The organism is Archangium lipolyticum (assembly GCF_024623785.1).
GTDB lineage: Bacteria > Myxococcota > Myxococcia > Myxococcales > Myxococcaceae > Archangium > Archangium lipolyticum.
On record NZ_JANKBZ010000012.1, the window covers coordinates 286,063 to 332,591 of the forward strand.

Below are 46,529 nucleotides of genomic sequence, written 5' to 3' on the forward strand. Positions count from 1 at the left end.
TGTCGAAGCAGCTCATCGCCGCGGCCAGGGAGGCCCAGGTGGAGGAAGTACAGCTCGGACACCCCACCTACGCGCTGGGAGAGGCCACCCTGGAGGTGCTCGGCCCTCCCGAGGACCGGGAGTTGATGGAGGGCGTGAACGACAGGAGCGTGGTGCTCCTGGTGCGCCACGGCGACGTCACCGTGCTGCTCCCCGGCGACGTGGAGGAAGAAGGCGAGGCCGCGCTCCTGGCGACCGGGAAGCTCGGACGGGTGACGGTGCTCAAGGCCGCCCACCATGGCTCGCGCACGTCGTCCACGGAGGAGCTCCTCGAGCGGGTGCGCCCCCGGTATGTCGTCTTCTGCGTGGGCCGCCGCAACCGCTTCGGCTTCCCCCATCCGGAGGTGGAGGAGCGTTACCGTTCCCAGGGCACCGAGTGCCTTCGTACGGATGTGCACGGTGCCATCACCCTGGAGAGCGATGGGAAGGACGTCCGCCTGAGTGCCTTCCTGCCGCCCGCGGCCCCGGCTCCCGAGTCCCAGGTTGCCCCGGTGGCCTCGCGTCCCCAACCTTGAGGCGATGATCTCCGAAGACCTCGATCTGCGGCAGCTCACCGCCGACCTGAAGAACCGTCTCGCCCCGGGCGAGCCCGTGGGTTACCTGCGTGGCAAGTCGCTCATGCGCGACATGCTCGTCGACATGAAGGGTTTCTCCGAATACGAAGCCGAGGAGCTCATCGACACCCTCGAGCTGCGCGGCTTCCTCCGCTTCCTGGGGGACCCCACCGAGCGCTCCATCGCGGACGCCCACTGGGAGATCTCCCCGCACTCGTAGCGGCTACTCGAAGACGAGCAACCCGAAGCGCGGCAGCGCATGGAAATCCCCCACGAAGAGGGGGGAGAAGGCCTGGCCTTCCACCTGCCGCCGCTCCAGGTGCTCCAACCGGTAGAGGTTGAAGCGCCAGCGGTCGCCCTTGGCCGGGGGCAGGTGAGGCACCTCGGCCAGCCGGGCGAAGGGGATGCGCATCTCCACCCGCCAGCCCTCGTCGCGGTCCGACGGCTCGTCCAACGTGCCGCGCACCTTCACCGCCGTCGTCATCCCCGAGTCCCAGCCCAGGTCCATTCCCTGCCGGCGCGCGGGGAAGTAGGCGTCGAACGTGACGTTGTGCGGAGACACCTGCATCTCGTTGTAGGTGCGCCCGTCCGCGTTGGCGTCGAGGAAGATCTCCACCACCTCCTGCTCGTAGATGGGCTCGTCCCGCTTGCGCAACGTGCCCCAGACGTCCGGATCCTCCACGTCGAAGGCGACGTAGAGGTGCTGGTCGTCGTAGGCCAGCCGAGCCTCGGTGCGCAGCGAGGCCGGGCGGCCATCGAAGCTGCCGCGGAGCACCACCGGGGCAGCGTCCTTCCACACCGCGTCGTCGAGCACCCCATCGATGGCCGGGGCCTTCGCCGCACGGCGGACGCTGTACTCGGGCAGCGAGGGGGCGGCCCCACCCAGCTGCGGGCCGAAGATGCGGTTGTCGCCCATGTGCGCGCTCGGGTCATCCACCGGGAGGCGCGCATCCCCCTGCCAGAAGCCGAGCACCACCCGGCCGGGTGACGGAGGCATGGGCACCGTGTGGACGTCCTCCACCACCTTGCCCACGGGCCAGGAGCCCAGCGGCGCCGCGCCCGCGGCGAAACCGTGGTCCGCGTTGACCATCATCTGCCCGGTGGAAGGGTCCACCACGTGCACGAAGAACTCCCAGCCCTGGGGCATGGGGCGCAGGGCCTCGAAGTAGTGCGAGAGCTGCACCGGCTGGCCGGGCACCGCCACCGGCGGGGAGACGCGCGTGCCGAGGTAGCGCACCCCGCCGCCCGCGAACGTGGCCCCGCTGCGCCAGGTGAGGTCCGCCGGCGCGGCGTCCAGCACGCGGGCCTGGGCGGGGGGCGGCAGGGCCTTGGCGCGGGGCTTCGGACCGGCCTGCTCGTCGCGGCAACCGGTGGCGAGCAGCGTGAGCGACAACAACGTCAGGAGGCGGAAGGGGGGGCGCATCGAGGCCGGGAATCCTAGGGCTCCCCCTGGCGGATGTCTCGGAGAAGGGACCCGAAGCCCGTCCGCCCAGGTGGATGGGAGACCGGAGACGAGACGGCCAGGAGGCGGCAACTCCCCGCAATCCGGCCCGCCCGGAGCGGCACCCGGATTGCTGCGCCGCCCGGAGCCATGCACTTCGAATTCGAGCACATGAATACCGCCACCCCCTTCGAGCTGCCCGAGGGCGTCCACCTGCTGGGCGGAGGCGCCGAGGACCACGTCCGGCTCGAGGGGCTCCCGGACCGCCTGCTGACGCTGCGCATCGAAGCCGACCGCCTGATGGTCGAGGCCACCCGGACCTTCACCGTGGCCGGGGTGATGGTGCCGCCGGGTGTCTCGCGCCTCGTGCTTCCGGGAGAGGTGGTGGGACTGCCCGAGACGATGAGCCTGAAGGTGTTGGCTCCCGCCGGAGACACCGAGCGGCAGGTGGGCACCATGGCCGTGCTCAAACACCTCCTCACGGACATGGAGGAACCGCCCCCCTCGCGGGCCGCCACCCTCACCTGCCTCATCGGAGCGGACGTGGGCCGGACCTTCGCCCTCGCCGAGGCGAGCACCGAGCTCGGCCGGGGCAAGGAGGCCGCGGTGCGCCTGCGGGACATCGCCGTGTCCCGCCGCCACGCGCGCATCCGGCACCAGGAGGGCTCCTTCCTCCTGGAGGACCTGGACAGCCCCAATGGCGTCTACCTCAACGGCCAGCGGGTGCGGGTGGAGACGGCCTCCACGCTGAAGGAGGGCGACGTCATCGAGCTGGGCCGGACGCTGCTGCGCTTCCAGGCCCCCATGGCCGAGCCCCCTCCGCCCCAGAAGGAGGAGGCTCCCACCGAGCCGGAAATAGCCCCCGCCGGGGAACCCGCCTCGGACGCCCCTCCCGCGGTGGCCTCCCGGGAACAGACACCGGAGCGCTCGCGGCCGCGGGGTGAGTGGTGGCTCATCGGACTCGGGGCGATGCTGGCCCTGGTGGGCCTGCTCGCCACCTACGCCCTGATGGGCTGAACCTCAGGCGCGCATCGGCGAGAGACCGGAGCGCTCGATGAGGAGCCGCGCCAGGTGGCGGTGCTGCGAGAAGAGGCTGGTGAAGTGCACGAAGCCCCGGCTTCCTCGCACGGCGTACACCGTCACCGGGCCGGGCATCACATCCACCTTGCGGATGTCCGCGAAGGAGAAGCGCCGCGTGCGCACCAGGCCCCGGTACGTCATGCCTCCCGAGTCCACCACGATGCGGGTGCGCCCGTAGTACGTCACGGACACCCCGAAGAAGAGGACGAAGAAGAGCGCGGAGAGGAACGTCTGGACCGGAACCCCGTCGAAACGGAGCAAGTACACCAACACGCCCAACCAGAGCAGTGTCGCGGCGCCCATGACGGCCGCGAGCACAGCGTGTGGACGGAACACCTGCTTGCCTGCCTTCGCATCGCGCCTGTCCATACACGTGAAACTAAGGTCACGGTCTGACGTGCGCCACCGACTCCCCTGCCGGGCAGGCAGGGAAGTCCAGGGGTTGACTTCCGGGGAACTCCGATTGTTCGGAGCTTCTCAACCCGGAGCCGTCAGCTGCGGAAGGGGTTCTGCAGGAGCACCGTCTCGCCGCGGTCGGCGCCCACGGAGATGCAGACCACGGGCACGCCGCAGATCTCCTCCACCCGGCGCACGTAGCGCTTGGCGTTCTCCGGCAGCTCGTCGAAGGTGCGCACCCCGGCGAGCTTGTCGTCCCAGCCCGGCATGGTCTCGTAGATGGGCTTGACGCGCGCCAGGTCCTCGTAGTCCCCGGGCAGCTCGATGATGCGCTTGCCGTCCAGCTCGTAGGCGTTGCAGATCTGCAGCGTCTTGAGGCCGGAGAGCACGTCCAGCTTCGTGAGCGCCAGGCCCCAGAGGCCGTTGACGCGCACCGCGTAGCGCAGCACCACGCCATCCAGCCAGCCGCAGCGGCGCGGACGGCCCGTGGTGGCGCCGAACTCGTCACCCACCTTGCGCAGCCGGTCGCCCGTCTCGTCCGTCAGCTCCGTGGGGAAGGGACCGCCGCCCACGCGCGTGGTGTAGGCCTTGCTGATGCCCATCACCTTGTCGATGGCCGTGGGGCCCAGGCCCGAGCCCACCGCCGCGTTGCCCGCCACGCAGTTGGAGCTGGTGACGAACGGGTAGGTGCCGTGGTCCACGTCCAGCAGCGTGCCCTGGGCACCCTCGAAGAGGATGCGCGCGCCGCGCTGCACCTGGCTCGAGAGGTAGAGCGACACGTCCGTCACGTGGGGCCGCAGCCGCTCGCCCAGCGCGGAGAACTCCTCGTGGAACTTCTGCACGTCCAGCTCGGGGACCTGCTCGTTCGCGGCGCGGCACAGCTCGCGCAGCTCGTCACGCACGCCCGGGAGCCGCTCATCGATGCGCTTGCGCAGACGCTCGGAGTTGAGCAGGTCGCGCACGCGGATGCCCCGGCGGGCCACCTTGTCCTCGTAGGCCGGGCCGATGCCCCGCCCCGTGGTGCCGATGGCGCTCACACCCCGGGCCTTCTCCCGGTACGTGTCCAGCAGCTTGTGCCACGGGAAGATGACGTGGGCGTTGTCCGAGATGAGGAAGTGCGAATCATCCTTCAGGAAGCCACGCTCCTTGAGGGTGTCGATCTCCTTCACCAGCACGGCGGGGTCCAACACCACCCCGTTGCCAATGACACAGGTCTTCCCCGCATGGAGGATGCCCGAGGGGATGAGGTGCAACACCGTCTTCTGGCCGCCCACCACGAGGGTGTGGCCCGCGTTGTTGCCTCCCTGGAAGCGCACGACCACCTGGGCGTGCTCGGTGAGCAGGTCCACGACCTTGCCCTTCCCCTCATCTCCCCACTGCGCTCCGATGACGACGACGTTCGGCATATGGCGCCCGCCTTAGCACGCACGAGGGCCCGCGTGACAGTGTTCCGCGAAGCCACACCCCAGTGATTCACAAGTCGACCGCTCCCTGCCCGGCCACCTGCCTCCCACATCCGCCTCCACCACCCCCCGTGCCGCCTCCCGGAGACGCTCGGCGATGGAACCCGTGTCCCTGGGCAGCGAGGGGAACTCCGGCTCTGGCACGTCCTCGCCCAGGAAGGCCACGCCCACCTCCACGGGGACTCCCTCACGCACCAGCCGACGAGAGGCCAGTAACAGGGCCGACAGGGACTCGGCATGGGCGGCCACGCCCCTCGGGGAGCGCTTGCCGGGCTTGAAGGCCACCACCCGGGCCTCGCCCGAGGGTGTCTGCCAGAGGAGGTCCACCTCGCCCTCGAGGGCAGCCGAGCCGTCGCCCGGCAACGGCAGCACGAAGGGCAGTGCGCGGTGCACGTCCGCCGAGGGCGCTTCCGCCACCCGCCGGGCGAAGGCGGTGCCCAGGAAGCGCTCCACGGTGGCGAGCGCCTCCTCGACTCCGTCATCCGCCAGGTCCCAGCCCACCTCGCGCACGAGCGCCTCCAGGCGGGCGTGCCGCTCGGAGGCCTCCGTCCGGGCGAGGCGGAAGTCCACCCCCCGCAGGAGGGTCATCACCCGTCCCGAGGGACTCGGAGCGGCTCCGCCCCAGGCATCCAGCTCGAGGTAGGACGGGGACTCGCGAGGCGTCTCCCAGGGCACGCCCTCCGCGCGCAGCCCGAGCCGGTGCACATAATGGTAGCGGCGCGGGCAGGTGATGAAGTCCTGCACGGCCTCGGTCCCCACCACCGCCACCTCGGGCGAGACCGCGGCCATGCCCTCGTATACCCGCTGTACCGCCGCCTCGACGCGGGCCTCCTGCTCCGACGGGTCCACGTCCTCCGGCTCGAGGGCTTCCGCGGGCGGGGGGAGCGTCTCCACGTCCACGTCCTCGACGAGCCCGCGCAGCCGTGCGTTGTCCTTCAATTGCTCGTCGAGCAGGCACCACCACGAGTCGGACGCACCGCGCTCCGCGCCTCCAGAGAGGATGAGCCTGTCCCTGGCGCGGGTGAGCGCGACGTACAGCAGGCGCCGGTACTCGGCCGTCTCGCGCCGCTTCAGCTCGTCCTTCACCTGGTCGAAACGGGGAGAGCGGAACTTGTCGAGGCTGTCCGGCAACCAGGGCCGCAAGCACAGGCCATGACCGCGCTCGAAGAGGGCCCGGCCGCTGGAGAAGCGCCGCAGGCTGCCGAGCGAAGGCACCACCACCACCGGCCACTCCAGGCCCTTGGCCCGGTGGATGGTGAGCAGTTGCACCGCGCGAGGATCTCCCGCCTCCAGCAGGTCCGCCTGGGACTCGGTGGGCTCCTCGTTGGCCAGCCGCTGCAGCTCGCGGGCGAAGGTCACGCAGCCCCCGGAGCCGCGCTCGTCGCGCCGGCCCGCTAGCGAGAGCAACTTCTCCACGTTGGCGCTCGCCTGCTCCGCGTACGGAGTGCCCGCGAGCGCCTCCCGGTAGCCCGTCACGTCCATCGCGGCCCGCAGCAGGGCCCGCACGCCGAGCCGGTCCCGCTCGCGCCGCAGCTCCGGCAGTGCCGTGAGGAAGCGCTCCAGGCGGACGCGCTCGCCCTCGGGCAGCGCCTCCAGTGCGGAGGACCCCAGGCGCTCCACGACGGGCAGCGACAGGCCCTCGGGCCCGGCGAGCCGGAAGAGCGAGGCATCGGACAGGCCCACCAGCGGCGAGCGCAGCACCGCCGCGAAGGCGAGCGCGTCCTCGGGGTCCGCCAGCAGCGACAGCAGCGAGGCCAGGTCCAGCACCTCCTGCGCTCCATAGAAGCCGCGCCCGCGCAGCACCCGGTGGGGAATCCCGTGGCGGATGAGCGCCTGCCGGTACACCTCCAGGTGCGAGAAGGTCCGGAAGAGCATGGCCACGTCGCCACCCCGCGCCGGGCGCAGGCCCTCGCCGTCCTCGCGCGCCACGCAGGGCTCCGCGTCCGGGGCCAGCATCACCTTCAGCCGCTTCGCCACCGCATCGGCGTCCGCCAGGCGCAGCTCGCCCGTGGACAGCTCGTCGTCCAGCTGGAGCCGCTCCACCACCGCGTCCGGCACGGGCGTCTCGCGCACCGCCGCGAGGTCGTCCTCCTTGGGGACGTACACCACCTCGTAGGGGCGCGCTCCGCCCTCCCCCGCCACCAGCACGCCCGCGAAGGCCTCGTTGAAGAAGTCGAGCAGCGGCTTCACCGAGCGCCGGTTCTGCTGGAGGAAGCCGCGCGCTCCGCCCTCATCCTCGATCTTCTTCGCCAGCACCTGGAAGACGGACACGTCGGCGCCGCGGAACTCGTAGATGGACTGCTTGCGGTCTCCCACCGCGCACAGGAAGGCGGGCTCCAACGGGAGCGAGGCCACCAGGTCCTCGTCCGGACCCAGCGGGCGCGGGCCTCCGTCGCGCTTCTCGGCGAGCAGCAGCACCAGCTCCAACTGCAACCGGTTGGTGTCCTGGAACTCGTCCACCAGCAGCGCGCCCAGGCGCTCCTGCGTCTGGCGGCGGAAGTCCGGGAGGTCTCTCAGCAGATCCCGCGTCTTCACCAGCAGCGCGGTGAAGTCCAGCGCGTTGCGCCGGGAGAGCTCCTCCTCGTGGCGCGCCGCCACCTGCGTGAGCAGCGAGCGGAAGGAGGCCTCGAAAGGCGCGGTACGCCACCCGGCATACGCGTCCTCCAGGCGCATCACCGAGCCGTCGCTCTTCCCGAAGAAGGCCCAGTACAGCTCCTTCATCGAGTTGCCCGGCTCCTTCTTCAGCCGGCGCACGTCGCGGCCGTCCTCGAGGAAGGCCGCCTTGAGCGAGGGCAACCGCTCGGGCTCGAAGCAGTTCTCCGGCGTGAGGCCATTCAACGCGGCCTCGAGCTGCTCGCGGAGCTCACTCCACTCGCCCTTGACGTCCAGCTCACGCACGGTGGCGCACAGGTGACGGCACCGCTCGACGAGCTTCTCGAACGCGGCCCGGGCCTCGCCCACGTCGGAGATGCGGGCGTCCGCGGCGCGCAGGCCCTCCTCGCGCAACTTGCCGTAGGTGGCGGCCAGCGAGGACACCAGGCCCTCGGTGAAGTCGGAGCCGGAGAAGGTCAGCTCCTGGCACAGCTCGCGCACCCCGGCGTCACCGGATTCCAGCGCGTCCAGCACCACGCGCTCGCACACGTCCAGCACGAGCGAGCGGGCCTCCAGATCGTCGAGCACCTCGTAGGACGGGTCCACGCCCGAGCCCGGAGGCGCGCGGCGCAGCAACTGGCCGCACAGCGAGTGGAAGGTGCCCACCGAGGCGGAGCTCAGCTCCTCGCGCAGGGCCCGCCATGCGTCCCGGGTGGGAAAGGGCTTGTCCAGCCGCTCGAGCGAGGCCCGCAGCTCCGGCTCCAGCACCGCCTTCGGCTCGGCCTGGACGAGCGCATCCAGACGCGTCCGGACGCGAGCGCGCATCTCCGCGGCGGCCTTGTCGGTGAACGTCACCATGCACAGCCGCGAGGGACGCAGGGGCTTCAGGCCCTCGCGCGCACCGGCCAGCAGGTGCAGCGTCATCGTCACCAGGCTGTACGTCTTGCCCGCGCCGGCACCCGCCATCAAGGCGAGGTTCTTCTCCAGCGCCAGGAGCGAGGCCTCACTCATACGAGCCCTCCTCCTCCACGAGCCGCCGCTCGGTGATGCGGCACACGGGGCGGTAGCCGCAGCTCCCGCAGTCCTTGGGCCTCATGGCGAACTGCCCCGCCCTCACGGTGCGGATCAGGGCCTCCACGGCGTTGGCCAGGTTGGGCTTCGCCTCGGCGGCCAGCCGCTCCCGCACCTTGGGCTCGGTGGACAACAGCTCGTCCATCTCCACCGCGTCCTTCTCCAGCACCTCCGACAGGTGGATGACCTCGCCCGTCCTCAGCGAGAACCATGCCGCCTGGCGCGTCTGGAGGTGGCCGCTCGCCCGTGCCGCGTACAGGTACAGCGGGAGCTGGAAGTCCGAGTCGAGCAGCTTCTTCTTCAGCTCCGACCGGGAGAGCTTGCCGGACTTGTAGTCGATGACGCCCACCTCGCCGCCCGCCATGTCCAGCCGGTCGATGGTGCCCTCGAAGTGGATGACGTCCTCGTCCACCTGGAGCGTCACCTCGTTCCACCCCTCGGCGGGGTTGCGAGGCCCGAAGCGCAGCTCGAACTCCTTCGGCTCGAAGCGCTCGAAGGGCAGACCCCGCCGCTCGTCCATGAGGATGCGGCGCACCATGTTCTTCGCCCGCTCGCGCGCCAGGCGCCACAGCGCGGGGTGTCCCACGTAGTGCCGCTCCTCGAAGTGCGCCCGCACCTCGTCGAGCACCGTGTCCAACAGCGCCTCCGGTATCTCGTCGAGCCCCCGGCCCAGCAGCTTGCGCTCCTTGAGCCGCTTGAAGAACTCCTCCAGCACGCGGTGCCAGAAGACACCCTGCCCCCTGCGGTCGAACTCCTCGCCCGGCTGCTCCGGCTCGGGCACCTTCAGCCCGTAGGACAGGAACCCCTGGAAGCCGCAGTTGCCGAAGCGCGCGAGCGCCGAGGCTGACAGCGGACGCTCGGGGCCGAAGCGGAACGCGTCCCGGACCGCCTCGCCCAGGGCCGGGTCATCCACCGCGCCGGTGTAGCGGCCGGCGCCCTTGCGCGTGTCACCGAAGAAGTGCAGGCGTTCGATCTCCACCTGCACCATCTCCTTCGACGAGGCGAGCCAGGGCGCGTCCGTGAAACGGCTCCTGAGCACGTTCCGGGCGGGATCCGGCGCGGAGACGCGCAGCTTCTCGAGCGCGAGCGACTCCAGCACCACCCGCTGGCGCAGCTCCGGCTCCGTGAGCACCTCATCGAGCGGCACGATGGCCGGCAGCGAGCGCGCCTCCCACGTCGTCCCCGTCAGCCGCCGCACCTCCTCCAGAAAGGCCGAGGGCGCCTGCTCCTGGCCACCCGGGCCCTCCACGGAGAAGGACAGGCTCACCGTCTCCTCGGCGGCGGCCAGGACGCTGGCGAACAGGAGCCGGTCCTCGGTGAGGCGCCACGGCGCGCGGTCCTCGAACTCGCCGCCCGTGAGGCGGAAGACGTCCCGGCCCAGGTGCTTGTTGAGGGCGATGCGCTCGGCGTCACCCAGCAGCGGGTTGGGTGGCTCGCTCCCGGGGAAGCGGCCCTCGGCCATGCCTCCGAGGAAGACGTGGCCGAAGGAGCGCCCCTCCAGCTCGCGCACGTCCAGCACCTCCACGGCGGCCGTCGAGGGCCCGCGCGCGGGCAGATGCACGTCGCGCATCATGTCCTGCAACCAGCGGCCGAAGGTGCGCCGCCGCAACCGGGGGCCACCGCCCACCGCCGCGAGCGTCCGCTCCAGCTCTCGTACCCGCGCCACCAGCGCCAACCGGGCCGCGTCGTCCCGAGCCCTCGCGTCCAGCGCGAGCGCTCCCAGTCCCTCGTCCGCGGGCGCGTCCAGCGCGCCCTCCGAGTCCAGCAGCCCCAACCGGCCCACCACCTGCCACCAGGCGGCGAGCAGCTCCGAGGCCTTCCCCTGCTCCGGAATGCGGCGGCAGGACTCGAGCAGGAAGAGGCACCGCTCGCGCAGCACCCGGGCCTCGTGGGCGCGCCGCTGCTCCCTGGGGCGCACCTGGTTGGGCAGCGGCTCCAACCGCTTCGCCAGGGCCTCCAGGCGCAGGTCATACGCGCCCTTCCCGCGCGCCGCGCCCAGCCGGTCATCCCGGACGGCCGCGAGCGTGAGGAGCGTCGCCGGAGCCTCCGGGGCCCCCCGCGAGAGGATGGGCGCGTAGCGGCTGGACACCAGCTCCGCCACGCGCTCGGCGGGGAAACCGTCCTCCACCAGCAGCGGCAGGTCCAACGCCAGCCGCACCGGGCCGGCCAGGGCGAGCGGCTCGCCCCAGGGCAGGCGCACGGGCACGCCCAGCTCGGAGAAGGCATCCGCCACCCAGCGGGCCTCGGCCCCCAGGTCACGCCATGCCACGACGATGTTCCCGGGAGACACGCCCTCCGACACCAGACGGCGCACGTCCCGGGCGATGAGCCGGGCCTCGTCCCGCGCCGTCCCCGCGCTCCACATGCGCAGGCCCTCCACCTCGCCCTGGAGCACGTCCTTGGGCGCCCGGGGGGAGAAGAGGTGCCGGCCGAGCTCCGCCATCGGGCGGGCCTCGAAGGTGACGTCCGCCTTGAAGAGGTCCACGTGCGGGAGCGCCTCGCCGCGGTTCTCGAAGGCGCGGAAGAGGGCCGCCAGGGCCGCGTCCGCCACCGGCGAGCCACCCACCGGAGTCTCCACGCGCAGGGTCACCCGCCGCGCGTCGCAGGCCGCCGCCAGGGCCATCAGCAGCTCCAGCTTCGAGGGCCGGACGTCGTAGATGCCGTGCAGCACCAGGGTGCCCACGTCGTCCCAGGCGGCGGGCCAGTCGTTGCGCTCCAGGGCCTCGCGAGCCCCGCGCACCACGTGCTCGCGGTCGGCCAGGGCCAGCTCGGCCATCTTCTGCTCGTAGGCGTGGTGCAGGAGGGCGAGCGTCCGGACGCGGTTGCGCCGCTCGGGAGGGAGCACCTCCAGGGCATCCTGCAGCTCGCGCGGGGAGAGCCGGCCGGCCTCAAGGTCCAGCAGCACCTCCAGGGCGGCGCGGGCGAAGGCGGGCTCGTGGACGAAGTCGCCAAAGGGGGTGGAGCCCAGTCCCTGGGCGAGCGAGGCCACCACGGTGCGAGCGGCGACGGGCGAGCACGGGCGCCGGCCCAGCTCGCGCGCTCCACCCAGTGCCTCCAGGAAGCCGTCCCAGGTGAGGAAGGCATCCCCCCGGACGATGCCGGAGGAGCCCCGAGCCGCGCGCAAGGCGGCCTGCCGGCGGCCGGCATCGGGGAAGACCTGAAGGGTACGACGAGGAGAGGACATACGGAGTGGGGGATTCTAGAACGGAGCGAGGGGCGCATTTATGCTCGCCTCCGTGCCAACTTCCCTCTGTTTTCTAGCGCTTGCTTCCCTGGTTGCTTCCACCCCCGTCCCGGCCGGAGCCCTGCCTGGCGCCCAGCAGGCCGCGGATGCCCCGACGATTCACGCGCTCGAGTTCAACTGGACGCGTGAGGCGCTCATCACCGGAGTCGGAGGGGCGCTGTGGATCGGCAGTGAGGCCATCCTCAAGAAGCAGATCGACCTGAGCCGGTGCAGCTGGTGCGACCGCTCGGCGGACGGCACGGACACCCTCAACGCGGTGGACCGGTGGGGCCGGGGAATCGGGGCGAAGACCGCCGAGGGCCGCGCGCTCTGGGATGACGTGAGCGACGTCGCGGACTTCGGCGTGCTGCCCGTGGGAGTGCTCGGGGCGCAGTACCTGCTGGGCCGGGGCAGCGGGGCGCCCACGCGTTACTTCGCGGAGGACGCCACCATCATCGTGGAGACGGCGGTGGTGGCCGCGGTCGTGAACCAGGCGGTGAAGTTCTCGGTGCGCCGCGAGCGCCCCTTCGTGCACGTGCTGCCCGAGGAGGAAAAAGGGAAGACCGAGCACCCCACCGACAACAACCTCTCCTTCTACAGCGGGCATACCAGCATGGCCTTCTCGCTCGTGACGGCGGCGGGCACGGTGTCCGAGCTGCGGGGCTACAAGAACCGCTGGCTCATCTGGGCGGTGGGCCTGCCGGCGGCGGCCTCGGTGGGGCTGCTGCGCATGGGCGCGGACAAGCACTACCTCACGGACGTGCTGGTGGGAGCGGCGGCGGGCTCGCTCTTCGGCGTGGGCGTGCCCCTGCTGCTGCACGGGCGCAAGGAGCAGACACAGTCGAAGGCCACGGACCTGTCGATGAACGTGTCGGGCAACCTCGGCGGCGTGATGCTGTCCGGGCGGTTCTGAGGCCGAAGGGTGATTCATGTCGTGGGCGGCCGTCCTCGAGCGTCCATGAAGCGCTCGATGACCTGCGCCGCCCCCGTCTTCTCCTCGGCCTCGAGGAAGCGCACGCGCATGGCCTCCGTGGCCGCTTTGTAGCCCGGCGTCCCCAGCACCGTGTCCACCAGATGGGCGAGCCGTGAGGGCGTCACGCGTCGCGGCTCCAGGCGCACACCGAGCCCGTGGTGGACGACCCGCGAGGAGATGCCGGGCTGATCATGCTGGAGCGGCAACACCACCATGGGCACCCCCGCGTGGATGCACTCCTTGACGCTGTTGAAGCCGCCATGGGTGACCATCACCGAAGCGCGGCGCAGCAGGCGGAGTTGGGGGGCGTGAGGCACGGCGATCACGTTGGCGGGCAGCGGGCCGAGCTCCTCCGGAGTGAGCGCGCCGCCCAACGAGAGCACCAGTTGCCAGCCGGGGCGCTGGGCGGCGGCGGCCACGGCGGCGCGCAGCAGGGGGGCCGCCTTCCTCGTCGTGCTGGCGAGGGTCCCCAGGGAGAAGAAGACGAGCGGCCGGGAGGCCTCGAGCCGCTCCCAGGGGAAGTCCGGCTCCTGGCGCTCGTAGTCGATGCAGGGCTCCACGTACAGGTACTCACCGCGGGTGCGGGGGACGGCCAGCTCGGCGAATTCCTGGGGGCAGAGCACCAACTCTGGCAGCCGCGCGCAGATGTTCTCTCCGCTGAAGTCCAGCGCCTCGAGCGGGTAGCCGTGCTTGCGGGCCAGCGTGTGGAGGTAGCGGACCTTGGGCACTTCCAGCCACCGCTCCAGGGGCGTGAACCCGCCGACGCGCAGCCAGGTGAGCGCGATGCGGGCCCGGCTCACGGCTCCGCCATCCGGGAGAAGCGGCGAGGAGAGCGGCGGCAATCCCGGCTCACGCCGAAGGGGCAGCGTGGTGTTCAGCAGCAGTGTCGGGATGTGATGACCCCAGGCCACCAGCGGGGGCTCCTGCATCAGCACGTCGCAGATGAGCAGATCGGCGCGTGCCCGCGCGAAGGGCCGGTCGAACTCGCCCTCCAGGATGCATTTCTGGGCCGCTTCGTACCGGCGGTCCAGCGAGTGCTCTTCCCGCCGGCGCCCCCACCCCCTCAGCCGGGAAAGCCGTGCGCGCATCTCGTCGCGGAACCCCACCGGAAAGAGCTCCTCGAAGATGGGGGCGAATTCGAACCCTTCGCGACGGACGAGCTCTCCAATATCCGGGATGCCGCAGTAGAGGACGCGATGCCCCCGGACCTGCAGGGTGCGGGCGATTCTCAGACTCGGGTTGATGTGCCCGCGTTCGGGTCTGACGGTGAAGAGGATGGTGGCCATGGGACGCGGGCCGCGCGGAGGAGGTCACCCTGGCGAGTCTGTTCTTTTCCCGGGGCCAACTGTGTCACTCTAGGAGTCAGGACGCCGTACCGCAAATGAGTTCTCCATGCCCGCACATGCCCAGCTTTTCTTCGAGGCGGAACCCTATGCAGGGGCCTCCGGTGCCATCAACGCGTGCCTGGCCGAGGCGCTGTCCTCCTTCGGTTATGAGCTCTCCGCGCAATACCGCTCCCGCCTGGGACGCAACGACGAAGACACTCCGCTGGCCACCGCGGAGCGCTTGAACCGGCTGCTGGTGGAGCCCACCGCGGATCTCGCCATCTTCTGTGACCAGGGCCTCTCCATCCGTCGGCCGAGCCGGCAGCTCGCGCGCAAGACGCTCGTGCTCTTCCATGGCCTCCATGGCTCACCGTCCACCTGGTTGGCCAACCCGGAGATCGACGGCTACTGCGCGCTGTCCCCGTACATCCGCGACGTGCTCCGCTCGCTGCTGACGCTGCCAGACTGGAGCCAGCGCCGGTGCATGGATCCGGGGGCCTTCCACCGGGTGGACTACCTCGTTCCACCGCTGCCCTGTGTGGAATGTCCCGACGGCCATCCGCTCATCGGGGGAGAGGATCTGCCGGCCCACGTGCTGCGGGCGATGGAGGCGGGAGATGTGATTGGCCACGCCATCCAGCGGGGGAAGGCGGACTGGGAAGCCGTCTTCCACATCATCCTCCAACTGCAAATGCTGGCGCGCGAGTCAGGAGATCGCCGACCTTGGCGCCTGGTGATTCACGAGCAGGACTTCGCCCACCTCGAGTACTCGTTCCTGCGGGGCTTCCCCATGGACGTGTCGGCCGCGAAGGCCGCGCTCGATGCGCTGGAGCTGCGGCTCGAGGACGTGCTGCTGCCCGTGCCGCAGCTCAAGCAGCGGGAGCTCTTCAAGCTGTTCCGGGCCGCGCGCTTTGGCCTCTCCTACAACGTGGTGCCGGAGCCCTTCGGGTTCTACGTGCTCGAGTCTGTATTCAATGGCTGCCCGGTCTACACCAATGGGGTGGGCAACAACCGCCGCAACCTGCCACCGGGTCACGGAATCTTCGTCCAGGAGAGCGCCGAGATGTTGTCCGACGCGGCGGCTGGCTACGCGCCAGTGGCTCGCCGCATCTTCGAGGATGTTCAACGGCCCGTGAGGGTGAAGGAGGCCTGCCAGCAAGGGCGGGAGTACATCCTCCGGACGTTCCGCCGGGAGGCCTTCGCCGAAAGCCTTCGTCAGACGCTGAAGCGGGTGGAGTCAGCGCCGCCGCCGCCCCCGGCCTGGGAGTCCCTGCGCTTCCAGATGGGGCCGCTGGTGCGCGGATTGGACAAGGAGACAGGGCAGGTGCTCTCGGATTTCGCCCACACGAAGCTGGGCGCTTCCGAGCTCGGGTTGGTGACGCAGGTGGTCGGCCGCGTGGTAGGCGAGGTGGAGCCGGGGCTGCGGGGCCAGGAGGACACGCTTCAGGCCCTGTTCTCCCGAGGCATCCTGACGTTGCATGACGTCTAGCGCTGGCCCCGGGTGCGTGCCTGGATGAACACCTCGAGCCCATCCAGGACGCGCTGCAAACCGAACTCGAAGGCGTGTGCGGGGTGGGTCGCGGCCCCGTACTCCGCCCCCGCCGCCGACCCCACCCGGGCCGCGGTGGGGTAGCGCTGGGGATCCAGGACCTTCTCCAACAGCGGAGCGTGCGCCGCCCACCACTGCTCGTCGCTCATGCCGGTGTGCCGCTCGGCCTGCGCGGCCTCCACCGAGCGGCGCGCCGCCCCCTCGACGTGCCCCGCCACCAGGCTCACCACCGAGTCCATCTCCACGTCGGTGAGGCCAATCCCGTCCACCGCGCGCAGCTCGTGGTCATACCGGGCGATGAGGTTCGGCCCCATCACCGGCCGGCTCTTCGCGATGTGCAGCATCCACGGATGCCGGTGGTAGAGCGCCCAGTTCTCCCGGGCGATCCGCTCCAGCCGCGCCCGCCAGCCCCCGGACACGTCCTCGCTCCGGGGTAGCTCGCCGTAGGCCCGGTCCAGCATGACGTCGATCAGCTCCGCCTTGCTCGGCACGTAGGTGTACAGCGACATGGGAGCCACCTTCAGCGCGTCCGCCACCCGCCGCATGGACAGCGCCCCCAGCCCCTCCGCGTCCGCCAGCGCGATCGCCTCCTGGACGATCCGTTCCACCGTCAACCGGGGCTTGGGCCCCCGCTTCCCACGCTCCTGGAGCCCCCACAGCAACTCGATGCTCCGCTGGGGGTCCCCACTGCCGCTGTACTCGGTCGTCACCCCGTCATTCTTCCCACAAGCGGAAATACTGTACACCGTACGGCATTATGAGATAGAGAGTCCGTACACTGTACGGAGTGGAGGAGCCGCATGCGTTCGACCCTGGAAGAGAGCCGTGAGATCCGCCCCTTTCGCATCGACATTCCCCAAGCGGAGCTGGACGAGCTGCGCGAGCGGCTGGGCCGCACCCGCTGGCCGGACGAACTGCCCGGGGCCGGTTGGCGCCATGGCGCGTCCCTGGGCTACCTGAAGGAGCTGGCCGCGTACTGGCGCACCACCTACGACTGGCGAGCCCACGAGGCCACACTCAACAGTCACCCTCAGTTCATCACCCGCATCGAGGGGCAGGACATCCACTTCCTGCACGTGCGCTCGCCCGAGCCCCACGCGCTGCCGCTGATCCTCACCCACGGCTGGCCCAGCTCGATCGTGGAGTACCTCGACGTCATCGGCCCGCTCACGAACCCCCGTGCCCACGGTGGAGACCCCGCCGACGCCTTCCACCTGGTCATCCCCTCGCTTCCGGGCTACGGGTTCTCCGGACCCACGCACGAGGCGGGCTGGGGCTCGCGTCGCATCGCCCGGGCCTGGGCCGAGCTGATGCAGCGGCTCGGCTACACACGCTACGGCGCCCAGGGCGGCGACTGGGGCACGTGGATCTCCCGCGAGCTCGGCCTGCTCGTGCCCGACCGGGTCGTGGGCGTGCACACCAATGGACTCATCACCTTCCCGGTGGGAGCGCCCGGCGAGATGGAGGGTCTGAGCGACGCCGATCAGGCCCGCCTAGCCTTCGCGGACCACTACCAACGTGAGTTGTATGGCTACAAGAAGATCCAATCCACGAGGCCCCAGACCCTGGCCTACGGTCTGACGGACTCCCCCGTGGGCCAGCTGGCATGGATCATCGGGGTGTTCAAGGAATGGACCGACTGCACCCACTCACCCGAGGACGCCATCAGCCGGGACCGCCTGCTCACCAACGTCATGGTGTATTGGCTCACCCAGACGGCCCCCTCCTCGTCCCGTTCCTTCGTCGAGACCCCGGACACCCCCGAGGATGCGGATCTCGCGGAGGACGTGAAGCCGACGCCGGTGCCCACCGGCGTGGCGCTCTTCCCCCGTGACGTCTTGCGGCCCATCCGCCGCTTCGCGGACCGCGACCATACGAACATCATTCATTGGAAGGAGTTCGACCGCGGCGGCACCTTCGCCGCCCTGGAGGAGCCCGACCTCTTCATCGGCGACGTGCGGGAGTTCTTCCGTCGCGTGCGCTGACTCGTGACACGGCTCACGACAGCCTCATGACCGTGCAACGCATCTCCTCCCCTCGACTTCGCGGATGGACGGTATGCCACGACGCCCCTATGTTGGGTGCATGGCAAGAATAGAGCTCAACAAGTTGGAGCTGGCGCATCTCCTCGCCGCGCTGAAAATGTACGAGGAGCGGTGTGAGGCCGGGGACGGCGACGCCACGGACAAAGTGCATGTCATACAGCCGCTCAGGAATCACCTACAGACAATCCATGACGAGGGCACTCCCGAGGAGCTCATCTCGGCCCCCCTCACGCGGCATCTGCACGTGATCGCGAAGCAGATGATCGACGACATGGATGAAGCCAACCGTCTCTACGAATCAGGGCAGGAGGAGGGAAATGACTGGGTCGATCCCAATGATTACTTCATCTGGCAGGGATTCATTCTCAGCGTTCTCGAAGAGAACCTGGACAGCGGATTCCAACGGGACGAGATGCTCGACAAGGGATACGGATTCCTCATGGGCTGCATCCCCGCCTACCTGAAGCAGGAGCAAGAGCTCGAGACGTCTCTCCGCGGAGGGCTCATGCGGTTGTACGTCCATTGGACGCTGGAATGGGTAATGAACCATGCCAGTTTTCTGAGCGATGCCAACTGGCCGGCCAATCTTCCATCCGTGCAGCAGCACCTCCGGCGAGTTCTGGAGCTGGCCTGAGGTGGCGACACCCAACCCGGGTTGCTGAAGTCAGGCTTTCGTCCTCAACCTCTCCAGTCCGTCGAGGATCAGCTCCAGCCCGAACTCGAACTGCTGCACACCATTGTGGGCGCCGTCGGCCACCAGCGCGGTGAGCTCCCGCATGTAGGGATACTGCTCGGCGGGAAGCATGGGGAGGAAACCCCGCGCCGCACTCTCATACTCCGCGCGCTCCAGGGGGAAGTTCAGCTCCTGGAGCGTGAAGCCGTAGATGTGGCTGTCGATCGCGTTCCAGGCGCGATCGGCGAGCTGATACGAGAAGCCGGCTTCGCGCAGGCAGCCGAGCGTGGCGTTCACATAGCGCAACATCGCCGGCCCGATGTTGAGACGGGAGACGATCAGCATCGAGGCCCAGGGGTGGCGCAGCAACACCTCATGGGCGGAGTGGGCGCGCTTTCGTATCTCCGTCTTCCAATCGCCGCCAATCGCGGGCAGCTCGATCTGGGCCACCACCAGGTCGGAGATACCGTCGAGCACGTCGTCCTTGTTGGCGACATGGTTGTAGAGCGACATCGCCTCCACCCCCAGCTCCTGGGCGAGCTTGCGCATCGACACCGCCTCGAGGCCCCCCTTGTCGGCGAGGCGGATGGCGGTTTGCAGGACCCGCTCCCGGGTCAAGGGCGTTCGTGCTCTGGCGGGTCGACTTGACACGGCTTACACCGTAAGCATAGCTTTGGAGCGAGTCAACTTACACCGTAAGTCAGGAGAACCCGATGGAGACCATGAACGCGATCGTCCAACCCGCCTACGGCTCGACCGCGGTGCTCCGGTTCGAGCAGGTGGAGCGGCCGGCACTGGGAGATGGCGAGGTGCTGGTCCGGGTGCATGCGGCCTCGGTGAACAAGGGCGACGTGCACCTGCTCACCGGCACGCCGTACCTGGTGCGCCTGGCGTTCGGCCTGCGCCGGCCCAAGTACCGCATCGCGGGACAGGACATGGCCGGGACGGTGGAGGCGGTGGGCCCCAACGTCACCGCGTTCAAACCCGGAGACGAGGTCTACGGCCAGATGCCGGGGGGCGCCTTCGCCGAGTACGTGTGCGCGCCCGCGGACATGCTCGCGCCCAAGCCGGCCAACCTGACGTTCGAGCAGGCGGCGGCGGTGCCCATTTCGGGAATGACCGCGCTGCAGGGGCTGCGCGACGCCGGGCAGCTCAAACCGGGACAGAAGGTCCTGATCAACGGCGCCTCGGGAGGCGTGGGCACCTTCGCGGTGCAGATCGCCAAGGCATTGGGCGCGGAGGTGACCGCGGTCTGCAGCACGCGCCACGTCGACAAGGTCCGCTCGCTCGGAGCCGACCGGGTGATCGACTACACCCGCGAAGACTTCGCGCGGGGCCCGGAGCGCTACGACGTGATGCTCGATCTGGTGGGCAACCGTTCCCTCGCCGACTGCCGGGCGGTGCTCCAGCCAGGGGGCGTGTTCGTCTCCTCCGCCGGCTCGCCGGGCGGAAACTGGATCGGACCCATCGTCTGGATGCTCAAGGTGATGCTGGCGGGAATGTCCGGCAGCCAGAAGGTGACCATGCTGATGAGCAAGCCGCGGCGGGAAGATCTGCTCTTCCTCCGGTCGCTGATCGAAGCCGGAAAGGTGACTCCAGTGATCGAGCGGCAGTACGCCCTGCGCGAGACGGCCACGGCAATGGGTCACGTGGCCGACGGGCACGCCCAGGGAAAGACGGTGATCTCCGTCTGAACGCTGGCGCTACCGTTCCGCACCCTGGACGATGTGGATACCGAGCTCGACGAAGGGCCGGAGCAGCTCCTCGGGGACGCCCGGCTCGGTCGCCAGATGCGTCAGCCCGGTGGCCGGCCCGATGGCGAAGGGCGCCGCGGTGCCGAGCTTCTCGCGAGAGGCCAGGCCGACGATGCGATCCGCGCAGCCGAGCAGCACGCGGCGGACCTCCACTTCCTCGTAGTAGGGCCCGCTGATGCCACTGGTGGCATTGAGACTCCAGATGCCCAGGAAGCATACGTCGGCGGTGATGCGCCGGTAGGTCTCGATGACGTTGGCTCCGACCGCCACCATGGCCCGCCGGTCCAACGTGCCCCCCACCAGGACGACCTCGATGCCCGGGAAGCGGGCCAGCGCCGTGGCCACCGCCGGACAGTGGGTGATGAACGTCCCGGTGTGATCCGGCGGAATGGCATCCACCAGGTGCAAGGCCGTCGTCCCGCCGTCGAGGATGACGACCTGTCCTGGCGCGAGCAGCGTCGCGGCGGCGCGCGCCGTGGCGATCTTCCCCGGCACGCCCTGCTGCTGTCGCTCCTCGTACGTGGGCGCCACTGGAGAGCGCGCGACCGCCCCACCATGGACCCGGCGCAGAAGATGGGCCTCGGCGAGCTCGTCCAGATCCCTGCGGATGGTGAAACCCGACACCCCGAGCAGCTCGCTCAGCTCCCCGGCGACGACACGTCCCTCGGAGCCCAGAATCTCGAGGATCCGGCGATGGCGCTCCTCCTTCAGCATCGCGAGCCGCCCATGACTCCGTTCCGCTCGGCCCACTGCAACAACAGGATCGTCTTCGCGTCGACGATCTCTCCGGTGTCGATCATCCGCAGGGCCTCGGTGAGCGGAAGCTCGAGGACCTCGATGTCCTCGCCTTCGGACGCGAGCCCTCCGCCGGTCGAGGAGCGAGCGTCACGGGTGTAGGGCGCGGCGAAGAAGTGCAGGCGCTCGGTGACCGAGCCCGGGCTCATGAAGACATCGAAGACGGGCCGCACCTCGCCGATGCGCACTCCCGTCTCCTCCTCGACCTCCCGCCGGATCGCCGCTTCGGGGTGCTCGCCATCGAGCAGCCCCGCGGGGGCCTCGATGAGCATCCCGTCGGGGTGCCCGTTCACGTAGGCCGGCAACCGGAACTGGCGGGTGAGCAGCACCGTTCCCCGCGAGGCGTCATGGAGCAGGACGGTCGCCCCGTTGCCGCGGTCGTAGGCCTCCCGGCTCTGCTGGCTCCAGGTGCCATCCGAGCGCCGGTAGTCGAACGTCACCTTGCGCAGGACGTACCAGTTGGAGGAGAGGACCTGCACGCCGGTGATGCGCACGGCGTCGTTGCGCGAGGGCCCGTCCGAAGGGTCCCGGAAGCCTCCCGGCTCGCGCACCTGCCGCGGCGGCGTCTGTCCTCCTCCCCGTGGCAGCGCGTCGACTCCGAAGTACACCGCCCTGCCCCGAGCCCGGGCCAGGCTGACCATCTCGTCCGCCCCCGCCGAGGGGCCTCCGATGCGGAGCACGGCGTCGCAGCGCTCGATCAGCCGGCGGGCGATGGGATGGAAGATCTCGTCGAAGACGCGATCCCCGATGGCCCGGCTCCCGGCCAGTTCGATCAACGGAAGGGCCATCGCCTCGCCCGTCACCGGCAGGTGTCCCGCTCGGAAGACGTCGAGCGCGACCTCGTTCATCGCCCGCACGTTCGCGGCGATCTTCGCGGGATCATCCCCCGTTCCCGACCGATAGGGGCCGGCAACGAGCACCATCAGCGGCGCATGCTCTGTCATGGCTCGACAAAGTAGCAAGAACACAGGCAGCTTCGCAACAAAAAGCACGGATATGCACAAGTTCGCACAACACCCCTGCCCCGTACGACCCTGAAGATCTGACAAATGGCGGAGGAGTGGCTCCAGACGAAGGCACTGTTCGCGGCCCTCGTCTGGATCTCTCGCTTCAAATCCAGCACCGCGGGGCGCGCTACCAGGCGGGTAAGGTGGCCTGATTGCATCTGAAACGAGATGGCGGAGGGTGGAGGGTGGCTTCGCTCACAAACTCCAGTCGACCCTTTAGAGTCACTCGGATGACGACACGTGAACGCACAGTGAGAAAGGGACCCTTCCCTATCAGGGTCCGCATCCTCGAAGTCCTGCGGACGGCTCGCCTCGCTCCGAACATGGTGCGAGTGACGCTCGGCGGAAAGGACCTGGACGGCTTCCGGAGCGAGGGCGCGGATGACCATGTGCGGTTGTTCTTCCCTGCCCCGGGAGAAAGGATGCCAGTCGTTCCGACGGGGATGGGGCCGAGGGGATTGGAGTTTCCACCGGACAAACCGCGTCCGGCGCTTCGCGACTACACGCCCCGGCGCCATGACCCTGTCGCGGGAGAGTTGGACATCGATTTCGTGATCCACGGCTCGGGCCCTGGCTCCACGTGGGCCGCGCAGGCGAAGCCGGGCGACATGCTGGGCGTGGCCGGTCCACGCGGCTCGCTGGTGGTCACCTACGATTTCGACTGGTACCTCTTCTTCGGCGACGAGACCGCGCTTCCGGCACTTGCCCGCAGGCTCGAGGAGTTGCCCGCGGGCGCACGGGCCATCGCGTTCGTCGAAGTCGCCGACGCCTCCGCGAGGGTGCCGCTCCAGAGTCAGGCCAATCTGGAGCTGACCTGGCTGTACAGGGAGGGCGCGCGGCCCGGCACCACGAACCAGCTGGAGAAGGCCGTGCGAGACCTGGCGTTCCCTCCGGGGGACTACTTCGCGTGGGGCGCGGGCGAATCCACTGTCATGCGGACGCTGCGTCTACACCTGACCAACGAGCGCGGCATCAACAAGGCCTGGATGAGCGTCACCGGCTATTGGAAGCGGGGCGTGTCGGACCACGACCACGACGAGGAGTGAATCGAAGTGGCCCTCGCGGGCCACGGGGATTCATCAGCCCTGTTTCAGGAGGGCGCCGGACGAACGCTCTCCTGAAACGATGATCGGGCAATCCAGCCAGGGATGGGGAAGCGTGGTCATCGGGTAGTCGAAAGCCCGGCTGAGGATGTCCGTCGTCATGACGGAGCGAGGCTCCCCGAATGCAATGGCTTTCCGCTCGGCGAGCACCAGGACCTTGTCAGCGTATTGGGCGACAAGATTCAGGTCATGGAGGATGAGGAGCGCCGCGACACCTTCCCGGGTCGACTCCTTCACGAGCTGCAAGGCCTTGTGCTGATGGGCGATGTCCAGACTGCTCGTGGGCTCATCCATCAGGAGCAACCGGTTTCCAGCGGTGTCATGAATCTGGGCGAGCGCACGCGCGAGGTGGACACGCTGCTGCTCTCCCCCCGAGAGCGTCAGGTAGTTGCGCGCCTCGTACCCCGCGAGCCCGACCCGCGCCAGGCAGGCGCGAGCGATCCGCACGTCCTCCCGCGACTCCGGGCGGTGCTGCTGGTGGGGGATCCTCCCCAGCATCACGACCTCCAGGGCCTCATAGGCGAACTGGAGGTTCGTGGTCTGGGGCAACACGGCCCGTTTCCGGGCGAGCTCCGTCCGCGAGCTGCTGCCCAGGGGGGAGCCGAAGGCGAGCACCTCACCACTCTGGCTGCGCAGCTCTCCCGTCAGGTGTTTGAAGAGCGTGCTCTTTCCCGCCCCATTGCGTCCGATGACCACCAGCAGCTCGCCGGGCTCCAGGGTCAGGTGGATGCCGGACAGGAGCCGCGTCCCGCCGAGCTGGCAATGGAGGTCGCGGACTTCGAGTACCGGGTTCATAGGACGTGGGTCCTTCGCTGCCGCAAGAGCAGGTACAGGAAGAAGGGCGCACCGGCGAGCGCTGTCACGATGCCAATGGGCAACTCGGAAGGAACCACGACGGTGCGGGCGATCAGATCCGCGAGGACCAGGAGCGCGGCGCCCAGGAGCGCCGAGAGGGGCAACAGGACGCGGTGGTTGGGACCGAGCCACAGCCGGATGAGATGGGGAACCACGAGCCCGATGAAACTGATCATCCCCGAGACGGCCACTGCCGCCCCCACGCCCAGGGCCACGAACGCCACGATCTTCCACTTGGTGCGCTCCACCGAGATGCCCAGGTGATGCGCGTTCGCCTCGCCCAGGAGGAGGGCATTGAGTGGGTTCGCGAGAAACAGCATGCCCACGGCGCAGATCAGCACCAGGGGCGTGATGGTGGAGACCAGGGGCCACGTCGCTCCCGTGAGCGAGCCAAGCTGCCAGAAGGTGAGGGTCCGCAGCTGATCGTCGGTCGAGAGATAGGTGAAGAGGCCCGTTCCGGACACGCAGAGCGCGTTGATGGCGACTCCGCACAAGAGCATCATCGCGACGTTGGTCTTCCCGTTCTCCTGGGCCAGTGAAGCGATGAGGAGGATGGCCACGAGGCTTCCGGCGAACGCCGCTACCGGAAGGGTGTAGAAGCCGAGGAGCTGGAGCTTGAGGACCGTGACGGCTGACACGGCCAACGAGGCTCCGCCCGATACCCCGAGGAGCCCGGGGTCGGCGAGCGGATTGCGGAAGAGGCCCTGGAGGGCCACGCCCGCCACGGAGAGCGCGGCCCCGACCAGGACCCCCAGCAGGACGCGCGGCAGGCGGATGGCGTAGAGGACCGCCGCCTGCTGCTCCGTGAACTCGGTCAATGGAGGCAGACCGACCTGCTCGAGAAGGATGGAGAGCACCTGGGCGGGGGTGATGGGGACGGCCCCGATCCCCAGGGAGGCCACGACGCAGAGCAGCAGGAGCGGTCCGAGGACGAGCAGCCCCTTCGTCCTCTTGCCGAGGGCCGTCGTCACGTACTCGCCGGGCTGCGAGATGCGTTCACTGCTGAGGCTTGGCATGGATGGCCGTGAAGATCGCGTCAGCGAATTGGGGGAAGCGGGGACCGACCCAGCGGATGCTGTTGTCCACGGCCAGGATCTTCTTGTTCCGGCCCGCTGGGGTCAGGGCCACGCCCGGGAGCTTCAGGGCGCCGTCGACTCCGCCCACCGCTTCGAGACCCCGGTTCAACATGATGATCGCATCGGGGGACGCGAGCACCATCCCCTCCGCCGTCAGCGCCTTGGTTCCCGTGGTGAAGTCCGCGGCGTTCTGACCTCCCGCCAGCTCGATGAGCACGTGGACGCCCGTGTCCTTCCCGTAGACGAAGGCTTCTCCAGGACCATGGGCGTAGAGGAAGAGGATCCGCGGCTTCTTCTTCAACGCGGCGCTCTTCCTTCCCAGCTCCGCGCGCTGCCTGTCGAGCTCCTGGGTCATCCGCTTCCCGGCCTCCTGGACGTTGAAGAGCCGCGCGACGACCTCGATGCGCCTCTTCAAGCCGTCGATCCCATCCTTGGCGGAGTTCTCGAGGATCAAGACGGGAATCCTGGCGCTCCGCAGCTGCGAGGCGGTGGCGGGCGTCAGGTTCTCCTCCGTCGCGAGAACGAGGTCCGGCTTCAGGCTGACGATGCCCTCGACGCTGGGATGGTAGGGGTGACCGACCTTGGCGATCTTCTCCTGCTCGGGAGGGTAGGTGCCGCCCACGTCGGTTCCGACGATGGCGTCCCCCTTGCCGAGTCCGAACAGGATCTCCACCAGCGAGGAGTTGACCGCGACCACCCGCTTCGGCGGGCCCATCTCCACCGTCTGTCCGTCGACTCCCTTGAACTGCTCCGCATGGACGAGGGAGCTCACGAGAACGGAACTCATGAGCAACAACGAGAAGGCTCGACTCCTCATGACAACTCCACTCCATCCCAAGAGGCCACCGGAATTCTCTTTTACTGAGGTCTTGAGTTTGAGAATCAAAATCAAAAACCACAGAGACATCCCACTGTCGCGAGGCACCTGTCAAGGACAGGATTCAGCTCGCGAACGGGTGGGATGTACGGGTCCGGTAGGCGCCCTCCCGCGCTGCCCCATAGGTCCCGTGGCTCGGCGTCCTCAGGGACCCGAGAACACGCCGATGGCTCCGGGCGTGGTGTCGGTGCCCTGGAAGGCCACGAGGATGCGCCGCGGGCTGCTCGAGCGGTCCACCTGGATGTCCGAGATGCGCATCCAGACCAGCTCACTCGGGAGCACGCCGCTGCCGTACTTCAGCACCGTGGAGCCCTGCACGCGGCTCAGGCCGCCGCCCCAGCTCGCGCCCGCCCAGACACTGTCGTCGAGCGGGTCCGCCGCGACGGCCGATACGTAGCCCTTTCCATCGACGAGCTCGGTGGACAGCGTGCGCAGACGGGTCCCATTCGCGTCGAGCAGCGCCAGGCCCCGGCTCCAGCTCCCCACCCAGACGCTCTGGTCGCTCATCACCGCCATGCCCGACACGTTGTCATCCACGCGCTGCGCCACGGTGGGAAGGGAGGGCTCGCCCACGGCATCCGGCCAGATGTCGTAGCGGTTCCACGCGTAGGCACTGTCCTCGGTCTGGGACTGGGCCGCCCAGTAGTTGTAGCCATTGGTGCCGTAGCGGAAGCGGGTGGAACGGTTGGCACCGCCAAACCACACGTCTCCATTCGAGGCGACCGAGACGCCGTAATACGCGTCGGTGAGCAGCACCACGCCCGTCTGGGCCGAGTTCCACGCGTTGATGGCCGGATGCGCGTGCTCCTTCACCCCGGCGCAGCTGTAGTCCCAGGTCCCGGGGGGGCAGCTATACCCGGCGAAGTCCGCGCTGCCCCAGGCGAAGCCATGGTTGGCGCCGAACCAGACGCTCTTCGTCTTCGGATCGTAGGCAATGCGCCAGATGTTGCAGAGCTTCTCGCGCCCGCGCGGCTCGGCGGAGACCTTGTTGGGACCGGTGTGGAGATCGTAGTGCACCACCTGGATGCCCGTGGACGTCAGCGTCACGCGGTCCGCGTCACCGCTCTTGTAGATGCTCGCATCCGGAGTACGGCCTTCCGCGGGGGCCTGGTCCCATTCGTCCTCGCACGTGGGCATGCCCGCGGCGGGCTTCTTGCCCTCGTACCCGACGAAGGCGACGCCCGGGGGGCCTCCGGCGACGGAGATGACCTTCAGGTACTTCTCGCCCGCGGGGGCACTCCCGTCGAGCATGTAGCCGTAGGGCCGCAGGCCATCCGCCATGGTGAAGCGGCGGAACTGCGTCTGGCCCTTCTGGAGGACGAACAGCCCCTCTTCTCCACCGGCCACCCAGAGGTTCCCCCCCTCGTCGGCGCTCACGCCGAACACATACCGGGGTCCCCCCTGCGCCGTGCCGTAGAACGTCCAGCCGTTTCCACTCGGAGGGGGAGGTGGTGGGGGTGGAGTGCTGCCCGTCTCCACCGTCACGACGAGCTGAGGCCTCCGAGCGGTGTTGGACGCCTCCCGCGATTGGAACTCGGTGCCATCCGCGCCCGTGGCGATCAACGCGAGGTCCACCGTGCCATTGCCCTGGACGGCGGCGGTCACGTCCCACTCGGTCCAGGTGCTGGAAGCCACCGAGGTGACGCGGGACAGCAGGGTCTGCGTCGTGGGCTTCGTCTGGAAGGTGACAGTGCCCTCCTGCCATGCGGAGCCCGTCGTGTAGACGGCGGGGCCCGTGGTGGTCGAGCCCGTCGCGTACAGGCGGAGCCTGGCGCTGCGCACGGTGCCATCGAGCCCGCTCAGCTCGAAGCGCAGGAGGGACACGGACTCGGGTGCGGCATCCACCTTCAGCGTACTGGCCCCTCCGAAGTTCTGGGCCGGGTAGTCCTTCTCCACGCGTGCATCGGCGACAGGGGTGAAGACATACGTCCCCTCGAGACCCTGGCTCACCGTGGAGGGTCCACCCACCGTCTCCTCCGGTTCCACCACACCACCACAATGTGTGAGCAGCCCCACCCCGGTCACACACAGTCCCCACCTCGCCCAGTGCTTCAGCCTTGCCACGTTCCATCCCCCTTCGTCGAAACAGGCGCCCCGCTGACACAGGCACGCCCTCCCGGGTTGGCACTTGCATCCAGGGTGCCGGTTCCGGGGGCGACACTCCCCGAGGGAGGCAGGCCCGATGAGGGCAAACCGCTTCCTCGGGGTGGGAAGGCAGAGCAAGAACAGACCCGAATGGGGACTCTTCGCGGGAAGACGCGGCTGGTCGGCCGCCTATCAGGGCTCGGACACCTTCACCTGCAGCTTGCCGGTATTGCCTCCCACGAAGAGCTTGCGGAAGGCGGTGGGGAGATTCTCCATTCCCTCCACCACGTCCGCGCGCCACTTGAGACGACCCTCGCGCACCCAGGGAACCAGCCGCTCGTAGGCCTCGTTCGCCCGGGGGAAGTAGTCCGAGACGATGAAGCCCTCCAGCCGCACGCGCTTCATGAGGAACAGGCTGAAGTCCTTCGGGCCGGGGGTGGGGCCCGGGTCGTTGTACCCGCTGATGAGCCCGCAGAGGCTCACGCGCGCGTGCTTGTTGAGCAGCGCGTAGACGGGCTCGGACACGGCACCGCCCACGTTCTCGAAGTAGACGTCCACGCCCCGGGGGCAGGCCTCGCGCAGGCGAGCCTCCCAGTCCGGCTGCTTGTAGTTGACGGCCGCGTCGAAGCCGAGCTCGCCCGTCAACCATGCGCACTTCTCGTCCGAGCCGGCGATGCCCACCACCCGGCATCCATGAATCTTCGCGAGCTGCCCCGCCTGCGAGCCCACCGCCCCGGCCGCCGCTGACACCACCACCGTCTCGCCCGGCTTCGGCTGCCCGACCTCCATCAACCCGAACCAGGCGGAGATTCCAATGTGGCCCAGTGCCGAGAACCACGCCGGCAGGGGGATTCCCGGCGGCAGCTCTCGCGCGTCCGTGCCGTTCACCACCGAGAAGGCCCTCCAACCGCCCGGGATGCTCACCACGGCTCCCTCGCGAAGTCCCGGGTAGCGCGACGCATCCACCACGCCCACGGTGAACCCGGTCACCACCGCGCCCAGCGGTATCGCCGGACCGTACGTCTCCCGCTGCATCCGCAGCCGGGTCGCCGGCTCCAGCGACACGTAGACGTTACGGACACGTACCTGCCCTTCCCCCGGCTCGGGAAGGGGCCCCTCGCGGAGCTCCAGGCAGTTCTCGAACTCCAGGCCCGTGGGCCGGGCCTTCAGCACCCACTCGCGGTTTGTCTGCATAGGCTCCTCGGAAGCACCTTCACCATCCTCTCCTGGAGCCGGTGCCCTCGTCACGCCTACCGAGGGTCCACCTGGTGGACGGTCCACGGACCGGGGCAGCGACGCGCGTAACAGGCCCTGCATTCCTGTCCCGCGTACGCCCACCGGTCGGCAGCGGTCATGTTAAGCTGCCTCACCTCGGAGGTGGAGTGCATGAGCGGAGCCCAGCCTTCCCGGCCAGGACATGAAAGAGCCCGGCGTCAGCCGCCGCACCCGCCCCGGCGGCACGACGTACCGGAGCAGCACCTGCCCCAGGCGGGGATGGAGGTGGCCGGATACCGGCTGGAGGCCACGCTGGGCAGCGGCGGCCAGGGCACCGTGTTCCGCGCCCGGCGCGAGGAGCTGCTGTTCGCGGTGAAGTTCATCTCCCTGCCACATGCCGCCCCCTGGGCCTGGCGCGAGCTGGATGTCCGGGTGAAGCTGTGGCGCGCGGGAGGGTTGCCGCTGGAGGGTCATGGCCTGTGGCCCGCCCGAGAGCCTCGCTTCCTGTTCATCGTCACACCCTATGTGCGCGGGCAACCGTTGGACGCATGGGCCCGGGAGCACAACCCCAACGCGTTCGAGGTGGCGGACCTGGTGCGCCAGGCCGCGCGGTTGCTGGGGGTGGTGCACGCGGCCGGAGTCGTCCACCGGGACGTGAAGGGGCCCAACCTGCTGGTATACGGCGAGGGCCGGCTGACGCTGGTGGACTTCGGCGTGGCCACGTACGAGGGCGCTCCCGTGGTGACGGGTCCCATGCCGCCGGGTACCTGGCCCTATCTCAGCCCCCGGGTGTGGCGCGCCTGGCGCGGCGAGGAGGACTCGCGTGCCAGCCCGGGCGATGACCTCTGGGCACTGGGCGTGGAGCTCTACCAGTTGCTCACCGGAGGGCTGCCCTTCCGGGGAAGAGAAGGCGAGCTGGTGCACGCCATCCTGCACCAGGAGCCGAGGGTGCCACACGAGCTCAACCCGCGAGTGCCCAGGGCGCTGGGGGAGGTGTGCTGGCGCATGCTGCGCAAGCAGCCCGGGGAGAGGTACGCGGACGCGCGAGCTGTGGAGGCGGCGCTGGAGGAGGTGCTGAAGCAGGCGGACGAGGCGTGGAAGGTGCCACTGTGCGAGGCCTGGGGTCCTCACAACGCCACCACCTCGTGGCAGCAGGAGCTGGGGGGAGAGGTGGACCTGCTGGCGCTGTACGAGCGCCGGGCCTCCTATGCGCAGCGGCCGGTGAGGGGCAAGCCGCGTCCGCCAGACGAGGTGTCCACCGAGGGCGTCGAGGTGCCACCTGGGTCCGAGGTTCCGCTCACGGACGAGGATCCCACGAGGGAGACCGTGCCGCCCGCCACGCCAGCGCGACCGCGTGCCCCGGACGCGCCTGCCGTGCGCTCGCGACGGGTGCTCCAAGTCGCCGGTGCGGCGCTGGTGCTGGCGCTGTGCATGTGGCTCACCGTGGGCCCGCCGCCGCGTCTCTCCATGTCCACGACCTCACCGGTGGGGACACCCCGAGCCGTCCTACCGCCAGAGTTCTACCCCATCACCCTGGAGCCGGGTGGCAAGGAAGTGGCGCCCCCGTGGCGGCGGCTGGAAGGTGACGGCGGCGCGGCGCCCGAAGTGGCGGCAACCCCCGCGCCCGTCGCCAGCGCGACGCACTCCCAGGACACGCGCGTGAGGACACTTCGCAAGGCTCCCCAGGACACCCAGCAGCAGCCATCCAAGGACTCGGGCTCCGCGGCCGCGAAGGCGGGGGCGGCCCTCATCGGCTGCGCCCTCGCCACCGGTTGCCCCGGCCCCACCACCACGGCTGTCCGCCAGGTGCGGCCCCTGCCATCCCCCACCGAGTGCCCGCCCGACTCGGTGCAGACCATGAAGGAGCTGGGCTTCCGCATCGGCAAGAGCGAAACCGCCCTGTTCCCCAACCAGAACAGGGGAGAGGAGAATTTCGTTCCCGTGCGTGAGGGCCCGGGCACCACGATGCGAATCGTCCTGAGAGACCCCACGACGAAGGTGCCCGCGGGCACCATGGTGTCCGGGGCGCTCTTCTTCGGCACGGACCGCATCCACGGCCGCTTCACCCAACTCCACACTCCGGATGGGCATACGTACCCCGTCTGCATGGTGCTCGTTGACCGGGGCGGCGACGTGGGGGTGGGGGGCAAGCAGGTGAAGCCGGGCGAGAAGCCGGGCACCGCGCTGATTTCAGACTCCGAAGGCGTCATGCCGGTGGAGCGTTTCGAGTAGAGGGCCCGGCAGCGGACGAGGGCGGACGGAAGAGCAGGGGCGACGTAGGAGGTGCTTGTTTCCCAGAGCACTCCGGAGGTAGTACGACCCATGCCCTGCCCGCTGCCCACCGCCCCCCTGCTGCTGGCGCTCCTCGCCACGACGCCTGTCCTCGCCGAGCCCTCGTCCGAAATCTGGGACGCCGTAGCCGCTCGCCACCTCGAGCTGACAGCGGACAGCTCCGGGCAGGTGCACGAGGTGCGCATCAGCCCCGGCCTCACCACCACCCTGGTGTTCAACGCGCCGCTGCTGCGCGGAGGCGTGGTGCTGGAGGCGCGCGAGCGTTTCCGGGCAATGACAGTGGACGAGGCCACGGGCATCGTCACGTTCCTCCCTTCGGGGGCGCTGCCACCGGGGACGCAACCACTCCTCACGGTGCGCTTCGCGGATGGCGCGGTGCCGGCGAGCGTCACCTTCCGGTTGGTGGTGCACCCCACCCGGGCCGAGCCGCAGGTGAATGTGTACCGCGAGCCGCGCTCGGCCGAGTCCTTTCAACTGGAGGCGAGACAGGAGCGCGAGCGGGCCGAGCGGTGCGAAGCGTGGCTGGCGCAAACCCAGACAGAGCAGAAGAGCCCCGGAGGCATTGCCGGGCTCATCGACTCCGGGCTGGTGGGCAAGAAAGGCATCGCGGCACAGGACATCTACGACACCACCCGACAGCTTCCCGGAGAGGCTCTCAAGAGAAACAATGCTTACAGCTACCGTGCCGAAGGCCGGGTGGTGGTGGCGCTGGCGGTGGAGAACACAAGCGCCCAGTCCTGGACGGTGGACGCGGAAGGCGTGACGCTGGTGGGCAAAGGCGGCGCGCCGTTGCGGGTGCTGCGCGTGTGGCAACCGGAGCCCCTTCCTCCAGGAGGAAGGAGACGCGTGGTGGTGGAGGCGGAGGCCACGGAGGAGCAGGCCCGGGGCGCCTATGTCCTCCGCATGGGAGAGGCGAACGGGCCACGCACCATCACTCTCCGTGGCGTGACGTTCCCTTGAGAATCCAAATCAATCTCTTGTCCGCTATACTTAAAGGATCGAGGAACTTCCATACATGAAGCCGGACCTGTTCGCCGACGCACTCGTTCAACTCGTTCACTGCTACTACCCTTCCGGCCTTTGCAATGATGCTCCCCGATACAAGGAATCAGAAGAGGGCCAACGCCTCACCCGGCTGATTCAAGCCAACGTGCAACCTTCGCCAACCTGGAAGGCATTCACCCAGCGGGTCGTCCAGGAGTTCCCCGACTGCAACGTCTGGGACACGACCGTGCCCTGGCATGAGCCCTGTAACAGCGTGCGGGTCTCCCTCCCTGGCTCGATGCCAGATGCCCCCCATTACGACTGTGTCGTTTGCCTGCTGAGCCAGCTCGCGCCGGTGTATGCCCTCTACGCGTCCCACGCACAGAGATCATCGCCCCCTGAACGAAAGAGCTGGCTCCGCTTTCCACCCGTCCCCCCCGAGTTCCAGGAGCACGAGGCGAAGCTCTGCGGGCTCATCGAGTCCACCCTCGGCTTCACCCGCCTGTCCAACGAGGCGCTCTTCACCCCCGTACCGGACCTCGTCCCACGCTCGGCCAATTACGGACCCGGCGAAGCGCAGCTCATCGACTGCCTCTTCACCCCGCATCGCTGGTGAGCTGGTTCAACGAGCCGCCGCCGCTTCCTTCAACCACCGCGAAATCTCATCCGCGGCGAGCACCTCGGCCCCCTCGTTGCTGGCGCGTGTACCGAGTGCCCTGGCCCGCTCGCGAACCTCCGGACGATCGACTTCCCGGAGCGCGGAAGCCAGACGCTCCACGCTCAGCTCACGTCTGGCCAGCATCGTCCCGATGCCCTTCTCGCGCACGACGTGTCCCCAGACATCCTGTGCGAAGAAGGCCGGAACGATCACCGAGGGCACGCCCGCCGTGGTCACCGCCCCCGTCGTCCCGGCCCCTCCGTGGTGCACGACCGCCTTCACCCGGGGAAAGAGCCAGTCGTGCGGCAGGTTGTCATCCACGTACACGTCCGCCGGGAACGAGCTCCGCCCGTCCACGGTGTTGCGGTGCAGGATGCCCCGCTGACCCGTGACGCGCAGGGCCTCGAGCAGCACGTCCGTCACGGCCTTCTTGTCGTGCACGCCCCAGCTCCCGAAGCCGATGTAGACGGGAGGCGCTCCCGCCTCGACGAAGTCCTTCAACCGCGCGTCCGGCTGCTGCTGCGTCGGCAGACGCCAGCGCCCCGTCTGGGAGAACCACTCGGGCCAATCATCGGGCCGCTCCACCAACTCCCGGCTCCACGCCACCAGCACCGGCAACCGGAAGAGGAGTCCGGGACGGTGATACTCACCCAGCAGGTCCACCGGCAGCCCCTGCTCCCTCCGCCACGCGTTCACCTGGTCCCACGTGAAGAGCCCACCAACGATGTTCTTCAGGCGCGTGGTGGCGAGGTTGAGCAGCTCGTTGCGCTGCTGGAGGCGGTTGTCCGAGACGCAATGGCGCCGCGTCGGAATGAAGCCCGGATCGAAGAAGGCCTGGAAGATGGGGAGGCCGCGCCGCTCGGCGATGTGGAGCGCGGGGCTCGTGAAGGCCGCGTTGTTGAGGAGGACGTCGGCCCCCTCCGTCGCCCGCCAGAACTGCCGGAACTGCGAGGGCACCAGGCGCCTCTGCCACGACGCGAAGAGCTTCACCCCGCCCGGCCCTCCGTCGCTGCTCGCGAGGGAGTGCATCAGCTCCTCGGTGCCGTCCTCCTCCATCTCGAAGAAGTCGAGCCCGTTCTCCTCGACGAAGGAGCGGAAGGGAGCCCTCGCCGCGAGCGTCACACGGTGACCGCGGCGGATGAGCTCCGTCCCGAGGGCGACGAAGGGCTGTACGTCTCCCCGCGAGCCCCACGTGAGCGCCACGAACCGCAGGGAAGGCTTCCACTGGAAATGGCGCAGGTACTCCCTGGGCCAGAGGGTCCACTTCGATGTCGTCGTCATTCAGTACCCCGTCCCCAGGGGCTCGGGTCCGGAGGGCGCTGGCAACGAGCGCAGGCCCCACGGCTCCCCGGCACGCCAGGACACTTCTCCGGAAATACCCCACCCGGCACACACCACGTCCCGGCCCCGGAACTCCATCCAGAACACCGACTCGTCGGGCCGCGCCGCCTGGTCCAGGCAGGCCACACGCGTCGACGCCCGCCCACCGCTGGCCCCCAGCGTCACCGCGAAGGCCCGGTGCGAGTGCCCGCAGAGCACCCACTTCGGATGCACCGTCTCCACCAGCCTCCGGGTGATGGGGTTGCCAATCCAGTACGACGGCAGCGTCCGGCCCGGCGGCGGCTCTCCCTGCTCTTGCGCCCGCTGCGGCAGGCCCCTCGGCCACTCGTGTACCAGCATCAGGTCCACGTCCCGCAACGCCGCCACCTTCTCCACCTCGGGCGCGCGGAAGTACCCGGCCTGCTTCGCCGTGTCGAGCGAGCGCGGCCTCTTCAGCGGCTGCTCGTAGAAACGCGGCGCGTGGATGCCCGACAGGTACCCCACCCGCAGCCCGTGCAGCTCCTTGAGGCCCGCCCGCCCCAGGTAGTGCACGTTCGGCGCGAGCTGGAAGCCGTCCGGCGCGTCGTGCAGCGCCTCGAAGTCCTCGTTGTTCCCCGCGATGAAGTACATCGGCCGCTTCATCGCCCGCACCCCGTCCGCGTACTCGGCGAACTCGGCCGGCATGGCGCGCTTGGTCGCCTTGCGCCTCTGGTCATCCGCGTGCCGGAAGGCCTCCACGTCACCCACCGCCAGCACCAGGTCCACCGGACGGCCCCGCGCCTCCGCCAGCGCGTCGAGCCACGCATCAACGCGCTGAAAGCGCCCGTGGATGTCTCCCACACCGGCGACCAGGAGGGATTCTGGAGGCATCGTGCCTACCAACCTGCCCCGCCCCGCGCGCCCTGTCGAGTGGGTTCTCCCCGCGCTGTGTCAAATAGGAAAAGGGACGCCCCCTGTGGGAGCGTCCCTCTCCGAGATCCCGGTCCCCCGGTCCTAGCAGCCCACCGGGTAGGTGATGTCCACGGACGCCCCGGGCGGAGGCGCCGTCTCGCTGTCGAAGACGAGGGTGTTGGTGTTCCGGTCGTACACCCACCCGGTCTTCACCTCCACGCCATCCACCTTCACCACGATGCGCGAGGGGTCCGACGGCGTCTCGCTCAGCGGGAAGGTGCGGTTGGGGCCGAAGGCGTTCTCGGAGATCTTCTCCAGCGAGTCGGCCCAGTTGGGCGTGCAGATGTTCTCCACCACGCCCCCCGTGTCCTGGGCGAGCTGGATGTAGCGGCTGCCGGAGCTGCTGGCCTTGGGGCACACACTCAGGTCCCCCGGCCCGACGATGGCGGAGAAGACGACCTTGCTCCGGTCTCCCCCCTTCAGGCCCAGGAGGAACGTCTCGTAGAAGGACACCGGCTGCGGCGAGAAGTCCTCCTCGTCCGACAGCGCGATGACGGCCAGCTTGGCCTCCTCGCGCAGGAAGCCCGAGTTGCCGTCCAGCACCTGCGGGGTACGCGGATCATCCACGTTGTACACCAGGGGATCCGCCAGGGCGCGGTACATGGCCTCCAGGCCCTGCTCGTTCCAGTGGCACACGCCCACGTTGGTGTTGCGCGCGAAGACGGAGTCGGCCGCCGGCGTGGTGGGCGTGATGATGCGAGGCGACGAGTTGTCGACGGGGAAGAAGCGGCCGTTCTCACCGCCCTCGGCGCCACCGGGGCACATCGCCCAACCACCCGAGGAGCGCTCGAGGCCCGTGGTGGTGACGGCGATGTGGTAGTCCACGCCCGTGTTCGCCGCGTGCGTCAGGAAGGCCGCGAAGTTCTGACCCAGGTTCTGCTGCTCGTCCATCATCGAGCCCGAGTTGTCCACCAGGAACAGCACGTCCACCTTGGACAGCGACTGCTGGACGAACTGATCCGTCTGCTCGTTCTTGAGGACGCCCTTGCCCACCAGGCCCACGGTGTAGGGCGTGCCCGTGCCCAGGTCGAACCGCATGGCGGCGGCGTCGTCCCCATCCCCCTGGGGCTCGTACGTCACCTTCACGCGCGACACGCTGTTGGCGGCGAGCACCTGCGGGAAGAGGAAGCCGTGCGACACCTTGAAGTCGCTGGCGTCACCGTCGAGGCCCAGGCCCACGAGCGTGGTGGGGCCGGCGCACTTGTTGTAGACGACCAGCTCGCGCTCCTTCGGACCGCAGGTGAGCCGGGTGACGCCGAAGTCCAGGTTGGTGGGCTGCACGGAGAAGCACCCCTGCACACCGCGGCCGTGCAGCTGCGCCGTCAGGTGGCCGTTGCTCGGGTGGTTCACCCAGCCCTCCGCGATTCCGGAGAACTCGCCCTCCGCGCCCGGCTTGAAGCGCGCCAGCAGCAGGGCCCGCTGCCCCGGCTGGAGCACGGTGTTGCCCGTCTTGTCCGCGCGGAAGGCCTCGTCCGAGCCCTCGGCGATCTGCATCCCGGCCAGGTAGCACTCGGAGGAGCCCACGTTGCGCACCCCCACGGCGAGCGTCACCTCCGAGCCCACCGGTACGTTGCCGAACTCCACCCGGGCCGGCTCCACCCGGTACTGGCAGGGCGAGAACACCTTGCCCGTCCCCACCACCTTCACCACCTCGGTGGAGGTGCTGCGCCCGTTGAGGAGCCTGGCGACGAGCTCCGCCTCACCCCCGCCGACGCCCGCGCGTGGCATGAAGGTGATGGGCACGGTGGCCGTCTGTCCCATGGGGATGGGCAGGCTGGTGGGCGCCTGCGTCAGCAGGAAGTAGCCCCCCTTCTTGGTGTTGAGCTTCAGGTCGCTCAGCAGGACGTCGTTGCGGCAGCGGTTGATGACCTGCACGTCCCGGGTGGCGCTCATGCCCTCGGCCACCACGCCGAAGTCGAGCGGATCCGGCTGCAGCACCACGCACGAGGTGCCACCCTCGCCCAGGAGCGCCACCTTGGGCCCCGGGTTCGAGGTGCCCAGGGGCCGCACGTCCAGCTCCAGACGCGCCTCGCGCACGGGGCCGCTGGCCGTCGGCGAGAAGCCCACCCGCACCTCCACCACCGCGCCTGGAGCGAGCACGTTGCCCGAGACGGTGGGCGCGCTCACCACGCGGAAGGCCCCGCTCACGTTGTCCAGCAGGTTCACCCCGCCCCAGGACATGGGCTCGGTGCCCAGGTTGCGGATGGTGATGCGCTCCTCGGCGACGGCGCCCAGCGCCACCCGGCCGAAGTCCACCCGCAGGGGCGTCACCTCCAGCTTCGAGGCGATGCCGGCCCCCGCCAGCGTCACCACCACCGGCTCGCACGTGGGGCACACGCCCACGCGCGCCAGGCCCTGGGCCGAGCCCAGCCGCTCCGGCCGGAAGGAGAGCTGCAGCGCGCGCTGCTCGCCCGGCTTGAGCGTGAAGGCCGCTCCCGCGTCGCTGGAGCCGAACTCGTCCGCGTCCGCCCCGTCGATGTCCAGGCGCACCGGGCTCTCCACCCGGGTGGGATTGCGCACCACCAGCTCGCGCACCGCCACGGTGCCCAGCTCCACGTTGCCGAAGTCGATCTGCGCCGTCTTCACCTCCACCCACGCCTTCACACCCTGGCCCGCCACGCCCAGGTGCGCCACGCCGTCCTTGCCCGCGTTGTCGGCGTCCGTGAGCACATCCAGCATGCCCTGCACCGAGCCCTCCACGTCCGGCGTGAAGCGCACCTCCAGCTCGCGCTCACCGCCCGCCTTCAGCTCGAAGGACTCGAAGGGCAGCACCTCCACGTTGGGCAGGGTCGCGGTGGCGCCGTGCACCGTGAAGGCCGCGCGGCCCTGGTTCACCAGCCGCACCTTCATCGTCTTGGAAACACCCACCGCCGACAGGCCGAACTCGATCTTCTCGGGCGAGGCCACCAGCCCCGACTCGGCGCGATGCGACGAAGGCCGATCGCACCCCACCCCGATCAAGGCCCACAAACACGCCGCCATGCACACCCAGCGCAATTCAAACATCGAAGCCTCCCCGGATCGGCGCACACACCACCCGCGCGATCTCCAGCCACACCTGGGGTGAGGGCCTCTGCAACCTCGGGGCCTGGGGAAGCTCAGACCCCACTGACGCGACAAGTCGCGGGACTACAGGGAAAACTATTGGACCAAGAGTGGAAACGAGCAGCCCGGCGCTCGATCCACCCTGAAAAGTCTTCCGGAATGCCCACCAGGTAACGGGAAAAAACCGGGACACACAGAGACAGGAAAGGGAAACACGAACTCCCCGCTCAGGGTGAAGGTCGGGAAGCTGGGAGGAACAGGCGAGGTGCCAGGCCCGTTCCCCACAGCACGCCACCCGTGCACACCAATGCACCCACCATGGCGAGCGGCTGGAGGGGCTCGCCCAGCAGCAGCGCGCCGAGCAGCCAGGAGAAGGCCGGGGTGAGCTGGGTGGTGATGCCACCGGCGGCCGCCGTCACGTAGCCCATGGCGTAGGTGAAGATCATCTGCGCGGCCACCGAAGCCAGGCCCACGCCGAGCAGCGGCCCCAGCATGTCCCAGGTGAGAGGACGCCAGTCCTGCACGGCGAAGGGCAGGCCGAACAGCAGCCCGAAGAAACAGAAGGAGAGGAAGATGGAGGCGGCGTCGGTGTCGCCACGCAGGGCCCGCAGGGCGATGACGGCCGCGCCGCTGAGGACGGCGGAGAGCGCCCCGGCCAGGGCCCCGGTGCCCAGCGTGAGCCCCACCCCGTCCTGCACCGTGCTCCAGATGACGAGCCCCGCGCCCATCGTGGTGGCCACCAGCCCGGTGGCCAGGTACCCGTTCACCCGCTCGCCCAATATGAAGATGCCGAGGATGGCCGCGCAGAGGGGCCAGCAGGAGTTGAGCAGCGAGGCGGGCCCCACGGCGATCCGGTCGATGGCCATGAAGTAGAGGTAGACGGAGCCACCGCCGAAGAGGCCTCGCAGGGCCCACAACCCGGGCCGGCCCATGCGTGGCCGCTGCCCGGTGAGCGGGAAGTAGAACGCGAGGAAGACGAGCCCGATGGCGAAGCGCGCGCACACCACCTGTCCCACCGAGAGACGGCCCGCCACCGAGCGCGCGAAGAAGGCCATGAAGGCGAAGAGCAGGCTGGAGACGACGAGCAGGGGCGAGCCGCGGAAGCGCTCGGGGATGGGGGGCATGGCGGCGGCACCCTACTCCGGAAGGGCCCAGGTCCCCAGCCCCGCCCCGCCTGCCCGCTGCCCCGCCGGCCGGTGGGGGGATGGGCCTTGAAAATCCATCCGTTCAGGACCATTCAAGCCCCGCCCCTCGCTTTCCCCCTACCTGAGCGCCCTTTCAGTGGTGTAGACCCCGCCCCATGTCCGAGCCCGACGTCATCTCCATCCGCGGAGCCAAGGAGCACAACCTCAAGAACATCTCCCTGGAGATTCCGAAGAAGAAGCTGGTGGTGTTCACCGGCGTCTCCGGCTCCGGGAAGAGTTCGCTGGCGTTCGACACCCTCTATGCCGAGGGCCAGCGCCGCTACGTGGAGAGCCTCTCCGCCTATGCCCGGCAGTTCCTGGGGCAGATGGAGAAGCCCAAGTACGACACCATCCGCGGCCTGTCGCCCACCATCTCCATCGAGCAGAAGGCGGCGAGCAACAACCCGCGCTCGACGGTGGGCACCGTCACCGAGGTGCACGACTACCTGCGCGTGCTCTTCGCCTCGGTGGGAGTGCAGCACTGCCCCAACTGCGGCAAGCGCGTGGGCAAGCAGAGCGCCCAGCAGATCGTCGACACGCTGATGGAGTCACCCGCGGGCACCAAGGTGATGGTGATGGCGCCCGTGGTCACCAACCGCAAGGGCGAGCACAAGGACATCCTCGCCGAGGCGCAGAAGCGCGGCTTCTCGCGGGCGCGCGTGGACGGCAAGGTGAAGAGCCTCGAGGAGCGCATCGAGCTGGACAAGAAGTCCAAGCACGACATCGCGCTCGTCATCGACCGGCTGGTGCTCAAGCCGGAGATCCGCACGCGCCTGACGGACGCGGTGGAGACGGCGCTGCGCGAGGGCAAGGGCATGCTCATCCTCACGGACGAGACGGGCAACCCGTCGAGCGACCGCATCATGAGCGAGCTCAACGCGTGCCACGCGTGCGGCCTGTCCTTCGGCGAGCTGTCGCCCTCCTCGTTCTCTTTCAACAACCCGCTGGGCATGTGCCCGGACTGCAACGGCCTGGGCACCAAGGCGGAGATGGATCCGGACCGGATCGTCCCGGACCCCTCGCGCAGCCTGCGCGAGGGCGCGGTGGAGCCGTGGGCCAGCGGCATGAACAAGGGCGAGGGCTGGACGGCGGACTTCGTGGAGAGCCTGGCCGGGGCCTTCGACATCGATCTGGACACGCCCTTCGCGAAGCTGCCGGCGAAGGCGAAGAAGATCATCATGTACGGCGCCGAGGGCAAGCGCTTCACCGTCCAGTGGGGCGACGGCGGCCGCTACGAGATGGAGTGGGAGGGCCTCGTCAACAAGCTGATGCGCGGCTTCAAGACGACCACGTCCGAGGCGATGCGCACCTACTACCAGAAGTTCTTCAGCGACAAGCCGTGCCCCACGTGCGACGGGGCGCGCCTGAAGCCGGAGAGCCGCGCGGTGAAGGTGCACGGGCGCTCCATCGTGGAGCTGAGCCGGCAGACCATCGGCGACGCGCTGCGTTGGCTCAAGGACATGCAGCTCACGGAGACGGAGCGGAAGATCGCCACCGAGCTGCTCAAGGAGATCCGCAGCCGCCTGGGCTTCCTGGAGGACGTGGGCCTGGCGTACCTGACGTTGGATCGCACGGCGTCCACGCTGTCCGGCGGAGAGAGCCAGCGCATCCGCCTGGCGTCGCAGATGGGCAGCGAGCTGACGGGCGTCATCTACATCCTCGACGAGCCGTCCATCGGCCTGCACCAACGGGACAACGGCAAGCTGCTGGCCACGCTGAAGCGGCTGCGCGACCTGGGCAACTCCGTCGTCGTGGTGGAGCACGACGAGGAGACGATGGAGGAGGCGGACTGGCTCGTCGACTTCGGGCCGGGCGCGGGTGAGCTGGGCGGCCAGGTGGTGGCCGAGGGCACTCCGGCGCAGGTGATGGAGAACGAGAAGAGCTCCACCGGTGCGTACCTCTCCGGCCGCAAGGAGATCGAAATCCCCGAGCAGCGGCGCGTTCCCGGCAAGACGAAGGTGACCATCCAGGGCGCGAAGGAGAACAACCTCAAGGACGTGACGGTGGACATCCCGCTGGGGCTGTTCGTGGCCGTCACCGGCGTGTCCGGGGCGGGCAAGTCCACGCTCATCAATGAGATCCTCTACCCCGCCGCCGCGCGCGCCCTGTACGAGAGCCGCGAGGTGCCGGGCAAGCACAAGGCCATCACCGGGCTGGAGAACCTGGACAAGGTCATCGACATCGACCAGCGGCCGATCGGCCGGACGCCCCGGAGCAACCCGGCCACGTACACGAAGCTGTTCGACTCCATCCGCGACGTGTTCGCGATGACGCCGGAGGCGCGGGCCTTCGGGTACACGCCGGGCCGCTTCTCCTTCAACATCAAGGGCGGACGCTGCGAGGCGTGCGAGGGCGATGGCGTGAAGCTGGTGGAGATGCACTTCCTGGCGGACGTGTACGTGCCGTGCGAGGTGTGCCACGGCAAGCGCTTCAACGACGCCACGCTGCGGGTGCTCTACAAGGGGAAGAACATCGCCGAGGTGCTCGAGATGAGCGTGCGCGAGGCGATGCAGCACTTCAGCGCGCACAAGGACATCATGCGCGTGCTGCAGACGCTGGAGGACGTGGGCCTGGGCTACATCCGGCTGGGGCAGAGCTCGCCCACGCTGTCGGGCGGCGAGGCCCAGCGCATCAAGCTGGCGCGCGAGCTGGCGCGCGTGGCCACGGGCCGGACGCTCTACATCCTCGACGAGCCCACCACGGGCCTGCACTTCGAGGACATCCGCAAGCTGTTGCACGTGCTCAACCGGCTGGTGGAGGCGGGCAACACGGTGCTGGTCATCGAGCACAACCTGGACGTCATCAAGAGCGCGGACTGGGTGATCGACCTGGGCCCCGAGGGCGGCGCGGGCGGCGGCCAGCTGCTGGCCACGGGCACGCCGGAGCAGGTGGCCGAGGTGAAGGAGAGCCACACCGGGCGCTACCTCAAGCACGTGCTGACGAAGTCTCGCAGGCACCGCGTGGGCCGCAGGCCCGGCACCGCGGCCTGAGCCGCCCGCCTCACTTCGTCCAGACGGTCGGGGCGGCGTCGAAACGGTGGGTCGCGAACAGGGTCGCGGTCTCCTGGTTGCGCACCCAGGGCGTCTCGGTGCCGCCCGTCCGCTTGACGAGCTCCACGGTCTCCGTGAGCGTGGCGGACTCGTAGGCGTAATGCTGGGTGATGCGGTACAGGTTGAAGGGAGCCATGGAGCTGATCTCCGGATGCATCTCCAGCCGGGCCTCGCGGAACTCCCGATCGCTCTCTCCCTGCCCCTGGCCCAGCGTCGATTGGATGGTGGCGTGCACGCCGTTGGCGGCCGGCGTGAAGTCGAGCCGGAAGAACATCGTCTGATCACGCGGCCCGGCGCTGCCGTCGTAACCGGGGTGACGGCGGTGGAGGTGCTTCACCGACTCCCAGTGGTCACCGAAGCGGCGCTGCTCCACGGAGAACTCGTAGTCGAAGGCGGGAGCGCGCTTCCACGTGCCCCCCTCGAGCCGCTCGGCCTCACCGTGGCCGACCCACACGAGCACCAGGTCCGGGCGCGGCTCGTTTCCGGCGGAGGGGGGAAGCACCGCCGTCGTTGACGACGCGCAGGCGGTGAGCACGAGGCAGCAGGCGAGGAGCTTCTTCATGGTCAGGTCCTTTCGAGGGGTGCCGTGTCTGGCACCTGTCCACGAGGTGTAGTGGGACGAGGACCGCGCAACAATCCGTGAAGCGGACAACGGAATGATGCGATTCTGACAACAATGGATCTGAACCTCCTGAGGACCTTCGAGGCGGTAGCGCGGACGGGCAACTTCACGGCGGCGGCGAAGCGGCTCGGGATGGACAAGTCGAGGGTGAGCCGCTCCATCCGGGCGCTGGAGGAGACGCTGGGGACGCCGCTGCTCCTCCGGACGACACGGGTGGTGAGGTTGACGGCGGAGGGCGCGGCGCTCGCGGCCCGGGTGGCACCGTTACTGGGAGAGTTGGAGCAGGCGCTCCGGCTGGTGCCGGATCAGCGCTCGGCGCCGGAGGGGGAGGTGGTGGTGACGGCGACGCCCGACGTGGGGAGGGCCCTGCTCGCGCCCGTGCTGGCGGCCTTCCGCGTGCAGTACCCGGCGGTGCGGGTCCGGGTCCGGCTGGAACAGGCACTGGTGGACCTCGTGCGGGACGAGGTGGATCTCGCGCTACGTGTGGGGCGGCCGGGGCCGGGTTCGGTGGTGGCGCGGAAGCTGGGGGAGCTGACGGCCGGTTTCTTCGCGGCCCCCGCGTACCTCGAGCGCCGGGGCGTGCCAACGAGCCTCGAAGCCCTCGCGGCGCATGAAGGGCTGTGGCCCGTGCCCGACCCCGGGCAGCGCTCGTTCTCGGTGCGTCCGCTGGGACGGAAGCCCGTGCCGGCGGCCGTGGACTGTGAGGACTTCGGACTGCTCGTGGCAGTGGCTCGCGCGGGTGGGGGTGTGGCGGTGCTGCCAACGTTCCTCGCGAATCAGGATGTGGCAGCGGGCTCGCTCATGCGGGTACTGCCCTCGGTGAACCTCGCTGGTGCACCGCTGTTCCTCGTGTCCCGCCCTTCCAGGTCATTGCCTCCCCGAGTGACCGCGCTGCGGATGTTCCTGCTGGAGCGGCTTCGCGTCACGTGAGCCCCGGGCTGAGCCCGGTGGACTGCGCAGCGAAGACAACCAAGAGACCCCTGGCCGTACGCCGCCCTGGCACGCGTGTCCGTGCTGGTGGCGAAGCGGGAGTCGCTGGAGGCCGTGCCATGGGTGCCGGATGCCGCTGCCTGTTCGCCGCTAGAAAGTATGAAACCCGAGCTGAGCTGCTACGCTTGATACGAAACACTCATCTTCATCAGGCGTAGGGGGTGACTTCGGTGAAGCGATCGGTGCTCTTCCTGGTGCTCCTGCTCATGTCGCTGGTGACTCCTGCCGGTGCGGCGGACCGCCTCTGGTTCGACGACGCCGCGGTGCACGTCGCCGACGGCGCGTTCCGCGATCAGCATGGCCGTGAGGTGGTGCTGCGGGGGTTCAACGTTTCCGGTACGGCCAAGCTCGCCGAGTACCAGGGCCTGCCGTTCGCGAGCACGGCCGACGCCCGGTCCTCCGCTGCGGCGATGCGGCGGCTGACCGGCGCGAACGCGGTCCGCTTCCTGCTCACCTGGGCGTGGATCGAACCCGAGCCCCGCCACATCGACCTCGCCTACCTGGACAAGGTGGCCGAACAGATCAGCGCGTTCACCGACCAGGGCATCCGCGTCCTCCTGGACTTCCACCAGGACCTGTACTCGCGGCACCTGTTCAACCGCGACAGCTGGTACACCGGCGACGGCGCCCCGGAGTGGGTGGTGCGCGCGGGCGGCTACCCGCGCGAGTCGTGCGGCCTGTGCTTCCACTGGGGCCAGAACATGAAGAACAACAACGCCGTCACCGCCGCCACCTACGACTTCTGGCACAACCGCGAGGTGACCACCTCCGCCGGGCCGATCCGCATCCGCGACGAATTCCTGTACGCGGCCGGCGAAGCGATGGCGCGGGTGAAGTCGCGGCTGTCCGCCGACGCCTTCCGGCTCGTGGTGGGCGTCGATCCGCTCAACGAGCCCTACGCCGGCCGCTACGACTCCGGCCAGGACAGTATCGAGTGGGAGCGCGACCTGCTGTGGCCGTTCCACCAGCAGTTCCGGGCACGCATGGACCAGGTCGGCTGGGCGGACAAGCCCGCGTTCGTCGAGCCGCTGGTGTTCTGGAACCAGAACGTCGACTTCTTCGCCGAACCCGGCGGGTTCACCGACGTGCCGGCGCTCGGGCAGCGCTACGTGTTCAACGCGCACTTCTACGACGGCAAGGCACAGTCCGGCGTGCTGATGCCAGGCAAGGCCGGCGACGGGCAGTACACCGGTGACTTCAACAAGATCCGCGACCGCGCGCGTGCCCTGGGCACGGCGGGCATCGTGACCGAGTACGGGCACCCGGTCGACGGCAACACCTCGGACAAGAAGTCCACCGTGCTCAAGGCCATGCACCAAGGCCTCGACTCGCGCCTGTCCGGCACGCAGTGGTGGGCGTCGGCCGCGTCGTCCGGTCCGGTGCTGTCGGGCAGCCAGTGGCACTGGGACGTCAACTACGACCGGCACCACGAGCTGATGAACGACAACCCCGACAAGGTTCGCACCGACGGAGACGCGATGAACGACGAGCACTTCTCCGCCGTGCACGTCGACGACGACGGCACCGCCGCCCTGACCGTGGACGAACGCCTGGTAGACCGGCTGTTCCCGCGCGCCGTGGCGGGCACGACGGCGGCGTTCACCTACGAGGACCGAGCGCGCGACGGCAGCACCGTGCTGACGTGGAACAAGATTCCCGACACGATGCCCGCGGTACGCGCACTGGTTGGCACGGGGCAGTTCGGCGTGCTGGTGTGGCGGTCCAACGGCGGCACGGCGCCCACCGAACTGCACCTGCCCGCGTCGTTCGCGCCGGGCGCGACGACGGTGGTGAGCTCGCTCGGCTCGGTCAGGGGTGTGCCCGCGTACACCGGCGCCGAGTCGGTGGCCGCGGCGGCGGAACCGGGCGTCACGGGCGTGAACCGGCTCTTGCTCTCGACACGGGACTCCAACCTCCACTTCGCGCTGGTGACCAACGGCGCGGGTGGCACGTCATTGGAGGCAGCAAGGGCCGAACTGGCGGCGTGGGCGTCGGCCGCGTTCGGCGGCTGACGCCTGAGCAGCGACGGGTTCGACTGTCCACGAAATTCTTGGACATGGTCGGTAGAGGTCCCAGCCGCGTTGCGAGGGACACCCTCCGGTCGCAGTCGGCCTGAACTGGTCCGACCACAGGGTTGATCAGAATAGCTCTGGAGGCTCGTCGCAGGCCGGGGAAGCAGGCAGCAGGAAGTAGACGCACAAAAGCCTGCGGCGGGTGAGCAGGCGGCTGACGTTGTGGGCCA

Annotated in this window: 35 protein-coding genes (1 of these 35 running past the window's edge); 15 read left to right on the forward strand and 20 right to left on the reverse strand. The window is 69.3% G+C overall.

All coding sequences use genetic code 11. The annotated features are described in order from the left end of the window. Together NR810_RS25995 and NR810_RS26000 are read left to right on the forward strand one after the other, a co-directional pair. Positions 1-554 carry the end of a DNA internalization-related competence protein ComEC/Rec2 gene (locus tag NR810_RS25995; protein WP_257456235.1) on the forward strand. The gene continues 1,795 nt to the left of window position 1, outside the view, so 554 of the gene's 2,349 nt are visible here — the last part of the coding sequence; its start codon lies off the left edge, out of view; the stop codon is at positions 552-554. Positions 555-558: 4 nt separating this feature from the next. Further along, positions 559-813: a hypothetical protein gene (locus NR810_RS26000; protein WP_257456236.1), complete on the forward strand. Its 255-nt coding sequence runs from the start codon at positions 559-561 to the stop codon at positions 811-813. 3 nt (positions 814-816) lie between these two features. Here the strand turns inward: NR810_RS26000 and NR810_RS26005 are convergent, their stop codons facing one another. After that, positions 817-2,016: a carbohydrate-binding family 9-like protein gene (locus tag NR810_RS26005; protein ID WP_257456237.1), complete on the reverse strand. Its 1,200-nt coding sequence runs from the start codon at positions 2,014-2,016 to the stop codon at positions 817-819. A gap of 168 nt (positions 2,017-2,184) precedes the next feature. Here NR810_RS26005 and NR810_RS26010 point away from each other — a divergent pair, with 168 nt between their 5' ends. After that, the gene (locus NR810_RS26010; RefSeq protein ID WP_257456239.1) at positions 2,185-3,051 is read left to right on the forward strand and encodes an FHA domain-containing protein; all 867 of its coding nucleotides are present in this window, start codon (positions 2,185-2,187) and stop codon (positions 3,049-3,051) included. Between the two features lie 3 nt (positions 3,052-3,054). Here NR810_RS26010 and NR810_RS26015 read toward each other — a convergent pair whose 3' ends face one another. The 4 genes from NR810_RS26015 to NR810_RS26030 form a co-directional block, all read right to left on the reverse strand. Then, positions 3,055-3,483 carry a PH domain-containing protein gene (locus NR810_RS26015; protein WP_257456240.1) on the reverse strand — a complete coding sequence of 143 codons (429 nt, stop codon included), beginning with the start codon at positions 3,481-3,483 and terminating at the stop codon, positions 3,055-3,057. A 122-nt stretch (positions 3,484-3,605) separates the two neighbouring features. After that, positions 3,606-4,916 carry an adenylosuccinate synthase gene (locus tag NR810_RS26020; RefSeq protein ID WP_257456241.1) on the reverse strand — a complete coding sequence of 437 codons (1,311 nt, stop codon included), beginning with the start codon at positions 4,914-4,916 and terminating at the stop codon, positions 3,606-3,608. A 12-nt stretch (positions 4,917-4,928) separates the two neighbouring features. Continuing rightward, a complete protein-coding gene (locus tag NR810_RS26025; protein ID WP_257456242.1) occupies positions 4,929-8,576 on the reverse strand; it encodes a UvrD-helicase domain-containing protein in 3,648 nt (1,215 codons plus the stop codon). Further along, positions 8,569-11,820 (reverse strand): PD-(D/E)XK nuclease family protein, encoded by a 3,252-nt coding sequence (locus tag NR810_RS26030; RefSeq protein WP_257456243.1) that lies wholly within the window; start codon positions 11,818-11,820, stop codon positions 8,569-8,571. The genes NR810_RS26025 and NR810_RS26030 overlap by 8 nt, the downstream gene beginning before the upstream one ends. A 52-nt stretch (positions 11,821-11,872) precedes the next feature. Between NR810_RS26030 and NR810_RS26035 the strand changes: the two genes are divergently transcribed. Then, a complete protein-coding gene (locus NR810_RS26035) occupies positions 11,873-12,772 on the forward strand; it encodes a phosphatase PAP2 family protein (RefSeq protein ID WP_257456245.1) in 900 nt (299 codons plus the stop codon). A 14-nt stretch (positions 12,773-12,786) separates the two neighbouring features. Here the strand turns inward: NR810_RS26035 and NR810_RS26040 are convergent, their stop codons facing one another. Beyond that, positions 12,787-14,118: a glycosyltransferase gene (locus tag NR810_RS26040; protein WP_257456246.1), complete on the reverse strand. Its 1,332-nt coding sequence runs from the start codon at positions 14,116-14,118 to the stop codon at positions 12,787-12,789. A gap of 106 nt (positions 14,119-14,224) precedes the next feature. On the opposite strand from NR810_RS26040, the gene NR810_RS26045 reads away from it, so the two are divergent. Then, complete coding sequence (locus NR810_RS26045; RefSeq protein WP_257456248.1) at positions 14,225-15,646, forward strand: hypothetical protein; 1,422 nt, start codon at positions 14,225-14,227, stop codon at positions 15,644-15,646. Here the strand turns inward: NR810_RS26045 and NR810_RS26050 are convergent. Then, positions 15,643-16,416, reverse strand: coding sequence for a TetR/AcrR family transcriptional regulator (locus NR810_RS26050; RefSeq protein ID WP_257456250.1), 774 nt, complete (start codon positions 16,414-16,416; stop codon positions 15,643-15,645). The genes NR810_RS26045 and NR810_RS26050 overlap by 4 nt on opposite strands. 90 nt (positions 16,417-16,506) lie before the next feature. Between NR810_RS26050 and NR810_RS26055 the strand changes: the two genes are divergently transcribed. Continuing rightward, entirely contained in the window at positions 16,507-17,691 is a 1,185-nt protein-coding gene (locus NR810_RS26055) for an epoxide hydrolase family protein (protein WP_257456252.1), read from the forward strand. Between the two features lie 73 nt (positions 17,692-17,764). Beyond that, positions 17,765-18,385: a hypothetical protein gene (locus tag NR810_RS26060; protein WP_257456253.1), complete on the forward strand. Its 621-nt coding sequence runs from the start codon at positions 17,765-17,767 to the stop codon at positions 18,383-18,385. A gap of 30 nt (positions 18,386-18,415) precedes the next feature. Here NR810_RS26060 and NR810_RS26065 read toward each other — a convergent pair whose 3' ends face one another. Next, positions 18,416-19,042, reverse strand: coding sequence for a TetR/AcrR family transcriptional regulator C-terminal domain-containing protein (locus NR810_RS26065; protein WP_257456255.1), 627 nt, complete (start codon positions 19,040-19,042; stop codon positions 18,416-18,418). A gap of 104 nt (positions 19,043-19,146) precedes the next feature. On the opposite strand from NR810_RS26065, the gene NR810_RS26070 reads away from it, so the two are divergent. Next, positions 19,147-20,118, forward strand: coding sequence for an NAD(P)-dependent alcohol dehydrogenase (locus NR810_RS26070; protein WP_257456256.1), 972 nt, complete (start codon positions 19,147-19,149; stop codon positions 20,116-20,118). Between the two features lie 9 nt (positions 20,119-20,127). Here the strand turns inward: NR810_RS26070 and NR810_RS26075 are convergent, their stop codons facing one another. Both NR810_RS26075 and NR810_RS26080 read right to left on the reverse strand, forming a co-directional pair. Then, complete coding sequence (locus NR810_RS26075; RefSeq protein WP_257456257.1) at positions 20,128-20,892, reverse strand: DeoR/GlpR family DNA-binding transcription regulator; 765 nt, start codon at positions 20,890-20,892, stop codon at positions 20,128-20,130. Then, entirely contained in the window at positions 20,886-21,917 is a 1,032-nt protein-coding gene (locus tag NR810_RS26080) for an NUDIX domain-containing protein (protein WP_257456258.1), read from the reverse strand. Before NR810_RS26080 ends, NR810_RS26075 begins: the two co-directional genes overlap by 7 nt. Before the next feature lie 293 nt (positions 21,918-22,210). On the opposite strand from NR810_RS26080, the gene NR810_RS26085 reads away from it, so the two are divergent. After that, positions 22,211-23,026: a siderophore-interacting protein gene (locus NR810_RS26085; RefSeq protein ID WP_257456260.1), complete on the forward strand. Its 816-nt coding sequence runs from the start codon at positions 22,211-22,213 to the stop codon at positions 23,024-23,026. Positions 23,027-23,059: 33 nt separating this feature from the next. On the opposite strand, the gene NR810_RS26090 is transcribed toward NR810_RS26085, so the two are convergent. From NR810_RS26090 to NR810_RS26110, 5 genes are all read right to left on the reverse strand, one after another. After that, entirely contained in the window at positions 23,060-23,878 is an 819-nt protein-coding gene (locus NR810_RS26090; RefSeq protein WP_257456261.1) for a heme ABC transporter ATP-binding protein, read from the reverse strand. Further along, the gene (locus tag NR810_RS26095) at positions 23,875-24,954 is read right to left on the reverse strand and encodes a FecCD family ABC transporter permease (RefSeq protein WP_257456262.1); all 1,080 of its coding nucleotides are present in this window, start codon (positions 24,952-24,954) and stop codon (positions 23,875-23,877) included. Before NR810_RS26095 ends, NR810_RS26090 begins: the two co-directional genes overlap by 4 nt. Next, positions 24,935-25,786, reverse strand: a complete 852-nt coding sequence (locus NR810_RS26100) for a heme/hemin ABC transporter substrate-binding protein (protein ID WP_257456264.1) — start codon at positions 25,784-25,786, stop codon at positions 24,935-24,937. The genes NR810_RS26095 and NR810_RS26100 overlap by 20 nt, the downstream gene beginning before the upstream one ends. Positions 25,787-26,035: 249 nt before the next feature. After that, the gene (locus NR810_RS26105; protein WP_257456265.1) at positions 26,036-27,955 is read right to left on the reverse strand and encodes a CBM96 family carbohydrate-binding protein; all 1,920 of its coding nucleotides are present in this window, start codon (positions 27,953-27,955) and stop codon (positions 26,036-26,038) included. A gap of 213 nt (positions 27,956-28,168) precedes the next feature. Continuing rightward, complete coding sequence (locus tag NR810_RS26110; protein ID WP_257456266.1) at positions 28,169-29,170, reverse strand: NADP-dependent oxidoreductase; 1,002 nt, start codon at positions 29,168-29,170, stop codon at positions 28,169-28,171. 192 nt (positions 29,171-29,362) lie between these two features. On the opposite strand from NR810_RS26110, the gene NR810_RS26115 reads away from it, so the two are divergent. The 3 genes from NR810_RS26115 (at position 29,363) to NR810_RS26125 (ending at position 33,083) form a co-directional block, all read left to right on the forward strand. Then, complete coding sequence (locus NR810_RS26115; protein ID WP_257456267.1) at positions 29,363-31,423, forward strand: serine/threonine protein kinase; 2,061 nt, start codon at positions 29,363-29,365, stop codon at positions 31,421-31,423. 90 nt (positions 31,424-31,513) lie between these two features. Then, positions 31,514-32,443: a DUF2381 family protein gene (locus NR810_RS26120; protein ID WP_257456268.1), complete on the forward strand. Its 930-nt coding sequence runs from the start codon at positions 31,514-31,516 to the stop codon at positions 32,441-32,443. 55 nt (positions 32,444-32,498) lie between these two features. Then, the gene (locus NR810_RS26125; RefSeq protein ID WP_257456269.1) at positions 32,499-33,083 is read left to right on the forward strand and encodes a hypothetical protein; all 585 of its coding nucleotides are present in this window, start codon (positions 32,499-32,501) and stop codon (positions 33,081-33,083) included. A 6-nt stretch (positions 33,084-33,089) separates the two neighbouring features. Here NR810_RS26125 and NR810_RS26130 read toward each other — a convergent pair whose 3' ends face one another. From NR810_RS26130 to NR810_RS26145, 4 genes are all read right to left on the reverse strand, one after another. Continuing rightward, on the reverse strand, positions 33,090-34,406 hold the full coding sequence (locus NR810_RS26130; protein ID WP_257456270.1) for a glycosyltransferase: 1,317 nt from the start codon (positions 34,404-34,406) through the stop codon (positions 33,090-33,092). After that, positions 34,407-35,315, reverse strand: coding sequence for a metallophosphoesterase family protein (locus tag NR810_RS26135; protein ID WP_257456271.1), 909 nt, complete (start codon positions 35,313-35,315; stop codon positions 34,407-34,409). A 123-nt stretch (positions 35,316-35,438) separates the two neighbouring features. Next, positions 35,439-38,402, reverse strand: coding sequence for a choice-of-anchor D domain-containing protein (locus NR810_RS26140; RefSeq protein WP_257456272.1), 2,964 nt, complete (start codon positions 38,400-38,402; stop codon positions 35,439-35,441). 266 nt (positions 38,403-38,668) lie between these two features. Next, entirely contained in the window at positions 38,669-39,565 is an 897-nt protein-coding gene (locus tag NR810_RS26145) for a DMT family transporter (protein ID WP_257456273.1), read from the reverse strand. A gap of 176 nt (positions 39,566-39,741) precedes the next feature. Between NR810_RS26145 and uvrA the strand changes: the two genes are divergently transcribed. Beyond that, positions 39,742-42,615 carry an excinuclease ABC subunit UvrA gene (gene uvrA / locus NR810_RS26150; RefSeq protein WP_257456275.1) on the forward strand — a complete coding sequence of 958 codons (2,874 nt, stop codon included), beginning with the start codon at positions 39,742-39,744 and terminating at the stop codon, positions 42,613-42,615. A 10-nt stretch (positions 42,616-42,625) separates the two neighbouring features. Here the strand turns inward: uvrA and NR810_RS26155 are convergent, their stop codons facing one another. Continuing rightward, positions 42,626-43,237, reverse strand: coding sequence for a hypothetical protein (locus NR810_RS26155; RefSeq protein ID WP_257456276.1), 612 nt, complete (start codon positions 43,235-43,237; stop codon positions 42,626-42,628). A gap of 114 nt (positions 43,238-43,351) precedes the next feature. On the opposite strand from NR810_RS26155, the gene NR810_RS26160 reads away from it, so the two are divergent. Both NR810_RS26160 and NR810_RS26165 read left to right on the forward strand, forming a co-directional pair. Further along, entirely contained in the window at positions 43,352-44,227 is an 876-nt protein-coding gene (locus tag NR810_RS26160) for a LysR family transcriptional regulator (protein ID WP_257456277.1), read from the forward strand. Positions 44,228-44,457: 230 nt separating this feature from the next. Further along, positions 44,458-46,299 carry a cellulase family glycosylhydrolase gene (locus NR810_RS26165; RefSeq protein ID WP_257456278.1) on the forward strand — a complete coding sequence of 614 codons (1,842 nt, stop codon included), beginning with the start codon at positions 44,458-44,460 and terminating at the stop codon, positions 46,297-46,299. Positions 46,300-46,529: the final 230 nt, after the last annotated feature.

Bases quoted from the DNA above. Each gene is read 5' to 3' on its own strand.
- NR810_RS26120 (WP_257456268.1), top strand. From the start codon at position 31,514: ATGCCCTGCCCGCTGCCCACCGCCCCCCTGCTGCTGGCGCTCCTCGCC.
- NR810_RS26145 (WP_257456273.1), bottom strand. From the start codon at position 39,565: ATGCCCCCCATCCCCGAGCGCTTCCGCGGCTCGCCCCTGCTCGTCGTC.
- NR810_RS26010 (WP_257456239.1), top strand. From the start codon at position 2,185: ATGCACTTCGAATTCGAGCACATGAATACCGCCACCCCCTTCGAGCTG.
- NR810_RS26140 (WP_257456272.1), bottom strand. From the start codon at position 38,402: ATGTTTGAATTGCGCTGGGTGTGCATGGCGGCGTGTTTGTGGGCCTTG.
- NR810_RS26115 (WP_257456267.1), top strand. From the start codon at position 29,363: ATGAGCGGAGCCCAGCCTTCCCGGCCAGGACATGAAAGAGCCCGGCGT.
- NR810_RS26075 (WP_257456257.1), bottom strand. From the start codon at position 20,892: ATGCTGAAGGAGGAGCGCCATCGCCGGATCCTCGAGATTCTGGGCTCC.
- NR810_RS26095 (WP_257456262.1), bottom strand. From the start codon at position 24,954: ATGCCAAGCCTCAGCAGTGAACGCATCTCGCAGCCCGGCGAGTACGTG.
- NR810_RS26135 (WP_257456271.1), bottom strand. From the start codon at position 35,315: ATGCCTCCAGAATCCCTCCTGGTCGCCGGTGTGGGAGACATCCACGGG.
- NR810_RS26125 (WP_257456269.1), top strand. From the start codon at position 32,499: ATGAAGCCGGACCTGTTCGCCGACGCACTCGTTCAACTCGTTCACTGC.
- NR810_RS26025 (WP_257456242.1), bottom strand. From the start codon at position 8,576: ATGAGTGAGGCCTCGCTCCTGGCGCTGGAGAAGAACCTCGCCTTGATG.
- NR810_RS26000 (WP_257456236.1), top strand. From the start codon at position 559: ATGATCTCCGAAGACCTCGATCTGCGGCAGCTCACCGCCGACCTGAAG.
- NR810_RS26110 (WP_257456266.1), bottom strand. From the start codon at position 29,170: ATGCAGACAAACCGCGAGTGGGTGCTGAAGGCCCGGCCCACGGGCCTG.
- NR810_RS26090 (WP_257456261.1), bottom strand. From the start codon at position 23,878: ATGAACCCGGTACTCGAAGTCCGCGACCTCCATTGCCAGCTCGGCGGG.
- NR810_RS26020 (WP_257456241.1), bottom strand. From the start codon at position 4,916: ATGCCGAACGTCGTCGTCATCGGAGCGCAGTGGGGAGATGAGGGGAAG.
- NR810_RS26070 (WP_257456256.1), top strand. From the start codon at position 19,147: ATGAACGCGATCGTCCAACCCGCCTACGGCTCGACCGCGGTGCTCCGG.
- NR810_RS26015 (WP_257456240.1), bottom strand. From the start codon at position 3,483: ATGGACAGGCGCGATGCGAAGGCAGGCAAGCAGGTGTTCCGTCCACAC.
- NR810_RS26085 (WP_257456260.1), top strand. From the start codon at position 22,211: ATGACGACACGTGAACGCACAGTGAGAAAGGGACCCTTCCCTATCAGG.
- NR810_RS26155 (WP_257456276.1), bottom strand. From the start codon at position 43,237: ATGAAGAAGCTCCTCGCCTGCTGCCTCGTGCTCACCGCCTGCGCGTCG.
- NR810_RS26130 (WP_257456270.1), bottom strand. From the start codon at position 34,406: ATGACGACGACATCGAAGTGGACCCTCTGGCCCAGGGAGTACCTGCGC.
- NR810_RS26055 (WP_257456252.1), top strand. From the start codon at position 16,507: ATGCGTTCGACCCTGGAAGAGAGCCGTGAGATCCGCCCCTTTCGCATC.
- NR810_RS26040 (WP_257456246.1), bottom strand. From the start codon at position 14,118: ATGGCCACCATCCTCTTCACCGTCAGACCCGAACGCGGGCACATCAAC.
- NR810_RS26080 (WP_257456258.1), bottom strand. From the start codon at position 21,917: ATGACAGAGCATGCGCCGCTGATGGTGCTCGTTGCCGGCCCCTATCGG.
- NR810_RS26045 (WP_257456248.1), top strand. From the start codon at position 14,225: ATGCCCGCACATGCCCAGCTTTTCTTCGAGGCGGAACCCTATGCAGGG.
- uvrA (WP_257456275.1), top strand. From the start codon at position 39,742: ATGTCCGAGCCCGACGTCATCTCCATCCGCGGAGCCAAGGAGCACAAC.
- NR810_RS26005 (WP_257456237.1), bottom strand. From the start codon at position 2,016: ATGCGCCCCCCCTTCCGCCTCCTGACGTTGTTGTCGCTCACGCTGCTC.
- NR810_RS26030 (WP_257456243.1), bottom strand. From the start codon at position 11,820: ATGTCCTCTCCTCGTCGTACCCTTCAGGTCTTCCCCGATGCCGGCCGC.
- NR810_RS26060 (WP_257456253.1), top strand. From the start codon at position 17,765: ATGCCACGACGCCCCTATGTTGGGTGCATGGCAAGAATAGAGCTCAAC.
- NR810_RS26160 (WP_257456277.1), top strand. From the start codon at position 43,352: ATGGATCTGAACCTCCTGAGGACCTTCGAGGCGGTAGCGCGGACGGGC.